Source organism: Humidesulfovibrio idahonensis (assembly GCF_054657715.1).
In genome coordinates this window covers 974,464-1,030,949 of the sequence record NZ_BAAHYE010000003.1, presented here as the reverse complement: position 1 = coordinate 1,030,949, position 56,486 = coordinate 974,464, and the positions used below count along the sequence as shown (strand labels likewise).

The window sequence follows — 56,486 nt, the reverse complement described above, 5'->3', positions numbered from 1 at the left end:
GCGAGAACAGGGCCCCTTGGGTTTCGGGCCGCAGGCCCAGCACGCCCACGGTGTCCTTGAGGCCGACGAGCGGCACGTAGAGCGCGCCGCTGGTGGGCAGGGTGCTTGTGCCCAGCCCGGCCACGTGTCCGTTGGCGAAAACCCACTGGGCCACGCCCTCGCCCTTGTGGCTGAGGCTGAAGGCTTCGCTGTCGCCCACGAACTCCTTGAGCAGGCCTTCGTCATCGGGCAGCAGGGCCAGGGCCCGGCAGGTGAACAGCTCGGACACGTGGTCGATGGCGATGCGCAGCAGCTTTTCCGTGCCGCGCGTGCCGGCCAGCTCGCGGGAAAGGGCCAGCATGACCTGGGTGCGGGCCTCGCGCCCGCGCGCGGCCACGGCCTGCTGGCGCACATGGGCCGTCAACCGGCTTATGACCACCGCGGCCACGAACATGGTGGCGAAGGTGAACAGGTATTCGGTGTCGCTCACGGCCAGGCTGAAGCGCGGCGGCACGAAGAACACGTCGAAGCAGAGCACGCCCAGGGCGGACGACAGGATGGCCGGACCCTGCCCGCAGCGGGTGGCGATGAACATGGTGCCCAGCAGGTAGACCATGATGAGGTTGGCCAGCTCGAAGGAGCCGTACATGGCGAAGCAAAGGGCGGAGCAGGCGGCCACGGTGAGCAGGCTCTGGCCGTAGCCCGGCCAGTCCACGGGCGCGGCCTTGGCCGGCGCGGCCTGGTGCCGGGGGCCTTCGCCCGCGTCGTTGGGATCGTCGCCCCGGATGACCTGCACGTCGATCTCGCCGCTTTTGCGGATGAGCTCGTCCACCGGGCTGCCCAGAAGCGAGTCGAGCAGGCGCGGCCGCACGGGCTTGCCGATGATGACGCTGGACACGTTGCGCGCGCGCGCCAGGGTGAGGATTTCCTCGGTGATGTTGCGGCCGGTGAGGGTGACCACCTCCGCGCCGAGCTGTTCGGCCAGGCGCAGGTTGTGCACCACCTGGTTGCGGCGCGGGTCGGTTTGGGCCAGGGGCTGGGTCTCCACATAGGCGGCAATCCAGTGGGCGTGCTGCGCCGCGGCCATGCGCTTCACCGCGCGCACCAGCCGGGCCGAGGTGGGGCTTGGCCCCACGCAGACGAGCAGCCGCCCCGTGGTGGGCCAGGTGACTTCTATGGCCTGGCCCTGGCGGTAGACCAGGACCTCGGCGTTCACGCGGTCGGCCACCACGCGCAGGGCCAGCTCCCGCAGGGCGAAGAGGTTGCCGGAGCGGAAGAAGTTCTGCGCGGCGCGCTCCGCCTGCTGGGGCACGTAGACCTTGCCCTCGCGCAGGCGCTTCAGCAGATCGTCCGGGGTCAGGTCCACCAGCACCAGCTCGTGGGCCTCCTCCAGCACGGAGTCGGGCACGGTCTCGCGCACGGCGATGCCGGTTATCTGCGCCACCACGTCGGAGAGGCTCTCCACGTGCTGCACGTTCAGGGTCGTGTACACGTCGATGTTCTGGTCCAGCAGCTCCAGCACGTCCTGCCAGCGCTTCTCGTGCCGGGAGCCGGGCGCGTTGGTGTGGGCCAGCTCGTCCATGAGGATGAGCGCGGGCCGCCGGGCCAGGGCCGTATCCAGGTCGAATTCGTGCAGCTGGTGGCCCTTGTACTCCACCGTGGCCCTGGGCAGCACGTCTATGCCCGCCAGCAGCGCCTCTGTCTCGCCCCGGCCGTGGGTCTCCACCACGCCGGCCAGCACGTCGCGGCCTTCGGCCTGCTGGGTGTAGGCCTCGGTGAGCATGGCGTAGGTCTTGCCCACGCCGGGCGCGGCCCCGAAGAAGATGCGCAGCCGCCCGCGCGAGCGCCGCCGCTCCTCCTTGCCGGCCAGGGCCAGCAGGGCGTCGGGGTCCGGCCGTCTGTCCGGTCCGCGCTTGTCGTCGCATGAGGCCATGGTGCTTCTCCCGTTTACGGCTTCGTCTGTGTATGGACGCTCGGGACCAGGGAATCAAGCTCTCTGTTGAGCAGCAGCACGTTCACCCGCGCCTCGCCCAGAAAGCCCAGCTGGCGCGACTGCGTGTGCCGGGCCACAAGGGCCGCCAGGGCCTCCTCGTCCATGCCGCGCGCCTTGGCGACGCGGGGAATCTGGTAGGCCGCGGCCGCCGGGCTGATGTGCGGGTCGAGCCCGGAGCCGGAGGCCGTGAGCAGGTCTGCCGGAATGGGCAGCGTGTTGTCCTTGTCGGCCGCGCGCAGGGCCTCGGCGCGTTCCTGCACGGCCTTCAGCTGGGCCGCGCCCGCCGGGGTGAGGTTCCCGCCGCCGCTGGAGCTTGCGTTGTACGGCTGGGGCGACGTGGCCGAGGGCCGTCCCCAGAAGTGGCCGGGGTCCGTGAACTGCTGGCCCAAAAGCGCCGAGCCGACGACCGTGGCCTTGTCCGCGCTTTTATCCGCCCCTTTGTCCGCGATGAGGCTGCCCTCGGCCTGGGACGGGAACAGCGCCTTGGCCGCCAGGGTGATGGCCGTGGGGTACACGAGCCCGGTGAGGACGGACAGGGCGATGAGCAGGAAGAACGCCGGGCGCAGCTGGCGTCCCAGAATGTTGAACATGTCCTTGAGCATGGTGAGGCCTCCCTTATGCCAAATGCAGGGCCACGAGGGCCATGTCGATGAGCTTGATGCCCGCAAAGGGCGCGATGAGCCCGCCGCCGCCGTAGATGATGAGGTTGTCGCGCAGGATAGTCGCCGCGCCCGCCGCCTTGTAGGCCACGCCGCGCAGGGCCAGGGGAATGAGCAGCACGATGATGAGCGCGTTGAAGATGACCGCCGAGAGGATGGCGCTTTGCGGCGTGGCCAGCCCCATGACGTTCAGCGCGCCAAGGGCCGGATACATGCCCACAAAGGCCGCGGGCACGATGGCGAAGTACTTGGCGATGTCGTTTGAGATGCTGAAGGTCGTCAGCGAGCCGCGCGTCATGAGCAGCTGCTTGCCGATGCTCACGATCTCCATGAGCTTGGTGGGGCTGGAGTCCAGGTCCACCATGTTTCCGGCCTCCTTGGCGGCCTGGGTGCCGGTGTTCATGGCCACGCCCACGTCGGCCTGGGCCAGGGCCGGGGCGTCGTTGGTGCCGTCGCCGGTCATGGCCACCAGACGGCCCTCGGCCTGGATCTGGCGGATGAGCGCCAGCTTCTGCTCGGGCTTGGCCTCGGCCAAAAAGTCGTCCACCCCGGCCTCGGCGGCGATGGCCGCGGCGGTGAGCGGGTTGTCGCCGGTGACCATGATGGTCTTGATGCCCATGCGCCGGAGCTCGGCGAACTTCTCGCGGATGCCGCCCTTGACGATGTCCTTGAGCCAGATGGCGCCCAGCACCCGCACGCCCGCCGGGGTCTTTTCGGCCACCAAGAGCGGCGTGCCGCCCTCGCGGGCGATGTCCTGCACGTGGCCCTGCACAGCCTGGGGGAAGGCGCTGCCGGAGTCCGTGGCCAGCCGCTCGATGGAGTCGGGCGCGCCCTTGAGGATGGCGCGGCCGCCGGGCAGGTTCACGCCGCTCATGCGCGTTTGCGCGGTGAAGGGAATGAAGGTGGCGCCAAGCTGGGTCACGTCGCGCTGGCGCAGGCCGAATTTCTCCTTGGCCAGCACCACGATGCTGCGGCCCTCCGGTGTTTCGTCCACAAGGGACGAAAGCTGGGCCGCGTCGGCCAGCTCGGCCTCGGTGACGCCCGGGGCGGGCAGGAAGGCCGCGGCCTGGCGGTTGCCCAGGGTGATGGTGCCGGTCTTGTCGAGCAAGAGCACGTCCACGTCGCCCGCGGCCTCCACGGCGCGGCCGCTCATGGCGATGACGTTGGCCTGGATGAGCCGGTCCATGCCGGCGATGCCGATGGCCGACAAGAGCCCGCCGATGGTGGTGGGCGCAAGGCAGACGAAGAGGGCGGTGAGCACGGTGACGCTGATCACCGCCCCCTTGCCCGCCTGTTCCACGCCGAACTGGGAGAAGGGCAGCAGCGTGGCGCAAACAAGCAGGAAGATGATGGTGAGCGCGGCGAGCAGGATGTTCAGCGCGATTTCGTTGGGCGTCTTGCGGCGCTTGGCCCCTTCGACCATGCCGATCATGCGGTCGAGGAAGGTCTCGCCCGGGTCCGCGCTGATGCGGATCATGATGGAGTCGGACAGGACGCGGGTGCCGCCGGTGACGGCGCTTCTGTCGCCTCCGGCCTCGCGGATGACGGGCGCGGACTCGCCGGTGATGGCGCTTTCGTCCACGCTGGCCACGCCGTCGATGACCTCGCCGTCGCAGGGAATGCTCTCGCCCGCGTCCACCAGCACGATGTCGCCCTTGCGCAGGGTGGTGGAGGAGACCATTTGGCTTTCCGCGTCGCGGTCGGCCTGGGCGAGCTTGCGCGCGGGCGTTTCGGCCCGGGCCTGGCGCAGGGTCGCGGCCTGCGCCTTGCCCCGGCCCTCGGCCATGGCCTCCGCGAAGTTGGCGAAGAGCACCGTGAACCACAACCACAGCGAAATGGCCAGAATGAACCCGGCGGGCGCTTCGCCCTGGCCGAACAGCGCCTGGATGAAGAGCAGGGTGGTGAGCATGCTGCCGATATAGACCGTGAACATGACAGGGTTTTTCACCTGCACGCGCGGAGAGAGCTTGCGGAAGGAATCAAGCGCCGCACGTTTGACGATCTCGCGATCGAACAAGGGGCGGGACAGGCTTTTGCCGGACATTGGGAATACTCCTTGCCTATTGGGGGGCTCTAGTGGCCGAGCATCATCAAATGTTCCACAATGGGGCCGAGGGCCAGGGCCGGAATGAAGGTGAGCGCGCCCACCACCAGCACCACGCAGACCACAAGTCCGCAGAACAGCGGCGTGTGCGTGGGCAGGGTGCCCGCGCTCACGGGCACGGCCTTTTTCGCGGCCAGGCTGCCGGCCAGGGCCAGCACGGGAATGGCCGTCCAGAAGCGCCCGGCCAGCATGGTCAGCCCGCCGAGCAGGTTGTACAGCGGAACGTTGGCCGAAAGCCCGGCGAAGGCGCTGCCGTTGTTGTTGGACATGCTGGAGAAGGCGTACAGGATTTCGCTGAAGCCGTGCGGCCCGGGGTTGGCTATGGCGCCCCGGCCAGAGGCAGTCATCACCGCCCAGGCCGTGCCGATGAGCACCCCGAAGAGCGGCACCATGATGACCAGCGAGCACATCTTGGTCTCGAAGGCCTCGATCTTTTTGCCCAGGTATTCCGGCGTGCGGCCCACCATAAGCCCGCCGATGAACACCACGATGATGGCGAACACCAGCATGCCGTAAAGCCCGGAGCCCACGCCGCCGAAAACCACCTCGCCCAGCTGCATCAGCACCATGGGCACAAGCCCGCCCAGGGGGGTGAAGGAGTCGTGCATGGCGTTCACCGCGCCGCAGGAGGTGGCCGTGGTCACGGTGGCGAACAGCGCCGAGGCCGTGACGCCGAAGCGCAGCTCCTTGCCCTCCATGTTCCCGGCGAACTGCCCGCCGGTGATGGCCGTCATCTGCGGCACGCCCGCGTGCTCGGCCCAGAGGCACAAGCCCAGGAAGCCCACGAAGATGACGGTCATGGCCGTGAGCAGCACCCAGCCTTGCCGTGCGTCGCCCACCATGCGGCCAAAGGTGTGGCACAGGGCCGCCGGAATGAGCAGGATGGCCAGCATCTCCAGCAGGTTCGTCAGGGGCGTTGGATTTTCAAAGGGATGCGCGGAGTTGGCGTTGAAGAAGCCGCCACCGTTGGTGCCCAGCTCCTTGATGGCCTCCTGCGAGGCCACGGGGCCGCGCGCAATGGCCTGCTGCGTGGCTGTGGCGGGGGTGGGCTTCAGCGCCGGGTCGGCCTTCAGGTCCTCGGCCGAGGGGGCGACTTCATAGGCCACGGGCTCGCTCAAGGTGGCGTTGACCGTGCCGGCGAAGGTCTGCGGCACGCCCTGCCACACAAGGACCAGCGAAAGCACGACCGCCAGGGGCAGCAGAATGTACAGGGTGGCGCGCGTCAAATCGACCCAGAAGTTGCCCAGGTTGCGCGTCTCGCGCCGGGTGAGCCCGCGGATGAGCGCGGCCAGCACGGCTATGCCCGTGGCCGCGGACACGAAGTTGTGCACCGTGAGCCCCGCCATCTGAGTCAGGTAGCTCATGGTGCTCTCGCCGCTGTAGGCCTGCCAGTTGGTGTTGGTGATGAAGCTCATGGCCGTGTTGAAGGCCAGGCCCGGCTCCACTGCGCTCATGCCGTCGGGGTTGAGCGGCAGCCAGCCCTGGGCCCGCTGGAGCAGATACAGGATGACCACGCCGGCCATGCTGAAGAGGAACATGGCCAGGGCGTATGCCTTCCAGTCCATCTCCTCCTGCGGCTTCACCCCGCAGACGCGGTACAGCAGGCGCTCCAGCGGTCCCAGCACGCGGGTAAGCAGGCAGGATTCGCCCTGCAGCACCTTGGCCATGTATTGGCCCAGCGGCCAGGCCAGCCCGAACAGCAGCGCCAAGAACACGACGATGGTGAGAATGTGCGCGAACGGCATCACTCGAAGGCCTCCGGTTTGAGCAGGGCCGCCGCCAGATAGACGAGCAGCCCCAGCACCACGATTCCAGTCACGATATACAGGGGGTTCATGAGCGCAACTCCTTCAGGGTTTCCGCCAGGCGGACCAGCCCCAGGGTGGCCAGCACGGCCAGCAGGAACAAGAGCCCGATGAGGCTGTCCGAGGGCGTCGTCCAGAGATTCCACATGTTGTTTTCCTCCTCCCGGCGGGGTTCGCCGGGTTCCTTGCGTGGAGATATAGCACCGCGGGAATAAAGGGTGTGTAGAGAATTGCGGGCGGCGTGTAAGGATTGTGTATGGACGGAAGCCGGAGCCTGGCGGCGGCCCGGTGCGCGCACAGCAACATGCTGTCATCATTGAATGATGCTGGTTGCCGCCTGCGGCCGTCGCGTGGCGGTGCCGGGGCCGGAGGCGCCCGCAAAGGGCCGCCAAGCCGGGTGGCGCAACGTCGAGGCAACGGCACGCGGAAGGCTTCTGCGTATTTTTGTGGGGAATTTGGCGCGCGACGAGCGGAGCTGCTTCTGTTATGTTGTCGAACCGGCGCGGACGTGATGGGCGGTCCCCGCCGGGGCAGCGAAGAATGCAAACAATGAAGAGGGCCCATGCAAAAGATCGTTTTTAAAAGAGCCATCCCTTTCCGCACAACCCTTGGCACCATCGAAACCGACACCATCATTGCCGAAAGCAGCACCGGACGCCCGGATGAAGTCATCGATGTCGTCGGCGTGGTGGACCGGTCGCTGGCGGTTGTGCGCTACGGCAGCAAATGCGTCTTCAGCAAGAACAGCATCATCCGCACGGAGCCTTTTTCCGAAGAGGAACTGCCGCCGCTTTCCCGTCCGTGAGCTTGCGCCCGCGCCGTGTGCGGCTCCGCGGCCAATCTGTCAGCGGCGGATGTAGCCGTCCCAGAAATGCGCGGCCACGGCAGTGTCGCCGGGTTCCGCCTTGCACAGCTCCACAAGGCGATAGCCGTCGGATTCGTCGACAACCATGTGCCAGATGACGCCGCAGGCGGCGCAGCTGTACTGCCGGTGCGCCACGGGGGCGCCCTGGCGCTTCTCCCAGGCGATCTTCTTCGTGTAGCCGCCGCAGTCCGGGCAGCGCCAGCGCTCCATCGGGGGGATCTGCTGGAATTCCTTCATTTTTCCTCCAATGGCAATGGCTGCGGACTTCTGCTGCTCGTACGCGTGCCGGGCTGTTACGCCATTTGCGGCGCGTTGCCTCGGACATGGAGCTGCCGCGGTTTCGCCCGGCAGGTGGTCGCCTGTTGCAGGGCGCTTTGCGCGGCCCGCATGGCCGGGGTCCCCGGAACCTGGGGCGTCACGGCATATTGACCGTACGGTACGGTCAGGATAGACGATTGTCAATTCCTGCGCTTGCCCGCTATGGCGCGCAGGGCCACGACCACAACCGGGAGTGAAGAATCCATGGCGAGATCCCGCACACAGCGCGACCGCAGGACCGAGATTCTCGCGGTGGCCGGACCGCTCTTTGCGGCCAACGGGTACCAGGGAACGTCCATGTCCGAAATCGCCGCCGCCGTCGGCGGTTCAAAGGGCACGCTCTACACGTACTTCCCGAGGAAAGAGGCCCTGTTCGAGGCCGTCATACTGCAAAGGACCCAGGCGCGTGCCGCCATCGTCTTTGAGTTTCCCACGCGCACCGGCGATTTGCGCACGGTGCTCACGCGCTTCGGCTTGCGGTACCTGGAGCTCGTTGTGGACGAATCCTCGGTCACCTTGCTGCGCCTGCTGTACAACGAGGCGCCGCGCTTTCCGGAAATCGGCCGGATCTTCCATGAGCGCTGCATCCTGGTGGGCCGGAGGCAGTTGGCCGCGTACCTGGCGCTCGCCCAGCGCGATGGCGAGATGGCCGCCTGCGACCCGGACATGGCCGCGGAGCAGTTCCTCATGCTGTGCCACGCAAAGGTGCACATGGCGCGCATGCTTTGCGTGCAGCCAGCCATCACGGCGGATGAGGCCGAGGAGGTCGTCGCCGCCGCCGTCGCGACATTTTTGGCGGCCCACGGAGCGAACCGGGCATAGCCCGTCCGCGTTTTGGCCGGCAGCGCCGCACGAGGCGTCGATGTCCGGCCGCCAGCGCCGCCGCCAGCGCCTGCGGGAATCCCACGCGCCGGGCCAAAGCCCCGCGACCCGCTTCTTGCCGAGCCTCCGGCGCTTCCACTGCGCATGTGTCCATGCGTTGCAGAGATGTCCGCCGCCGCCGCCAGCGCCGCCGCACGGCTCCCGCGCGGTCCGTCTGGCGAAGCCCGGCCGTTGGACGCCAACGCAAAGGCGGTGCTGTGCGCCAGGGCCTGGACAGCCCTCCGCCGACCATTGGCAAGCGCCGAGGCGGCATGGAAAAGCGGTGAGCGCGGTTTTGGGCGGCCCCTGCAATGCGGCGATGCCGGCTCTGTCGGCAGGTTCCGCCCCAGGCTGCGCAGCCGGGCATATGGCGTGCAATGCCGACGGCGGAATGGATTTTCACGTGCTTTCACGTGGGATTTCATTGACGCGCGGCGTCGGCGTGAGGATAAAACACAGCATCTTCCTGCGCAATGCGGGCGGCCTGCTGCGGGGAGGATCAGCGCATGACGCGCGGCGCCGGAGCTTCTGCCAGTTCCCTTCAGGCTGGCGCTGAACCGTGCGCCGCCCCGCCCGTTTTTAGCCGCCACGAAAGCGGGAAGGCCTGAGCCCAGACATGGAAATACCGGGCGGCGTCCCCGCGCGCCCTGAACAATCTTGCGGAGAAAGCACATGAAACCATGCTGCCGCGCTTGGCCCGCATCAATCGCAATTCTCGTCCCAACCCTCGCCATGCTTCTCGCCCTGGCGCTGCCCGCCCAGGCGGCAGAAAACCCCAAGGACGGGGCGGCGGATTTCGACATGCACGCGGCCTACGTGCGCTATCATTTTCAGGACGCCGACATGGACTTCACCTTCGGGTCCGTGGTGCTGGGCACGGTGGGCAACGGCGGGGCCGAGAGCGGCGAGGCCTTTGCCGTGGCCGCAAGGATCAAGGATGGCGACGCGGCCAGTTGGCAGGAGCAATGGCTGAAGATGGCCCAGCTGGTCGAGGCGCGCGGCGAGAAATCCCTGTCCGGCGGGCACAAGGTGAGCGCGCGGCAGCAGTTTCTGCGCGCGTCCAACTATTACCGCATCGGGCTGCTGGCCATGCTGCCCGGCGATCCCCGCCTGCCCCGGGCGGGCAAGAAAAGCCGCGAGCTGATGCGCAAGGCCGGCGCGCTCATGGAGCCGCCGCTGGAATATTTCGAGGTGCCCTTTGAGGGCGCAGTGCTGCCGGGCTATTTCCGCGCGGCCAAGGCCGACGGCAGGCCGCACAAGACGCTGCTCATGCTGGGCGGCGGCGAAACCTTCGCCGAGGACCTGGTGTTCTACATCATGCCCCAGGCCATCCAGCGCGGGTACAACTTCGTCACCGTCGATCTGCCCGGCCAGGGCCTCATGCCGCTTGGGGGCAAGCACTTCCGCCCGGAAATGTGGAAGCCCGTCAAGGCCGTCGTGGATACGATCATCTCCCGCAGGGAGATAGACGCGCAGCGCCTTGCCGTCTACGGCATCAGCGGCGGCGGCGGTTTCGCTCCGCAGGCCGCGCAGCACGACAAGCGCCTGCGGGCCGTGGTGGCGAACAGCTGCGTGGTGGACGCCCTGCCGCTTTTCGCCTCCATGACGCCCGTGACCACGGCCACGGCGGACAAGGTGGCCGGCTGGACCAGCTTCCACGCCAACACGGTGAAGGGCGTGGCCTGGCGCTGGAACGTGCCCCAGGACAACATCCCCGGTCTGGTGGAGGCCAACAGGGGCTTCTCCTTCGCGCCGGAGAAGATCGCGGTGCCCCTGCTCTCGGTGGTGGGCGAGGGCGAGTACAACGGCGCGGCCGAGGTGCGCCGCCAGCAGACGCTCTGCATCGACGGGGTGCCCAACAGAAAGCTCGTGGTCACCCCCCTGGCCGAGGGGGCGGCCAACCACTGCGTCATGGAGAACCGCAGCCTCATGGCCCAGGAGGTCTTCGACTGGCTGGACGACGCCCTGCGGTAGCGCGGAGAATCATGGCGCGGCGGCTCGGCAAGCAGCCCGGACGGTTCTGAAACGTGGGTGCGAGCGTCTCTTCCTGCGCGCCACTTCGGCTCTGAGCGCGGCTCAGGAGAGGCGGACCTGTTTGAGCATTTTCGCGGCACGGCGTGGGCTCTGCGCTTCCCCGCATGGCAGGGGGGGCAAGGCCCAGACGCCGCGGTGCGCAAATGCAGGCGCCGGGGGCGGTTGGCAAAGACCGGCGGTCCCGGCTTGGGCGCGTGGCTGGGGGAAAGCCTCGGGCCGAGGGCGCTCGGGAGCGCGTTGCGGCTTAAGGGGGCGCGTTGGACGCCCCGCCCGGAATGATTGAAGCGGCAGTCGCTTGCAAGGGCTCGGCATTGCAGATACCTTTAGCCATGACTAAACCCCCGTCCCTTGGCCGCGCGGTTCTTGCGGCGCTGACCCTCGCGGTCCTGCTGTGCGCCCTTGGGTGCGGGCGGCAGCACCGGGCCCCGCCGCGCGCCCAGGACGGCGTCCTCGACCTCAGCGGCTGGAGCCTTGAAAAGGACGGTCCCGTGCCGCTGCACGGGCAGTGGGAGTTCCTGTGGGGCGGTTTTGGTCCGGCCGAGCATCGCGGGCCCCTGAACCCCGGCGGCCCGGCCGACCATTACGTCGTCCCCGCCCTGTGGCAGGCCCCGACAGCCCTGGGCCGGCCCGTTGCGCCCCACGGACTGGCCGCCTATCGGCTGCGGGTGCGCCTTGCCCCCGGCGCGGGAGCCGACGCCCTGTACCTCTCCGGATTTCTTTCCGTCTGCCAAGTCTGGGTCGATGGCCGCCTCTCCGGGAGCAGCGGCGACATCGACGGGACCGGCGGCGGCGAGACCCCGCGCAAACACCTTGTCATGCCCGCCTTCGAGCCCGCCGGTCCGGAGGTCGAGATCGTGCTGGTGGTCTCGAACCATGCCAATGTGCAGGGCGGGCTGAACACGCCCGTGATCATGGGCACGCAGGAGCAGATCAGCCGCATGGCCAGCCTGCGCTGGATGACCGGGGCGTTTCTGGCCGGGGTGCTGCTGGCCATGGGCGCGTATCATCTTGTGGTTTTCGCCATGCGCCGGGCCGACAAGGGCAACCTGTATTTCGGCCTCTTCACCCTGGCCTGGAGCGTGGCCACCCTGTTCAGCCCGGCCAGCGGCTTTGTCGTCAGCGAGTTCACGCGGCTGCCCTGGCAGGCGCACATCGACCTGGCGCTCCTGCCCTACGGCCTCACCATTCCGCTCATGGTGGTGCTCTACCACGCGCTGTTCCCCAAGCGCTGCGGCCGCTGGGTCAACACCTTCTACATCCTGCTCGGCGGCGCATACGTCGCCTATCTGCTGCTCAACGGGCCCAATGCCTTTGGCCGCGTGCCCCTGCTGTACTACATGGTCACGCGCACGGCCTTCCTCTATCTGTTCGCGGCGTTCGCCACGGACATCCTGCGCCGCGAGCGCGGCGTGCTGCTGCTGGCGCCGGGCTACCTGGCCCTGGCCTACGCGGAGCTGAGCAAGATCCTCTTCGACCTGCACGTGACCTCCTCGGCCGACTTTGCGCCGCACGGCATGATGGTCTTCATTCTGGCGCACTCGCTGTTCATGTCCGTGCGTTTCTCCCAGGCCTATCTCAAGGTGGAGCGGCTTTCCGGCGAGCTGGAGGTCTCCAACGACCGTCTGCGGCGTCTGAACAGGCTCAAGGACGAGTTTCTGGCCAACGCCACCCACGAGCTGAAGACCCCGCTGGCGGGCATGGTGGGCATTTCGGACTCGCTTTTGGCCGGGGCCGGGGGAACGCTGTCCGAGACGGCCAAAGGGCATTTGCACATGCTCTCGCACAGCGGCAAGCGCCTGTCCCGCCTGGTGGACGACGTGCTGGAGCACGCCCGGCTGGAGAACATGGACGTGCGGCTCGCGCCGGAGGCGGTGAGCCTTGAAGCCGCGGCCCGGCGCACGCTGGCCCTGACGCGCGGCCTGGCCGAAGACAAGGGCTTGGAGCTGCGCGAAACCCTGCCCGCCGCGCTGCCCTTCGTCCTGGCCGATCCGGGCCGGCTGGAGCAGATTCTGCTCAACCTTGTGGGCAACGCCATCAAGTACACGGAGCGCGGCTGGGTGGAGCTCTCGGCCAGGGTCGGCAGCGGGCGCGTGGAGATTGCCGTGGCCGACTCGGGCGTGGGCATAGCCCCCGCCGATCAGAGCAGCATCTTCGCGTCGTATGCCCAACTGGCGGCCAGCGATTCCGGCGGCACAGGCGGCGCCGGGCTGGGCCTGGCCATTGCCAAGCGCCTGGTGGAGCTGCACGGCGGGGAGCTCGCCGTGGACTCGGAGCCGGGACGGGGCAGCGTGTTTTCCTTCAGCCTGCCGCTTTGCGCCGCCGCGGAAAAAGAGACCCGGCCCGAGGCCACGGGCCTGTGCGCGCCGCCAGCCCTGGTGGCCCAGGACCTGGGCGGGGGCGAGTCGCCGCGCGGTGCGGCAGGTCCGGACTATCAGGTGCTGGTGGTGGACGACGAGCCGGTGAACCTGCATGTGGTGGCCACCTGCCTCGCGGTGGCGGGCATCAGCTTCAAGACCGCCCGGAGCGGGGCGGAGGCCCTGGCGCTTCTGGCCACGGGCGACGATCCCGGCATGGTGCTGCTGGACGTGATGATGCCCGGGCAGGACGGCTACGCCGTGTGCCGGGAAATCCGCCGCACGCGCGCCGCCGCCTCGCTGCCCGTGGTCATGCTCACCTGCCGCAGCCGCGTGGAGGATGTGCTGGAGGGCTTTGCCGCCGGGGCCAACGACTATGTCACCAAGCCCTTCCCGCGGGAGGAGATGCTTGCCCGCGTGGGCACGCAGCTCGATCTGCGCCGGGCCCACCGCGTGCTGGAGGAGAACGTGAGCCTGCGGCGAGAGGTGGCCATGCGCCGCAAGACCGAGCAGGAGCTGCGGCTCCGTCAGCTCCGGCTTTCCAGAATGTTGGACGCCATCGGCGAGGCGGTGTTCGCGGTGAACCAGAGCAGGGAGATCGCCTTCTGCAACCAGGCCTTCGAGACTCTGACCGGCAGAAGCGCTCAGGAGATTTTGGGTCAGCCCCTGGCGTGTCTTTTGGCCGCGCCGGAAGCTCCCGCCGCGCTCGCCCTGCGGCAGGGGCTGGATGCGCTGCTGGATGGCGTGGACGCCTCTGGAAGCTTTGAGACCGTGGGCATCGCCACAGCCGCCGGGACCGCTCTGGCCTGCCGGGTGCACGCGGCCCGGCTGGAGATGGAGGACGAGCCGCTGCTGCTGCTGAGCCTGGCCGGAGGCGGGGAGGACGCCCGGAGCGCGGTCGACTCCGCGGACATGCTGCGCCGGGTTGAGGGCAACCGCCAACGCCTGCAACGCCTGGGCGAGGCCTTGCTGGCCCTGGAGGGCGGCGCGGCCCAGGCGGCCGTGCTGGAGGATCTGAACGCCATCGACGCCCTGCTGGAGAGCATTTGCGGCAGGCTGGGCGGCCACGGCGGCGAGCCGGACGCCCGGAGGCTTGCCGTGCTGGTGATGCAGTCCGCCCTTGAGTGCTGGGCCGAGTCCACGGGCTTGGGCAAGGGTGAGCTGGCCGTGCAGTCCGGTTTGTGGAACGTCTACATGGAGCGCGACGGCTACCTGCGCACGCAGACCCTCGACAAGTACCTGAGCCTCGACACGTTGCCCCAGCGGCCGCGTTGGCGCAGCGTTGCGGCCACCGCCGAGTTCGTGTTCTCCGCCTGCCCGGCCGCTTGCCGCGAGCGGGACGAGCTGCGGCGCCTGCTGGACCGGCTGCGGCAGCTGGCTCAGTAGGGGCGCGGCCCCCGCCTTTCCGCCTCGTGCGCCCGGGCCGCAAGGGACGAACGCCCCCGCCCGGCCGGTGCGGCCGCGTGCTTTCCGCAACCGCGCGTCATCCGATACTGTTGCCGCACGGGCTGCGGCGCCGGGCTGCGCAGTTAGGGCTGGCTGGCGTCCACCCTGGCGAGATTCCTGGCGAAATCGGCGACCATCTCCCGGCACACCGCGCTGCCCAGCGCATTGAAGCTGTTGGCGACGGTGGAGCAGAAGATCAGCACATACTTCAACTTGCCCAGCTCAAAATACGGCTCCGCGTAATAGGAGTGGATGCCGTTTGGGATGAACAGCACCCAGTCGATGGGCCGGGTGCTCATGGTGGTTTCGTCCACCACGAGATGGTCCAGGCCGAAACGGACGAGATTTTCCGCGATGGAGCCGACGTACGGGTATTCCACCCGCCGGGACTTGTCCTTGCAAGGCGCGCCCACGCCCGTCACCAGCACCTTGTTGTCGTCGATGAATATGCGGGAGAGCATGACGCCTTCGGCCTGGATGCCGCCCGGGCAGACCGCGAGCAGCGCCTGGAGCAGCTCCTCTTCCGTTTGGGCCAGGCTGAAGGCCCCGGCGCAGTGGGAGGCAGGCTGCGGCGTGCTTTGCGGCAGGTTGAAGAGGGGTTGCAGCTTGACCCATAAATAGCTGACCCCCCGGTGGACCAGAGGGCGGATGCGCGCCGAGCAGAAGAAGGGCTGGCCCTGCCGGTCCTGCAAGGTCACCGCGCCCCGCCAGGAGTTGTTGAAGATCAGGCTTTCGTAGATGCCTTGCCGGCTCTGCTCCGAGGCGTTTGCGAACAGGGCGTCGAGGGAGGGCAGGGGTTCACCGGGCGAGAAGCGGAACAAGTCCTGGGCGGCCTGGTTGGCGTGCGCTATCTGCTTGCCGGGAAAGCGCACGAGAAGGACCGGCGTGTCCATCAACTCTATGCTTTCCATGGGCGTTATGTTCTTTTCCAGGCCAAAGGCGCGCGCCACGAGGTTGGTGCAGCAGGCCAGCAGCCCCACATAGCAGGTGGAGGCGTCGGGCGCGGCCAGCCCCAGCAGCACCATCCAGCGCGTTTCACCATCCTCGCCGTGAATGCGGAAGACGACGGAGGTGGGCTGCTGATTCTTGGCGCACTGCAGCGCGTGCGAAAAGGCCTCGAAGTCGTCGCTCAGCACGACGGTCTTCGCATACTCCTGGTTCTGCAGCAGCAGGTTGACATTGGTGTTGAAGGCGTTGGAGTCGTTTTTGTTGAAGAACGTGATCTTGTTGTTGGCGCTGTTGATGTACCAAAAGACGGCGGGAACGTCCTGCAGGTCCGAAAGCCATTGGTGCAGCAGCCGCACGAAGTCGAAAAAAGGCTTTTTCTCAAGCTCCACAGGTCATTCCTCCGGCAACCGCCGCTCACTGTCTGTTTTGCAACACTTGCGCAGCTCTTCTTTGGTCCTGGCCATTCCCTGCGCGCACAAAAAAGCCCCGTGCGCGCCGCACCCGTGTTGTCCTGGTTCATAGCGCGGCGGGCATCTCCTCCACCGCGTCGGCCTCGGCCCAGTGGGCCAGCAGCGCCCTGCGGTTCAGGTGGCGGCCGATGCAGACCACAAACGCGGACGCCGCCGGAGCATCGGCCCTGACGCCCGGACCGGCAAACGGCTCCACGGCGCATTCTCCGCCCACACCTTGCAGCAGGACCGGGCCGTCTTCAAGTGTATCAAGGATGCCCTTGACGCGGAAGGGGTCGCCAGGGCAGGTGCGCGCCAGGCGCACAAGCTCCGCGCGGGGCAGGGGGCGGCGCAAGAACAGCCGCACGGCGCAGAACCCCTCGTCCGCATGGCTGGCGTGGGCGCCGGGAACGCGCGGCAGCAGCCCCGCGGACGTTCTGGCCGGCTCGAACAGGGGCAGCAGCTCCGGCGGCAGCGGCTCGGAGCCGGATTCGCACAGCCGGGCTGCGGGATTGAGCGCCTTTACCGCTGCCCGCAAATGCAGCCGCTGCCCTGGGGAGGCGAGGTTGCACTTGCTCACCACCACCACATCCGCTCCGCGCACCTGGTCTCGTCCCAATTCGCTCTCGGCCAGCAGGGTTTCGCCGTGCAGGCCGTCCAGCACGGTGATCACCGCCTCCAGCCGGACCAGCTCCCGCAGTTCTTCCAGCTCGGCCCGCAGATTCATGGGGTTGGCCAGGCCCGTGGTCTCCAGAATGAGCATCTCGGGATTGGCCCTGGCCTGCAGTTCGCGCACGCCCGCGCGCAGGTTGCCGCTGATGGTGCAGCAGACGCAGCCCTCGTCCATGGCCAGGACGGGCGCGGCGTCGCCCACCAGACGCTCGTCCAGGCCGGTGGCCCCGATTTCGTTCTGGATGACGCCGACGCAGCGCTCCCTGGTCCGCTGCCGCTCGATGATGCTGTTCAAGAGCGTCGTCTTGCCGGAGCCCAAAAAGCCGCAGAGCACGAACAGGCCGGGCCGCGCGTCCGCGTCGAAGGCCGGCGGGGCGTCTTGTTCCGCAGCGGTGTGCACGCGCCAGCAGGGTGCCTGGGCAGCCTCTTCGGGCAAGGCCTCCGGCTTCAGCGCCGGGGCCCGCAGCTCCAGCACGGCTTCGTTCTGCGCCGGCGGGGTCATGTCTCCCCAGGCCAGCCACTCGGTGATGTTGCTCAGCCCCGGCGCGCCGACATGACGCCAGCGGCCCTGCGGGTCCTGCTGCTCCTCCCAGGCCGGGCGCGCCTCGCGCCGGAACAGGCTCGGCGGCTCGCCGGCGCAGACCGTTATGGCCGCGGTCAAAACGTCGAACCAGCCGCGCGCGATGTCCAGGGCGGGGATGTCCTCCTCCAGGCCGCCCGGCGGCACCAGCCAGTCCTCGCTTCCCGGCAGGGGGATGCCTCTTGTCGAGCGGATGCGCTTGCGCTGCGGCGCTTCCAGGCACAGGGCCAGGGCGCTGCCGTCGTGCGGGGCCGCAAGCTTTATTTGCGCCACAAGAAAGGGGCCCGAGAGCTCCGGGTACAGGGGAAACGCGCGCACCGCCTCGGCATAGCCGGGCCGCTGGGTCTCAACGGCGGCCACCAGGCGCAGGCGTTCGCACAGGTCTTCCTCGGGCGCGGGAAAATAGTGCAGCTCAAAGCGCATTTGGATCTGTTCGTCGTCTTGCCCGGGCGTGCCCAGCGTGGCCGCCCGGCCCAGGCGCATGCCGAAGACGCCGGGCCGCGTGTCGATGCGCGCGGTGAAGGTTTCGGTATCGTGGGGGGCCAGCCCGCGCCAGCGCACCAGCCGCCGGAAGACATTCTCGCGGCAGGCCTGGGTGATGGCATTGAGGGGCAGCCCGGCCAGACAGTCCGCCGTCAGCCGGGGCGAACCCGGCGGGAGGAAATAATCGTTGCGCATGGCGGGCCTCCGCGTTGCAACCGTGGCGATGAAGGGGGGCGGGACCCCTGTGCGCAAGCCCCGCCCCGGTTCTTTAGCCAAAGGTGATGGTGTCGCCGTTGCCCAGGTAGTCCTTGGTCTTGGAGCGGTAGCGCGCGGTGCCCTGCACCACGGGGTAGCCGCGCTCCACGAACTTCTTGGCGGTGAGCACGCCTGTGCAGTGGTTGCAGCCGATGCGCTGGAAGTCCCACTTCTTGAGCGCTATGACCAGATCGTCATACTTGGGGTCCCAGTCCTCAAAGGGCGAGATGTGCAGCCCGCCGTAAAGGCCGTGGAACTGGTCGTTCTCGTACTTGAGCTCCTTGTGGATCACGGAGGTCATTTGCAGAATGCCCTGGTGGTTGCACCCGGAGACAACGACCAGTCCCTTGTCCTTCACGTTGAAGGCCAGGGAGGTTTCGCCGAAGACGCGGTTGATGATGGGCACGTCGAACTTGATGACCGCCATGCCCGGCGCGAACTTGAGTATGGGCTCCTTCTGGATCACGGGCTCGCCCTTGTAGCCAGCGTCCTTGATGTACTGCAGGCCTTCCTTGTAGAAGCCGGCGTGCAGGTACATGGGAATGCGGTTGTCGTACTTCATGGTCACGGGCAGGCCCCAGAAGTGGTCCCAGTGCTCGTGCGAGAGGAACAGGGCCTCGATGTCGTGCGCCGCGAGCATCTGGTCGATGCGCTCGCGCTTGAAGGCCTGGTCCATCCACTGGAACGACCAGCCCGAGTCCAGCAGGTACTTGTGCTTGGTGCCGTCCATGGCCTCCATCTCCACCAGGCAGGAGAACCCGCCGGGATTCTCCGGGTGCAGGGCGACCTTCTTCTGCTCCTCCCAGGCCCTGTCGAGGTCGTGGGGCAGGTACTTGCCGATGCTCTTGATGCCGTCCTCGTAGGAGCCCTTGCCCGGTCCCCTGCCGTTGGCGAAGGGCGCCCAGTTGAGCGTGTACTGGTTGACGAGCAGGCCGCCCGCGGCGTGGATGTCGCCCATGAGGTCGGCGTTGCTGAACCAGCTGGTCTCGGAGATGTTGGTCACCTTGACGCTGCGGCAGACGCCGAAGTCCGCCTGCTTGCGCTCGATGGCGGGCAGCCGGGAGTAGGCCCACTTGGTGTATGAGTATGCGCCCATGGAGGCGAAGAGCCCCACGCAGGCCCCCGTGGCCACGCCCTTGAGGAAGTCGCGCCTGTTCATTGTCTTGTTGTTGTCGTCCATGGCTATCTCCCTGGGCTACTTTATGATTTGCACGGTCTTGCCAATCCAGGGCAGGACATTGATGAGCAGGAAGTAGAACGCCACGCCGCAGGCCAGGCCCGCGGCCAGGCCGCCCGCCAGCGACGGGCTCCAGCGCACGTCGTGGGCCACCACTTCCTCCTTGTGGCCCGCCAGCTCGGCGGCGGTCTTGGGCACGGCCTTCCAGCCGGGCCAGCCGTCCATGAACCACACGTTGATGAGGAAGATGTTCACCAGCCAGATGGTGGGGATCATGGGGAACTGCTGGGGATGGGAGAAGCCCTTCTGCGTGCCCAGGAAGAGATGGGCCGTCTTGTAATAGACCACGTACAGGCACACGGCCAAAAGCCCGGTGATGACCGTGCGCAGGAAGACGTTCACCGGACGGCTGAACTTGGTGGGCCAGTTGCCCAGGTAGAAGTTGAGGAACAGCGTGGGCACCAGCCAGAAGATGGCCATTTCGCCCACGTGCAGCCAGCGCCAGTCGGGCGCCATGTCGCGGCGGGTGCCGCGCACGGTTTCGCCCCAGACCAGGTCCTGCGCATAATAGAGGAAGAAGCACAGGCACACGGCGATGGCGATGATGCCGAAGAACGACGCCGTGCGGCGCAGCCAGTCGGTCTTGATGAGGTTGAAGGGATAGCGCTCCCAAATGGTCTCGAACTGCCACACGATGACCGTGCAGCACATGATCCAGGCGATGTGGAAGTTGCCGGAGACCGTGTTGGCGAAGGCCTCCCAGTAGGGCGGGGTGATGGCCGTGTATTGCTGCCAGGGGTAGAAGAGAATGGCCATGTGCGAATGCATGGTCAGAAAGTACACGACCATGCTGAGGAAGAAGGTCACGATGGCGATGGTGATGCCGCGGGCCGGCTGCTTGAGCCCGCCCCAGGGCGCGTTCTCGCAGGCGACCACCCAGCTGGGCGAAAGCCAGGAGGCGATGGCCGCGAACATCATGATGGCCTCTGTCGCGTACTCCCAGGCGTAGAATCCGACGATGCCCATGGACTCCAGGCGGGCAGGGCTGAAGTAGGAGATGCCGAAGTTGCCGAGCAGCTCCATGAAGAAGCCCTTGATGAGCAGCAGCATGGCGGCCACGCTGAACAGCGTGAGCACCACGCCCTTGAGCGCCGGGTGCGCCCGGTCAAGCCAGGAGCGCTTGAAGGGCCAGAAGTCGAAGATATAGGCCACCCAGATGAGCAGAATGAGCATCCAGCGGCATATCATGTACCCGACATACGGCGTGTACAGCCGCAGAATGCCGCGCGGATCCTGGAAAATCCACCATGTGCTGTAAAACAACGCCGCGATGAACAGGCAATTTGCCAAGAGCGGCCAAGGCCCGCTCCAGCGCTTGACCAGCTTGCGGCTCTCCAGATAGGAAACCGTATCACCGTCCGTTCCCATGGGATGTCCTCCCTTGCGGCTGGCGGGCGCTACTGCGGGGATGCGACTTGCTGGGTCACCCCGGGTTGCGCGGTCTCCCCCCCGTTTGCTGGTTGCCGCCAGCTTTCGGGGGGAGGCCATCTTCACCCTGCCGCAACGTTAAAGTTGCACTCAGCGTCCGCCTCCCATTGTCTGCGGAGAAAAAACGCCATCAGGCCCCTGACCATATATCGCAAGGCACGCCGCCGCGGACCGTTGCCGCGCCGTCATGCCCGGTTCCCCTTGGGCTTGCGCCGTTTGCGCACCAGGAGCCGGGCGCGCAAGAAAAATCCTTTGTGCCGTCATGCCGCCTCCTTGTTTCTCAATGCCGGCTCCGCGCCATGGGCTTCGCGCACGCCCCTGCCTGCCACGTGGCGAAGCCGCGCAGAAAGGCGTTGATGCTGTTCGCCGCCTGGGCCGCGCTGCCCTCGGCGTCGCGGCTGCGTATGGCGTGCAGCAGTTCGATGTGCGCGGAAAAGAACGGCTGCAATGCTTCGCTGAGGGGAATGGGCGCGTTGGCGGAGGAGGGGGCCGGGGCCGCTTCCAGGGTGTCGATGAAGTCGAGCACGAGCGGATTGGCGCCCAGGGCGGCCAGCTCGCGGTAAAAGGCGGCAAGCCCGCGCCAGACGTTCAACAGGTTGTTGTCCACCAGGGCTTGGCCCATCTGCATGGTGCTGGCCTCCAACCGCGCCAGTTCGCCGTTGCCGCATTGCGCGCCGGTGGCGGCGGCCAGCGCAGGGGCCAGGAGGAAGAGGGCCTCCGCGGCGTTGTAAAGCGGCGTGGGGTCTTCCGGTTGGACTGGGCTTGCGGGGGCGCGCAAATACGCGCCGCTGCAAGGCCGGATTTCCACCAGACCCTGGGCGGCCAGCCCTGCCAGGGCCTCGCGCACCGTGTTGCGGCTCCAGCCCAGGCGGGCGGAGAGCCGCCGCTCGCTCGGCAGCCGCGCGCCGACTTGGAGGCCGAGGCTCAGCACCACGTTGAGTATCTTTTGTGAAGCGGGGTCGAGAATTCTGACTGGCATAATTGGACCAACCAATTTGTGCTGGTTCGTTGTTTTCTTGTCCCTTTGGAACCACTTTACTGGTTCCAGGGCGAAAAACAACGAAAATGTAGCAATATACGCCTAGTTTAGTGTGGTATATTGTGATTTAAAATCAGTGTATTATGAATTCATGTTCTGTGGTTGGACCAGAACGTGCGCGGCGTATGTGAAATATGTAACGGGTGGCCTGCGGCTTTGCTCCGTGGCTTATGCCCAAGATTGGGAATGGGCTTGCCTCAGAGTCCGGGCGAGGTCCGGGCGTGGTTGCTGACCATGCTGCATACGGCTGCCTGCGCTCGGAGCTGTTGCGGCTCACCTGGACGGGTGTCGACTTGGCGGCGCGCACGGTGCGCCTCGGCAGCCGCAAGAGGAAGGGAGGAGAGCTCCACTTTATGAAGGTGCCCATGACGGACGCGCTACACGACGGGCTCAAGACGCTCAAGGCCACGGCGCACAGCGTGTACGTGTTCTGCCAAGAGGATGGGCGGCCGTTCATCCGTCAGGCGCTCATGCGCAGGGTGTGCAAGCGGGCAGGGGTGCGTACCTTCAGCTTCCATTGCATTGGGCATCGGCGGCGGGCAGCCGCTGGTGCGCGTGACCTTGACGGGGGCGCAGTGGCCAGCAGGGCGGCGCGCATATGCCCCTGCGCTCTGACAGCCTCGTGGTGGTGGCGGCCCGGTCATCGGTGCGCCGGGCTCGTGTGGGGAAAATCTGTGGGGAAGCGCGCGGGCGGCACCAAAACAAAAAGGGCCTACGGCGAAACCGTAAGCCCTTAATTTGCACTGGCGTCCCCAAGGGGATTTGAACCCCTGTTAACGGCGTGAAAGGCCTCTTACGGTATGGTGAATGTGGCGCTAACTGGCGCAAACTGAGCCAAAAGACTGCAACGGGGTCAATGTAACAGGTTCCGAACGGGTTCCGGATTAGACGCTAGGCTATCCCTCAGAATCACAAACTATCATGCGGAAGCATGGTCAAGGTGAGGGATGCAAAAATGACTACGTCGAATGTTTGCAAGCGTGTTGCGCTGTCGATGAAGCCTAAGGCCAATGCTGCCTCTGCGATTGCCCTGCCACTGAGCTCACCTAGTAGTTATCTTCCCCTTTCTCCCTCGTCTACACTTACCCCCTCTAGACGGAGTATCCTAAGTGGAATGCCTCCCGGTCCTTCACCTCGGAAGCCCCGAAACAAGGTCAGGCTCTCCGCTTCATCCAAAGCACCGGGCTATCCGGCTTCCACTTTGGAAAAGTCCATTGACTTCGTTGTCCTCAACAACATTGGACCCGAGCACTTGGACGCGCTTTTCAATTTTCTCGGAGGAAACGGATTCAGAGTGAAATATGATTCGTTGGTCTCTGCCAAAGGTTGGAGTTTCGAGAGACAACGCCTTTACTGCGTTGGAAATGGTAGTGGGATTCTCGTTTACTATAATCCAACGACTCGCTTCAATCCAACCATCTGGCTTATGGTAAAGAAACCGACGCGTTGCCTCTTGGAACTATTGGACGATTTCTTCGATGGAATCGGAGTCACCCCTCGAATCCGCAAGCTTGAACTGAGCTTCGATTTTCACACCGCTGACCCTGGCAAGATGCATGAGTTTCTTGTGTCCCACCTTTACCTGCGGCATCAGCGGTCCAAGTCCAAGGTCTACAAAGGGACTTATTATACCAATGATCTTCGAGGCTCAGCGAATGGAATACGCTGCTATATCAAAACCGGAAAGTCGAAAAAACCATTTACCCGCTTCGAACTGCACCTAGCCAAGGGGCCGGTGCGTCAGTTGGGTCTAAAATGGCTGACCAATGACTTGGATACGTTCAAGTTGGATAAGCATTTTGCTTTTATGAAGTTGGATGAGGCGCACGCCGTTAGGACATTGGTAGGCCGATCTGCACCCATTACCAATCCAACGGCTACCCTGCGCGAGAAACTCAGGAGCAAGATGTGGCAACGGGCCGCTGAAAGCTGGGTCAGGATGGTCTACCCGGAGAGAGAAGGGCTCATGCGGCAGGTGGAGCAACTGAAGGATCGCGAGGGTGGCATCCTGAAGCATGAACGATATTTCCGGCTGATCCCGTTCAACGATGTGTTCTTCAATGCCGTGTCCAAGCTGAAGTTCCTGCCCTGACCTTACCGGGGGTAGAGAGTCTCCGGACAGCCGGGGCAGATGCGCTTTAGTTGCCGGTAGGAGTGCGGGAAACGGGCCTAGGACGTGCCGGAAAGACTCTGACAACCCTTACCCTGCCCCGGCCTCTCGGAAGTGATTCTGGCTGGAATATGACCTGAGGATATCTGGTCCCGTGCGCATCGCTGCCCGAGAAAAAAGAAATCTTGCGCCATTGGATATGATGTCCAAGGGCATCGCAGGGATCTAATCCTGGAAGATTAGTCAGCCCCCCATGGCTTGTATAGACGAACACTCATTGCGTCTTGTCCCCTAGGTGAATTCTACAGCGAAAGTTTTTTTGGGACCGACGCTCCGGCGTGCTTGTATCTAATTTCGTGTAGTGTTAATGGGCTTGAAATCCTAGGTTAGTTGAAAATTCAACGCGAGGTACTCATGCTCAAGCTCAAGGATATCTACGTAGGTGACACAGACGCAAAGAATGAACTCTTAATGATGACGCAAAGTGAAGTACAGAACTTTCACAATTCGTTTACAATTCCACCATCGTTGCGGATCGACGACTATATCAATGGGAGAAATTTCTATATAACTGGGTTAAAGGGAACAGGGAAAACTGCTCTTCTTAGATATATATCCTTAGAGGCTAAACGGAGTGGAGTGACATCAAAGTTCGTTTTATTTAAATCTGACATTAAAGAAGGAGATAAAGAGAATCTAAAGCGGTCATGCGACACAATCGTCGTCAATGAAGGCGGTAGCATAAAGTACCAAGACGATTTTGAAAAAGTTTGGATAATTTTCTTGCATAAAGTAATAGTGAATCATATTCGAGACAATCAATTAGACATATTCCAAAATGATGATGCCTGGAAGAAGTACTCAGCATTAGTTATTGGAGCCGATTATGGAAACAAAGCACTTGGTATTCTCGAATATTTCCCTAGAATAAAGAATGGAATGCTTAAATTTAAATTTGGAGATGCGCCAATACCGAATATTGACATAGAATTTGAAGACAAAGATAAATCAAAGGTCAAGTTGACAACCTTAACTAATGCCATAATGCATTACTTCGGAGAATTACAACCAAGCAATAAAAAGATGTACGTTTTAGTTGACGAACTTGAGTTAAATCTTGGCAGTGCGACACAATACAAGAGAGACATTTACTTAATTCGTGATCTTGTCGTTGCAGTAGAACACATTAACAGAGCTATGGCGCTCGTAAAGTTTCCAGTAAAAGTCTGTTGTGCGATCAGAAAGGAGGTCGTTACTGCAATAGAGGCCTCTGGAAAAGAAATCGCGAAGCCCATTGAAGATTTTGGAATTGAGATAGTTTGGACATTCCCCGTCGGCAGAGATGAGGCAATTTATCACCCATTGATTTCTTTGCTCGCAAAAAAAATTTATGTATCTGAGCGTATTAACGGAAATGATTGTGAATTTAATGTTACTGAAATAATAAAAAAATATTTTCCTACAGAAATATACTCATATACAATCGCAGAATATTTGCTACATAGAACATGGTTTCGGCCAAGAGACTTTTCTAGAATGCTCAAACTAATAATTACACAATTTGGTGAGTCGACTTCTGGCTTTCAACAAATACACTTTGAGCAGACTCAAAAAAACTACGCAACAGCAAGTTGGGTTGAGGTCGCAGAAGAACTTTCCGCAAAATACGACAAAGATGCTATCCGTTGTGTTGAAGACATCTTTACTGGAATCTCTAAAGTTTTTAAGTTTGATGACATTACTGAAATGGTAAAGAAGAAAAAACGATTCAACGCCCGGTTAACTGATTTTGAGTCTGATCAAAAGTTGGCTGAATTGGTAAACGATCTTTTTACGATAGGTTTCATTGGAAACATTAAACCAACCCGTTTTCGATTCCGGGGTGATCCTCGCATTGACTTTGATAGCGAGATGCAGGTTCACCGCGCCTTGTGGCCATATTTTTCCATTTCTTGGTAGCTCGACGCTGAAACCTAAATTGTCCACGAAACCGTGCCTTGTTCGATTCGCATGGTCCTTATGCGCCCTGGGGGAGTCCGAGACGTAATAGAATCGGCGGCTAGCGGTGCCAGAGGGAGGCTAGGGCGTGTCGAAATGACTCTGACAGCCTTTACCCTGCCCCGGCTCCTCGAAAGCGATTCTGGCTGAAAAACGTCTATTGCCTGGGAGAAGATGTACTCAAGTCGAACCCTCACCCGCCGCGTTTTTCCTGATTTTGGAGAAGTCAGTCGCCACGTACTCTAGGAACTGTGGTTTAGTGTGCTCCGTCAGAATACCTGTCGCTGGGTCCTTCCGCTTCCCATTAAACCATATGGAGCGAAGGCCAGCATTTTTTCCTCGCTTGTTCTCGTACGAGTTACTTATGAACTCCGAGGATGACATGATCCACATCGTATCCATCCGCTCTGAGTAGAAAACAAACCAATACTCTACGCGTTCTTTCGGGTGAGGAATTGCAGAAAAGAGGGCAGCATCCCCTGGTATCACTGCGCTTGAACGGGCCTTGATTTGAACTAGAGCGATGGACCCATCAGTTCGCCGAACAATAGCATCCACGGCGTGGTCATCCACGAGTGGCACATAGACGTCCATTCCCTCTTTGAGCATCCGCCCTATGACCCAGTATTCGATCCGCTTCCCGAAACCTGATGAGTGACGAAATGATGCCTTTGGCTTCGTGGCCTCTGATTGCACAGCCATCAAGACCTCCCTCTGTGTGGTGCAAATCTGCTGCGGTTACCATGTCATTCGATGTTTGCTCTTTTGCGAACACAGACGCAAGGGTCCACCTTTCAGACCACAAACGGCTCAGGGGGGGCAGGGCAGGGAGGGCAAACCGAAAGCCGCTGCGGGTGCCAGCGGGTAGCCTGGGACGTTCGGGAAGGTCTTTGATAGCCTTTACCCTGTCCCGATGTCTCAAAGCAATCCCGGCTCGAAACAGCCCGGGCAAGCAAAGGTGGCCGCATGGACCGTGGGCAGCTGAAACATCGTTGCATATGTGCTTTCCCGACTAATTCAAGGAAATGGCACGAGCAGGTAAGGCCCGATCCTACGGTGGGGCGTCAGCCTCAGAAAGGAACTTGGCGACTGTGAATCCTGCACGCCGTCCCGCGCCAGGCCTCCTATATTTACCTGATAAAGCACATTGCAATGGCTGGGGATGCAAGTTAATGGTCAATTGTGTGCCTGCTAAGAATATCCAGACATGGCTGGTATCTGGCAAATTCAGGCACGCCAAGGGACCACTAAATGCCAACCCCGCTGCAAGCACACGCCGCACGAATCAACTCCAAATATCTAAATTCAATGAACACCGCCCCACAAGACTCCGTCCTCTCGCGGGTCAGGGATATTTGGTGGCCGTCCTTTATCCAAGCATACGAGGCAACGGGGGTTGTGTCGCTAGACCGCCTCGATATGTTCATGGATCAAAGCCGAACAATGCTTAACGACATGGCTCATGCATATGCCCGTGATGAAATCCCTACTGGAGAGGGGGCGAAATTCTTACAACTGGTCAACCAATTTCTTAAGTCGAATACAGGAAAGATGTTTGAGCGGTTTGTAGGACTGACAATCGCACATCATCTTAAAATTACAGAGTCAAATTATTGTATTTGGCCATTCAGGAATGACATGTACAGAGTTGACAAAAGACTACAAAAAGAAAAATTTTCAGTTTCAATAGTCCTTGGCGGAATAAAATATTCAACACCGATAGACGCTGACCTAATTATTTTCTCACCTGAGCAAGATGACAAACATATTTTCATGGTTTCGATCAAGTCAACCCTAAAAGACAGATTTCACAATGTTCCTTTTTGGAATTTACTTAGGGTTGCATCAACAGCAACAGAGATCACCCATATCACAACGGATCATGGCGCCTTCATTGATAGCGTCAAGTACATATCAATATGTACAGACTTGGCGGAGCAGCAGCCAGACTTTGCTGCAGACGGAGGTCCCAGAAACCTTCTTTGCTTTGATGCGTCATTGCTTGACGGAGCGTTCGTAACCGCGAGTCGTGCACGAGGAGTTACGCATAGCGATAATTGCCTTGGAAGTACTAGAGACGCGCCCTTTCACCGGCTCAGTTCATTTATGTCACAAATTAGCTAGCCGTGCGTCAAGGGAACAGCTACAGCTTGGAAAGAATGTGCTCACCTATTGCCTGAGCAAGCAGCGGGGGGACGGCATTCCCAACCTGTTGACTCTGGGCACAATACCCCAGCCGCCGCATTTGGTTGCCTGTAGTTCTTTGCCCAAGGAACTCATACCGGTCGGGGAAGGACTGAATCCTTGCGAGTTCTCTGATTGTGGGAATCCTATGCAGAGTAGGATGCAAAAAATCCGTAGGCTCTGTTGTGATTGTCCGCGCCAATCCATCCAACGGCCATCGTTGCATGCCTTGCTTTTTCTTACGGAACTCAGGCGCAATATCTAGCGCTGTCCCCCCAGGCGGAACTAGTGAATAGTATTGGATCGTGTCTGGCTTGTGTTTGCTTGCCTGATGGTTGAAGAGTTCTGTCGCACCTTGCCTCATCAGCTTCTGGTAATTATTAACAGGCGGCCCGTTGAAAGATGTGGCGACTTCACCTTGATCGATTTGCGGTAGGTCGCTCAAAGCGTCCCAGCATGTTGTAAATGATTTGTTGCACGTTGCATCTAGCCGAAGCTGTGAACTTTTCTCGGTATGTGTGGGGCTAGGGAAGCCTGGATGTTTTCCATCTCGCACGCCAATCACAATGAGTCTTCTACGCATCTGGGGTACGCCATAGTGGCTTGCATAAAGTATTTTATGTCTTGTATTGTAGTTTAGATCATTTAGCATTTCAAGAACATGCGCAAACAATGCCCCATTATGCAATGTCACAAGTCCTGTGACGTTTTCTAGAATAAAGGCTTTTGGCCTTGCCTCTGAAATGATCCTTATAAACTCGCCTATGAGTGTATTCCTTGGGTCCGTCTTGTCTTTTAGGCCAGCAGTAGAGAACCCCTGGCATGGGGGACCACCTGCAATAAGATCGATTTCACCCGGCCTGTAATCCGAGCCAGAAAATGCTATTAAATCCGAGAAGGTTAGCTTCGAGGCATCCCCCTGAAGGACTGGAATGTCCGGAAAATTTCGCTTTAAAGTCTTGCACGGGTCAGGGTGGATCTCGCTCGCAACAAGCGTTCTAAATCCCGCTTGTTCAAGCCCCAGCATCATTCCGCCAGCACCAGCAAACAACTCAATACAAACTCGGCTACTCATGCGTACTTTGTCTCCAGCTATTTCGATTTCACTGAAACAGGTTACCTGCTTTGCTCTTGTCGGGCAACCAAGCATTGCCCGCCTATCCCTGATGATTGCTGACAGCGAGTTAGAGCTTTTGGGTGCGCAGCAATCCCTCTACACCGGAGCGACTAAAAGCCCTTCCCGTCAGAGTCATCCACCCCGCCAAATTCAGGCTTGTCGCAATCTGCTCATAGCTCATCGCCTTACACCCTGGCTTTTTGCGACGGAGCCGCTTCACCTCGCGGATGATCGCACGCCCTTCTTCGGTGTCGGCATAGCCCTTCCGGCCCTCACACTTGCCCGTTCTTGCTCTCTTGCGCTCTCTGGCCACTTTGAGCTTCAGGACAAGCATCGCCTTGTCGTACTCGGCAATCGCCCCTAGGACTTGCCTCACAAGCTTTCTAGTGGGGTTCCCTTCGAGGAGGTCTGAGCCCTCGGCTGCGGAGACAAAACTGATTCCCCGCTGTTGGAAATCACCGAGGATGACCTCTTGTACCATGAGGTCACGGGCAAGCCGGTCCAGGCGCTCAACGATAACAGTCTTGACCCCGTGACCATTCTCCTCAAGGTCAACCAGCATCCTTGCCAAGGCTGGACGGTCCTCTTTGGTCCCTGACACGCCCTCTTCCTGAAAGTACTGGACGACTTCAAGACCAGATGCGACTGCACAAGCCTCGATAGCCTGACGCTGACGATCAAATCCATCTCCATCAACCTGCCCCTTACCGCTCACCCTAATGTATCCGTATGCCTGTTGCATGACACCCTCCTGAAAGAGTCCTCTCATTGCAACAGAGATATACGCCTATCTGATAAAAGTAAAGTGCCATTCTAGAGAATGCCTCTCGAAAATATGCCACTAATGCTTAAGACTCAACGGCTCCGGGGGGGTTTTTACTTCTTGTCATTTGAGGGTGGGTGGATACCCCCTTTCCCGCTACGGAGAAGCATCCTGTCGGAGGTGCCGGGGGTGCGAGCAACGGGAGTGGAAATTTGCAGAAAAAAGTTCTGAAACGAACTTGACAAAGACAACATGTGGTCATACCATCAACTCAAACAGGAGGTGATCCCATGACCCTTGACGGCTATCTACTCGATCAAATGCTATCGAGCCTGGATGCAACCTTCGACCAACCGAAGGTGTCTCACCCGCTCCTCATGGCGCTTTGTCGCTTTGGGATGACGCGCGCTGATATTGCCAGTGCGATTGGTACTAGCCCTCGTCAGGTCAAGAGGTGGCAAGAGGGCTCAATAGGTATTGCAGAAGATGTGGAGGTTGAGCTTTGCGGCTTGTTGGCTTTGTGCCAGAAATGCGCACGCATCAAGGTTGGGCGTTTGAAGCGTTCAGTCCAAGCACTTGAGGAAGACCCGTTTCAGCGGTCGTTTGAAGAGCAAACTGTCGCTGAGTTGGAATTGGCAATAGCTTTTGCTGACCATGCAATTTCGGAAATACTCGTAGAATTTGTGTGAGAAGCAACTGAGGAGTGAGAACGAGGCGTCGCTAGTCTTTGTATTTTAATGTGCAATTCAAGCATGTTGGGTAGACGGGCTTTGCCGTAGCAGGTAGTATCCATCAAGGTACAGGAGGGACCATGGAGTTAACAGAACAGGCAAAAGACAAAATTTCTAAGTGTGTGTGGCTAAAATTTTACCCTCGGGCTGAGCGCCATCCATTGATAAAGGCGCTTGAAAAGCTTGGAACACCGCACAAAGAAATTGCAGATGCGCTCGGTATCTCGAAACAGGCGCTGAATTATTATCTGGCAGGAGAAAGGCCCCTCCCACGAAAGCATTTTCGTCGGTTGAGCCTTCTACTTGTGATTTGTATTCACTCTGCAAGGCAAGTCCTGGCTGCCATGGAGCGGAACAACAACGAGGAAGCATTGGGACCGAACTCGCGGAAAGCAACGGATAGCGAAGTGGCAGAGCTCCAGTTGGTAATCCAGGAAACTGGTGCGCTCTTGGAGAAATTCAACCCGCTCACTATCAATTTCCTTGAGTAAGAAGCTCGCAATAGAAAATGAGTTGGCGGTGTGGCGGAACTGGTTATGGACACGCAATATCACGAACAGCTTGGGAAGCCCATGACGGCCAAGGAGGTGGCGGTCATGACGGGATTCTCTGCGAACACAATTCGCAAGAATAGCTATTATTTTAGGCCGATCAAATTTGACGGAAAGACCGTCTACTATGAACGCCACGTTCTGGAGGGAGTGCATGGCTTACAAGATAAATTCGCACGGGAAAGTGCGATGGCGCGGGAAAAGGCAGATCAACGGAGTCGTGTACCAAGGAAACTTTCCTACAAAACGAGAAGCTGAGGCCTGGGAAGCAGAGATGAGAGCATCGGGGACGCAGTTCCTGACCGTTCGGGAAATCCCGACAGTCGCCGCTTGGATAGACGCGACACTTGACGCAGCGAAAAGAAGTGGTCGAGCGGTGTCCACTATGAAGGAAAAGGATTTCGCATTCAAGATGTTGCGAACTGTTATCGATCCAATGGCACCCGTAACGGATATCGACGCAAAAGTTGCGCTCAATTGCCTGCTCAAGCGTAAGGAAAAGTCTGGAGCAAAGGCTGCCAATAAGGATCGCAAGAACTTAGCCGCAGCTTGGAAGTGGGGCATCCCATTTTTCGACTTGCCGGAGAAGAATCCTTTTAAGGTTGTAGCCAGGTTCGGTGAGGATCAGCCTAAGAGATACGTCCCGCCTGTCGAAGACTTCTGGAAGCTCTACGATGCTGCGGAAACGCATCAGGACCGGACCATGCTTATCGCTTACCATAGCGTCGCTGCAAGGAAAAGTGAGTTGTTCCGGCTTCGATGGGAAGACATAGATTTTGAGAACGGGTTGATTCGGCTCTTTACGCGCAAGCGCCTAGGGGGTGGAATGGCGTACGAGTGGCTCAGTATGACTGATCAACTCTCGTGGCACTTGGCTGAGCAGAAAAGACAGGCCTTGCACCCTGAATTCGCCTTTATCTGCCCGCAGACGTTGGAGCCTTACGACGCTCGCAACAAATGGATGAAGACATTGTGCGAGAAGGCAGGAGTGAAGCATTTTGGGCTCCACGCTATTCGCCATCTCGCCGCAACTCTTATGGACCACGCGAGGGTACCAATGGCAGACATTCAGCAAACCTTACGCCACAAGAGCCCTAACACCACTGGCAGGTACGTGCATAGCCTACAAGGCAGCAAGGTGAAGCTCGATGCCGTGTTTGAAAGGCCCACTCAAAGTGTCACGCAAGGCAAAAGCAAGACCCCCGAAGCATTGTGCTTCGAGGGCCTAACAGGTTCCGCTAACGGGTTCCGTAATGCGGTTCCGGAATGAACACCTCGGAAGGTGTTGATAGCACTGGCGTCCCCAAGGGGATTTGAACCCCTGTTAACGGCGTGAAAGGCCGTCGTCCTGGACCAGGCTAGACGATGGGGACATTTGAAGTGGCTGGGGGACGAGGAATCGAACCTCGATTGGCGGAGCCAGAACCCGCAGTATTGCCTTTATACGATCCCCCAGCACGTTGCGAGGAGCACCAATTACTGGCTTCCGGGTGATCTTGTCAACCGGAATTTGCGCTCCGTGCCGAAAAAACTAAAGCGCCCGGGCCAAGCGGCGGGTGCGCTTCTTCAGCTTGTTGATCTTGCGGCGGATCTGGGTGCGGTCCTGGCGGGCTTCAACGGTGCCCTTGGACACGCGCATCTCGCGGATCTGCTTCTTCAGGGTGAAGATCTGGTCCTTGTAGGGGGAGATGCCGCCCTCTTCGTCGACGATGCCGAAGACTTCCTTGACGGCCTTGACCAGGTCGTCCTTCTGCATGCCGCTGGCGCCGACAATGGAGGGAATCTTCGCCACGATCAACGCGCGCAGTTCCTTGGCGGTCATTTTGTCCAGGGGCTTGGTCAGTCCCAGGCTCTCAAAGGTGATCTCGGTAATTTCCTGGCTCATTTTCCACTCCTTGACGCCCCGGTGGGGCGAGTATTCGCGACATTGCCCGCGTCGCGCGCGGACTGCTCCGAAAAATACCGCACATAGGTCATGTAACAGTGGCCCACAGCGGTGCTGGGATCGATCTTGTCAATCAACCCACCGAGATTGCTCGGCTTCTTTGGCGGCGTCCGCACCGACGACTGTTCGGCCAGACTTTGCAGCCCCAAAGGAACTCTGCCGTCTAGCAGTTCGAACCGCACTTTGTCAAAGACTAACTCGCCAAAAAATGCGTTTATGCGCTCCAAAAGTTCGGGAACGTAGTAGGTGAGCTGCTGCGCGGCGATGGAGTCGTGGGTGAACAGCAGCAGGGTGCCGTCCTTGTGCCCCAGGGGCCGGGCCAGTTCCGCCACATCCGCGCCGACGACATTCTCCCACTCGCGCCACAAGCGCACCAGCTTGAGCCCGCCCTTTTTGTCGAAGCGCGCCACGGCGTGCAGCAAAAGGTCCGAGCCGAGCTTGCGGTGGCGCGACTCGCGCCCCGGGTGCTGCATGCGGCGCCTGGCCCTCATGGCCTGCACCGGCGAAAAGTTGAAAGGCGACCACAAGGCATCATAGGGGCCTCGTACCCCCGAACGTCGCCGCGCGCAAGGCCCCCCTCCCGCCCGCAGCCTGTCCTTCCGGCCGGGAGGGCATCAATTAAGTAGGTTGCCGCCGGGCCGGGGTTCTGGTAACGCTCCTTCGTTGCGTCCAAACAGACACCCCGGAGGATCACCCATGGCCAAAAAGCCCACCGCCAGTCCTGAAGAACTGCGCCAGGAAGCCCTGTCCACGGCGCTCACCACCATTGAGCGCAAGTTCGGCAAGGGAGCCATCATGCGCATGGACGACGGCGCCGCGTTGACCGCCATTCCGGTGATTCCCACCGGCTCCATCGGGCTCGACATCGCCCTGGGCGTGGGCGGCATCCCTAAAGGCCGCGTGACCGAAATTTACGGGCCGGAGTCCTCGGGCAAGACCACCCTGACCCTGCACCTTGTGGCCGAGTGCCAGAAGCGCGGCGGCACGGCGGCCTTCATCGACGCCGAGCACGCGCTGGATGTGGGCTACGCCCGCCGCCTGGGCGTCAAGACCGAGGAGCTGCTCATCAGCCAGCCGGACTTCGGCGAGCAGGCCCTTGAGATCGCCGACCTGCTCGTGCGCTCCAACGCCGTGGACCTCGTGGTCATCGACTCCGTGGCTGCGCTCATTCCCCAGGCCGAACTCGAGGGCCAGATGGGCGAGACCCAGGTGGGCGGCCAGGCCCGGCTCATGAGCCACGCCCTGCGCAAGCTCACCGGCACCATCCACAAGTCCCGCGCGGTGGTCGTGTTCATCAACCAGATCCGCATGAAGATCGGCATGACCGGCTACGGCAGCCCGGAAACCACCACCGGCGGCAACGCGCTCAAGTTCTACGCCTCCATCCGCATCGACATCCGCCGCATCCAGAGTCTGAAGGACAAGGAAGAGGCCTACGGCAACCGCACGCGCATCAAGGTCGTGAAGAACAAGGTCGCGCCGCCCTTCCGCGAGGCCCTCATCGACATCCTGTACGGCACGGGCATGAGCCGCGAGGGCGAGCTCATCGACCTGGGCATCGAGAACAAGATCATCGAGCAGTCCGGCTCCTGGTTCGCCTTCGGCTCCGAGCGCCTGGGCCAGGGCAAGGAGAACGTCCGCGCGCTTCTGATCGAGAACGCCGAGCTGCGCCAGAAGATCGAGGACAAGCTCCTCGAGCACCTGGGCGTCACCCCGCCCGCGTTCATTCCGGCCGCGGCCGAGCCCCCCGCGGAGATTGAAGACGAGATGTAACTGCGGCCGCACGCCGGCACGCGCCCTATATAATCTGTTGGAGAGAAACGTCTGATGAACGCCGCAGAAATCCGCTCACGCTTTTTGAAGTATTACGAGAAAAACGGCCACACCGTGGTCGAAAGCTCCACCCTGGTGCCCAAGGACGACCCCAGCCTGCTGTTCACCAACGCGGGCATGGTGCAGTTCAAAAAGGTCTTTCTGGGACAGGAGAAACGCCCCTACGTGCGCGCCACCACCTCGCAGAAGTGCCTGCGCGTGGGCGGCAAGCACAACGACCTGGAGAACGTGGGCCGCACCGCGCGCCACCACACCTTCTTCGAGATGCTGGGCAACTTCTCCTTCGGCGACTACTTCAAGGCCGACGCCATCAAGTTCGCCTGGAGCTTCATCACCGAGGAACTGAAACTGCCCAAGGACAAGCTCTACGTCTCCATCTACAAGGACGACGACGAGGCGGGCGAGCTGTGGCAAAAGGTTGCGGGCGTCACCCCGGACCGCATTTTCCGCCTGGGCGAGAAGGACAACTTCTGGTCTATGGGCGACACCGGCCCCTGCGGCCCCTGCTCCGAAATCTACGTGGACCAGGGCGCGGACATGGCCTGCGGCCCGGATTGCGGCATAGGCAAATGCGACTGCGACCGCTACCTTGAAATCTGGAACCTGGTGTTCATGCAGTACGACCAGGCCGCCGACGGCACGCGCACCGCGCTGCCCCGGCCCAGCATCGACACCGGCATGGGGCTTGAGCGCATTGCCGCCGTGGTGCAGGGCAAGCGCTCCAACTTCGAGTCCGACATCTTCCGCGCCCTCATCGACTACGTGGCCGAGAAGGCCAAGGTCAAATACCACGCGGACAAGGACGTGGACACCGCGCTGCAGGTCATTGCCGACCACAGCCGCTCCATCGCCTTCCTCATCACCGACCAGATCCTGCCCTCGAACGAGGGCCGCGGCTACGTGCTGCGGCGCCTCATCCGCCGGGCCTTCCGCTTCGGCCGGCTCATCGGGCTCATCGACCCCTTCCTGCACGAGACCGCCCGCCAGGTGGTTTCGCACATGCACGACGCCTACCCGGAGCTCTTGAGCAACCAGGAGTTCATGGCCCGCGTCATCCGCGAGGAAGAGGAACGCTTCTCCCAGACCCTGGACAAGGGCCTGGTGATTCTTGAGGAGGAGCTGGCCCGGCTCAAGGCCGCGAACGAGAACCGCATCAGCGGCGAATTCGCCTTCAAGCTGTACGACACCTTCGGCTTCCCCCTCGACATCGTCAACGACGTGGCCGAGAAGCTCGGCGTCAGCGTGGACGAGCCCGGCTTCATGGCCTGCATGAAGGAGCAGAAGGTCCGCGCCAAGAGCGCCTGGAAGGGCTCCGGCGAGAAGGACGTGGCGAGCATGTTCCAGGGCTTGCTGGAGTCGGGCGTCAAGACCCGCTTCACCGGCAGCACCGAGCTTGAGGCCGAGGGCCGCATCGTGGCCCTGCTGAACGCCGAGGGCGAGAGCGCCGAGACCCTGGTGCAGGGGCAGGGCGGCTGGCTCGTGGCCGCGGCCACGCCGTTCTACGGCGAGTGCGGCGGTCAGGAGGGCGACCTGGGCGACGTGCACACCGCCACCGGCGGCGCGGACGTGCTGGAGACCCTGAAACCGGCCGGGCACCTCACCGTGCACAAGGTCTTCGTCAACGAGGGCGACCTGGGCGTGGGCCAGACGGCCACCCTGACCGTCAACGGCCGCGCGCGCATGGCCAGCTCGCGCAACCATACCGCAACGCATCTTCTGCACGCGGCCCTGCGCCAGGTGCTGGGCGACCACGTGAAGCAGTCCGGCTCCCTGGTGGGACCGGAGCGCCTGCGCTTCGACTTCACGCACATCGCGCCCATGACCCCGGCGGAGATCGCCCGCGTGGAGCAGATCGTGAACCGCGCCATTCTGGACGACATTCCGGTGGGCCGCGAGCTGGTGACCCAGAAGGAGGCCGTAGCGCGCGGCGCCATGGCCCTGTTCGGCGAAAAATACGGCGAGACCGTGTGCCTGGTCGAAGTTCCCGGCGTGAGCATGGAGCTTTGCGGCGGCACCCACCTGACGCGCACCGGCCAGGCCGGCAGCTTCGTCATCCTGTCCGAGACGGGCGTCGCCGCGGGCATCCGCCGCATCGAGGCGGCCACCGGCTGGAACACCCTCAATCAGCTGCAGACCCTGCGCCAGGAAATGGCCGAGGTTCAGGCCGTGCTCAAGGCCCGGCCCGAGGAGGCCGCCGCGCGCGCCAAGGCCATGGCCGCCCAGGTCAAGGCCCTGCAGAAGGACGTGGAGCGCCTGCAGACCAAGCTCGCCAGCGGCGAGGGCGGGGCGCGCATGGCCGAGGTCGAGGAGATCGCGGGCGTCAAGGTCCTGGCCGTCAAGGCCGAGGCCGCGAGCATCAAGAGCCTGCGCGAGCAGATGGACGCGCTGAAAAGCAAGCTGACCTCCGGTGTGGCCATGCTGGCCGCGCCCACGGACGACGGCAAGGTCACCGTGCTGATTTACGTGAGCAAGGACCTGCACGGCAAGTTCACCGCGCCCTCGCTCATCAAGGACGTGGCCGCGCTTGTGGGCGGCAGCGGCGGCGGCCGGCCCGACATGGCCCAAGCCGGCGGCACCGACGTGGAAGGAATCGACAAGGCCATCGCCAAGCTCAAGGAGCTGGTGGCCCAGGCATAGCAGACGTTCGCCCGGTTTTGCGGGGGTGGCCCGCACAAAAAGACGGCGATTTTTGGTTGACAGGCTTATTTAAAGCCAGTAAGAGCCCTGTTTCCAGTTTGGATGAAGGAGCAGCCCTAATGAATACGTACAGCCCGGTCCCCGCGGACCTGAAGCACGAATGGTTCGTGGTCGATGCCACGGACATGGTGCTTGGCCGCCTGGCCACCGCCATTTCGCATCGCCTGCGCGGCAAGCACAAGCCCGGTTTCGCCCCCCACATGGATGGCGGCGACTTCATCGTCGTGGTCAACGCCACGAAGATCAAGGTCACGGGCGACAAGCTGAACAAGAAGATGTACTACAAGCACACCTTGTACCCCGGCGGCATCAAGAGCCGCACCCTCAAGGAAATGCTTGAGAAGAACCCCGAGCTGGTGATCATCCAGGCTGTGCGCGGCATGCTGCCGAAGAACCGCCTGGCGCGTCAGATCATCAAGAAGCTCAAGGTGTTCCCTGGTCCTGAACACACCCATGCCGCCCAGAAGCCTCAGGCTCTGGTCCTGTAAGGAGCACGATCCATGCTCGAATTCAACTACGGTACCGGCAAGCGTAAGAACGCCGTCGCCCGCACCCGCCTTTACCAGGGCACCGGTCAGATCCTCATCAACGAGCGCCCCTACGAGGAATACTTTCCTCGCAAGACCTTGCAGATGATCGTGCAGCAGGCCCTCAAGCTGACCAAGAACGCCGACAAGTTCGACATCAAGGTCAACGTCGCCGGCGGCGGCGTGGCTGGTCAGGCTCAGGCTGTCCGTCACGGCATCTCCCGCGCGCTTCTGCTGGTCGATCCCGAGCTGCGCGGCACCCTGAAGCGCGCCGGTTTCCTGACCCGCGACGCCCGCAAGAAGGAACGCAAGAAGTACGGCCAGAAGGGCGCCCGCGCTCGCTTCCAGTACTCGAAGCGTTAAGCCGAACAGGCTTCCCGCCTTCCCACTTGCCCATCCGGGCCGGCACCTCACAAGGGTGTCGGCCCTTTTGTGTTTGCGCCGCATGGCGCGGCCGGATCGGGCCCCGCGCGTCATTGGTCTCACACGCCGCCGCGTAGCGGGGGCCGCCCTGGGAGGATACTCGTGAACATGTCCCAATGCCCCGCGTTCAGTCAAAGCCCACTGGACAGAATGGACGAGCTGCGCCCCACTATCGGCGCACATCTGCTCTCCGGCCCGGATTGCCGGAACCGCTTTCTGCTGCTTGCCGAGGCAGGCGTTGTGCGCCGCCGGGGCGGGGAGCGCTTCCTGTTCACGGAGTCGGAGCTGGGGGCGATTGCCCATGACCGAGGGCTGGCGGTGTTTCTGGGCGGCTCCGGTCAGGAACTGTATTTCGCGCTGCCCGTTGGGGAGCCGGGGCCGGGGTTCGAGACCCTGGACCTGCGGCTGTTGGTGAACCAGAACCTTGTGCCGGACCAGGAGCTGGGCATGCTGGCCCAGGCCAACAGCGTTCTTGGCTGGCACGGGACGCACGGCTTCTGCGGTCGGTGCGGGGCAGAAACGGCCATGGCCTATGGCGGGTGGCGCAGGGAATGCCCGGCATGCGGCGCGCAGCATTTTCCCCGAGTCGACCCGGTGGTCATCATGCTGGTGACCCACGGGGAGCAGTGTCTTTTGGGCTGCGGGCGCGACTTCGCCTCGCGTCGTATGTACGCGTGTCTGGCCGGGTTCATGGAGCCGGGGGAGACCATCGAGGCGGCGGCGCGCCGGGAGTTGTCCGAGGAGGCCGGGCTTGCCGTGCGCAGCGTGGCCTACATGTTCTCGCAGCCCTGGCCCTATCCCTCAAGCCTCATGATCGGCCTGCGCGTGGAGGCCGAGAACATGGACGTGCGCATGGACGAGAAGGAGCTGGTGGGCCTGATGTGGGTGTCGCGGAGCGAGGTGCGGGCCGTGCTGGAAGGTGCGGAGGACCGCGGCTTTCTTCTGCCTTCGCGCGTCGCCATTGCGCGCGATCTGCTCCTGGCCTGGGCCTACGCCCCAGAATCCTAGCGCTCCGGCGCGGCCGTTTTTCCCAGCCCAAGCAGGCGCCGCCGGATGTGCGCGCCGTGCCCTGGCGTCGTTCCGCCCGAAGGGCAATCTCGCGGCGCACCCCGATGCGGGCTGCGTTCCGTCCGCAACGCTACCCCACGCTCAGAATTTCGCGCAGGGCCTCGGAGATGGCGGCCTGGCTGTAAGGCTTGGCCAGCACGCGCAGGATGTTCGGCGGCAGGTCGGGCGGGATGTCGCCGGTGTGCAGCCGGCCGGAGATCATGATGACCGGCACGCCGGGATGCTGCACGGCCAGCCTGCGCGCGAACTCCACGCCGTTGATCTCGGGCATGTCGAAGTCGGTGAGCACGGCGTCGAAGCCCCCGGGGGTCTCGTCCAGGGCCTGCATGGCCTCCAGCGCGCTGGCCTTGCCCGTCACCTCGTAGCCCAGGTGCCCCAGCACGCGGGGAATGGTCGCCAGCTGGTCCTCGTCGTCCTCCACAAAGAGAATGCGGCCCTGGCCCCGGCGCACATGCTCCGGCAGGCCGTCGTAGGCGTCGCCCTGGCGCTCGTATTCCGGCAGGTAGATGTCGAAGGTGGTGCGCTCCCAGGGCACGCTCTTCACGGCCACGGCGCCCTTGTGGGCCTGGATGATGCCGTGGACCACGGCGAGGCCCAGGCCCGTGCCCTCGGCCTTGCCCTTGGTGGTGAAGAACGGGTCGAAAATCTTGTCCAGAATGTCCTGGTCGATGCCCGGGCCGTTGTCGGTGATGCGCAGGCGCAGGTAGTTGCCCGCCGCGACGTTCAGCGCCTCGGCGCTCTGCGGGTCCAGGGTCTCGGCATCCAGCGTCAGGGAGAGGTCGCCGCCGATCTCGCGCATGGCCTGGAAGGCGTTGGTGCACAGGTTGAGGAACACCTGGTGCAGCTGAATGGGGTCGGCCTGGGCCAGGGCCGGGTCCTTGCGGATGTCCTCGTGCAGGCTGATGTTGCGCGGCAGCGAGGCGGACAGCAGGCTCAAGGTCTCGCGCGCGACCTCGGCCACGTTGACGGCCTGGAACCCGGCCTGCGAGGGACGGCTGAAGGCCAGGATCTGCCGCACCAGCTGGCTGCCGCGCTGCCCGGCCTTGAGCACGCGCAGAAGGTCCTTGGAGATCTCCGTGCCCTCGGTGGTGTCCATGAGGGCCAGCTCCGCGCTGTTGATGATGCTGGTGAGGATGTTGTTGAAGTCGTGGGCGATGCCGCCGGCCAGGGTGCCAATGGCCTCCATCTTTTGCGATTGCAGCAGCTGGCGCTCCAGGCTGGCCTTTTCGGTCACGTCCTCGGCCGCGCACAACAGGCCCACCACCTGTCCCTCGGCGTCGTGCAGGGGCACGCGGCTCACCTCCAGCAGCACCGGCCGCCCGAAGCCGTCCTCCGCCACCCAGGTGGCGCGGTATTGCGGCTGGTTCTTGTCCACCACCTGCCGGTCGGCTTCCTGCGCGGTCTGGGCGAACTCGCTGCCGCCCAGCAGCTCCTCGTCCGTGCGGCCCAGCACGCGCCGGGCTTCCTCCAGCCCGAAGAACGACACGAAGGAGCGGTTCACGCCCAGGTAGCGCAGATCGCGGTCCTTCCACGACACGAGCTGGGGGATGGTGTCGAGCACCAGCTGGAGCATGCGTTCGCTTTTGGACAGGGCCAGCTCGGCGTTCTCGCGCTGGGTGATGTCCTCCACAACGCCTTCGAAGGCGGCCAGTGAGCCGTCGCGTCCGGCGATGGCGCGGATGTGCAGGAAGGTGGTGATGCGCCTGCCGTCCGGGCGCACGAACTCGCGCCGGTAGGCGGCCACGCCGCCGGGGCCGGGCGCGGCGGGCGGCCAGATTGGCGCGCCGTCCTCCTGGCCGGACAGGAAATTGGTGCCCGTGGCCAGCAGGTCGGCCCTGGCCGTAAAGCCCAGCATCTCCACCAGGGCGTGGTTGGCGTCCAGCAGGCTGCCGTCGGGCGCGGCGCGGAAGATGCCCAGGACCGAGTTTTCGAAGATGCCGCGGTATTTCTCCTCGGCCTGGCGCAGTTCCTCCTGCGCGCGCTTGAGGCTGGTGATGTCGTTCAGCACGCCCACAAGGCCCAGGATCTCGCCCTTGGCGTTGAGGTAGGTGGCCTTGGAGAGCATCACCGCGCGGTCGTCGCCGCCGGGCAGGTGCAGGGTCGACTCGTACATGCGCACGCCCGCGTGGGCTAAAAGCTCGCGGTCCACCGTGTCGCGCAGGTCGGCCGCGCCGGCGTTGGGCGCGCCGATGTCCTCGGCCTGCTTGCCGGCGATGGCCTCGCGGCTGACGCCGAAGAGCCGCTCAAAGGCCAGGTTGCAGTCCTGGAAGAGCCCGTGCCGGGTCAGGGAATAAAGGGGCAGCGGGATGGCGTCCATGAGGATCTTGAGGAACGAGAGCTGGTCGTTGACGCGCTCCTGGATGCGCCTGCGCTGGGAGATGCTCGTCACCAGCAGCACCAGGATGAAGGCCATGATGACGAAGCTGACGATGATGGTCCAGAACAGGCCCTTGTCGATGGTGTAGAAGCGGTAGGGCTCGTTGATGAGGTCCGCGCCGGAGGGCAGCTTGTCCAGCGGAATGTCGAGCTTGCGCAGCACGTTGTAGTCGAAGGCGTAGGGATCGTCGAAGCGCTCCACCACGCGGATGCTGCTGGGGTCGGCCCCGGCCAGAATGCGCAGGGCCATGCCCGCGGCGATGCGCCCGTGGTCGATGCCGCTGTGCAGCCGCCCGCCCACGCAGCCGTGCCCCAGCAGGAAGCGCCAGCAGCTGTAGACCGGCAGCGACACGTTGGCCGAAATGGCCTCCAGCACTTCGTCCGCCGCGTAGAGCTGGCCCTCGTGCTCCAGGTACATGGGGATGACGAAGAGCAGGGTGTTCTGCGGCATGGCCCGCAGGCGGTCGAGGATGACCGACAGGGGCAGGTCGTCCCAGTACTCGAATTCGAGGATGTCCTTGACCTTGGGCGCCACGTTGCGCAGCTGGCCCTGGATGGCCATGCCCGTCACCGAGCGGTCGCCGATGACGATCATGCGGTTGGCGTCCGGGTGCAGCCGCGCGGCCAGGCGCAGGGTGCCCTCGAAGTCCACGTTCTCCACCAGTCCGGTGACGTTGGTTTTGCCCGCCAGGCGCGCGCGCTTGAAGTCGTTCACGCCGCAGAAGACCACGGGCACGCCGGGCAGCAGCCGGTCCTGATAGTCGAGGATGAAATTGTAGGCGAAGTCGTCGGAGACCATGATGAGGTCGAAGTGCGCGTCCTTGAACTTGGAGCGGTAGAACTCGAACAGCGAGCGCGTGCGCTCCGGCGTGGCGAAGCGCTTGGTGTCCATGTATTCGATCTGCAGATCGACGGCGAACTGCGACTCCGCGAAAAAGGCGCGCACGCCCTTCAGTATCTCGTCCGACCAGGCGTAGCCGTCGTGGTAGGAATTGAGGAACAGGATGTTCTTGCGGGGTTTTTCCGCCCACGCGGGCGCCGTTGGGCACGCGGCCAGAAACAGCGTCAGCAGGGCCAGGCACAGGGCGACGCGGCGCAGCAGGGCATGGCGAGGCCGCGCGGGCGTGCTGGAGCCTGCGCCCGCCAGACGGTGCGGATTTTGGACCGTGCCGGTGTTGTCGTCGGTGCCGAACGCCATGGACGCCCCCTGAAATGATTCCTTTTGTGTCTGCTTTCCGCGGCAGCGTCAAGGCGCGGGCCAGGCGATTGCGCAGCGCAGCGGCTGGCCGCGCTGAACGCTTTTGCCAGCGCTTGGCCGAGCGCAAAAGAGCCGGGCCCCACGCGGAGGTCCGGCTCTTTGCATGCCGTTACGGGGCGGAAGCTAGGCCTTGGCGGCTTCGCCCTCTTTCTTGAACACGATGAGCGGGCAGTTCTTGCAGATGTCCGCGCCGGGGAAGGGCTCGCCCAGGCGGGTTATGGCCGCGCCGCCCTTATCCTCAACCCGCTTGGCGATGCGCGCCACCAGGGCGTCCATGTGGCCGCCGGGAATGGCCACGTTGATCTCGCCGCGCTCGGTCTTGCCGGAGTTGTAGCTGCCGCTGCACGCCAGGAACAGGTTGGCCTGCTGCTCGTTGTAGGCGAACACGTTGCCGCCGCAGGCCGCGGAGTTCACGCTCATGGAGGGGCGGAACTTCACCTGGTCCTGGGTGGCCATCCAGTCGCCCAGAATGTGATAGGCCTGCATGTTGTCGCAGTAGAAGTGCACCACGTCCGGGGTGCCCACGGCCTGCGCCAGGGGCGAAACGGCCACGGCCAGCAGCTCGCCTTCCGGCAGGCGGGGCTTGGCCTCCACCACGCGCTTGGCCTGGTCGGCGTCGGCGCAGTACTTCATGTGGCTCTTCACTTCGCCGTCGTCCAGGCCCTTCCAGCCGAAGACGAACTGGGCGTTGGTGCAGCCCAGCTTGTCCTTCTCCACCAGCACGGCAATGCCTTCCATGCGCGCGCCTATCTCGGCCTGGCAAAAGGTCAGCGGCTTCACCGGGGCATAGTGCGGCTGGTCCTTGCGGAAGGCGTCCAGCTCGGCCTTGTCGAAGAAGTATTTGATGGCCACGGGATAGTGCATGAGCCGCAGCTCGCGCATGAGGGTTTCCTGCATTTTGGCGAAGTCGGGCGTGGGCATTGGGGGTCTCCTTTCGGGCTCCGTCCGGCGGTTTGGCTCGGGTGGAACGTTTAATATGTTCTTTTTAGCATAACAAGCCGGTGCGGGCGCGTCAACGCGGGCACGCAAAGACGTGGGAGGCTCAACACGGTGAGCCTCCCCGGGGCAAGCCCGCGCGGGCTGTGCGCCTATTCCGGAATGGTCGGCGTCGCGGCGAAGCGCGGCTCGTGCAGGGGCAGCAAGATGTCCGCCGTCTGCTTCACCTTCAAGATGTTGTCATAGGCCTGGTAGGCGTTGACCACCGTGCCGCAGGGAATGACGTCCATCTCCATGCCCTTCACTTCCTTGGGCGGCAGCAGGTTTTCCATGATGATGCAGAAGCCGGTGATGGCCGCGACGCCCTTGGCCGTGTCGATGAGCACGGTCATGCCGCCCTCGGTGTGGGCCGGGGTGTGCATCACGCGCACGCCGGGCACGATCTCCGCGTCGCCGGTGAGCACCACCAGCTGGCCGTTGTCCTCCACGTCCTGGATGTAGTCCTCCAGGTAGCGGTAATCCAGCGGGTGCGGGTCGTGGATGTGCCTGAGCTCGGCCTCGTGCACGTAGATCTTCGCGTTCACGCACTTGTAGTCGTTTTCGCAGTGGTCGTTGTGCAGGTGGGTGTGGATGACGATGTCGATGTCTTCGGGCTTGAGGCCGTAAAGCGCCAGCCCGTCCTCGAAGGTGTGGATCTTGCCGCCGATGGCCGCCTCGCGTTCGGGGCTGATGATGGGCTGCATTTCTCCGGTGTCGACGAGGATCTTCTTGTCCCCGCCTTCCAGGTACCAGCAATAAATGGGAATGGTGTACGGTTTCCCGTAGGCGTGCTGGTAGGTCATCATGCCGTGGTCGAAAATCTTGGTGCCCATGACGATGGGGTGGATCTTGAACTGGGACACGAGAATGCCTCCTTGATACGGAGCGTCTGCCTGGTTGCGTACGTATATCCCGCCGCGTTGGCGGAAATGTATCAGACAAGGCCCTGGCGGGCAACGCCTGTCGCCTTGCCACGCCACAAGAGATGGTTATGATTTTTCGTATGTAAAGGAGGGGCCATGGACCACGATGCCGTGACGAGCCGGTATGCCTTCGGGGACTTTGCCTTCGAGGCCGGGCCGGACCCGGAGGACGCGCGGCGGCTGCGCGTGCTGGTGTTCAAGGACGGCGCGCCCTTCACCGACCTGCACGGGCAGCAGATGCAGAAGGGCTTCGCCCCGGCGACCGGAGCCGCGCGCATCGAGCAGTTTTGCCGCCGCTTCGCCACCGATGAAGCCTACCGCACCCAGATGCTGGTGAAGCACGCCTTCGCCTGCTGCTAGAAGCCAGGGCCGCAGGACTGTTCGCCGGTCCAGGCGCTCGGCCTGTTTTGCCGCCAGCGTTTAGCCATGTTGCCGGCCTGACGAGCGGCCTTGCGCGGGCATCCTGTCGTATGGCCTAGGGCGGGTTTCCTCGCAACGGAACAAGGGATGTGCGCCGCCGCGTTTATCCTGTTTTGATCTGATGCCGCGGCGCGGGCTCAGGGCGCGGGGAGCAGCAGCACCAGCTTGAGGTCGCCGCGCTGATCCGGCCGCAGGGTCAGTTGCTCGAAGACCAGCGGGCCCAGCTGCGGATGCTGGAAGCGCCGTTCGCCGCCCTCGCGCCCCAGCACGTCCTGGGTCTGCCACAGGCGGGCAAAGGCCTCGCTGCCTGCGGCCAGTTCCGCGATGAGCGGGCGTATGGCCGGGGATTCGGCCAGCCTGCCGCAGTCGGCGCGGAACTCCGCCACCAGCCGCCAGGCCCGCGTCTCCCAATCGTGGATGAGCCCGCGCGCGGCCGGGCACAGGAACAGGAAGCGCAGCAGGTTCGGCGCTGCGCTCCGGCGCGCTCCCCAGCCCAGAAACAGCTCCACGGCTTGCGGGTTGGCCGCGGCGATGTCCCAGCGCCGGTCCAGCACATAGGCCGGGCAGCGCATGGCCTCCACGCTGCGCAGGGCCGCGTGCGCCGGTCTGGGCAGCTGCTCTGGCTCGGCCGGGTCGCGCCTGCCCGCCAGGTCGAAAAGATAGGCGCGCTCCGCGGCGGAAAGTCGCAAGGCCAGCGCCAGCCGCGCCAGCACCCCGGCGCTGGCGGCCACGGTGCGGCCCTGCTCCAGCCAGGTTATCCAGGTGGGGCTCACCTCGCACAGCTGGGCCAGCTCCTCGCGGCGCAAACCGGGCGTGCGTCTGCGCCCCGCGCTGGGCAGGCCCACAACCTCCGGCCGCAGGCGCTGCCGGTGCAGCCGTATGAACGCGCCCAGCGGTCCGCGCTGCCGCCCCTTGTCCTCTGTCGCTGTCATGGCGTCGCCTCGCGCTTTGCTTCCGGTCCAAGCCCTGGCCGCAGCGGTTGTTGTTTGCCTGGCCCCGCGGCCATCGCTTTGCCTTTGCCGTTCCACCACGTGCCGACCGCATGCTGGTCCGCGCCGTGGACCAGGCCAGGCCTCCGGCTATGCGTCTGTTCCTCGCCGCTCTGGGGGGCCACGGGCGGTCCACCTCTTCCCGGTTTGCTTCCCCCTGCGTCAGCTCCGGGTTGATAGCTTTTATACCAGGATAAAAGTTCGTATTGTACCAGGATAGATTGCGGCCTAGGCTTTGTCCAGCACCACATGCAACCCGCGCAACAGGGAAGGACGACGATGAAACAGCAAGCTCTTGCCGCCAAACGGTTCGGGGCCGTGGCCCAGGCGTATCTCACCAGCGTGTGCCACGCCACGGGCACGGACCTGGAGCGGCTCACGGCGCTGGCCCAAGCCCTCGGCCAACCTGTGGCCCTCGACCTCGGCTGCGGCGCCGGCCACGCGGCTTATGCCCTGGCCCAGGGCGGCGCGCAGGTGACGGCCTGCGACCTCTCGGCCGAAATGCTGGCCGTGGTGCGCGAGGAAGCCCAGCGCAGGGGGCTTGCGACGCTGCAAACGCGCCAGGGCGCGGCGGAGCGCCTGCTCTTTGCCGACGCGTCCCTCGACCTCGTGGTCACGCGCTATTCCGCGCACCATTGGTCCTATGTGCCTGCGGCCCTGCGCGAAATGCGGCGCGTGCTCAAGCCGGGCGGCACCCTGGTGGTCATCGACGTGATCGCGCCGGAGGCACCGGTGGCCGACACCTTGCTGCAGACGGTGGAGCTGTTGCGCGACCCCTCCCATGTGCGCGACTACCGCGTGTCAGAGTGGTCGGCCATGCTGGAGGCCGCGGGCTTTGCCGCGCCCGCCTCGGATGTGTGGGACCTGCCGCTGGAGTTCAACTCCTGGGTGGAGCGCATGGGCACGGCCGAACTGCGCGTGCGCGCGGTGCGCGATGTGCTGGCCAAGGCCTCGGAAGAGGCGCGGCGGCACTTCCAGCTGGGCGAGGACGGCTCCTTCCGGCTGGACGCGGCCTGGCTGCAGACCACGCTGCTTGCAAATTAGCGCGGCGCCCGGCTCCTGGGCAGGGGGCTGCTCGCGCTGTCCGCTCCATCGACGGTTTGCGCTGCCGGTTTGCGCTGCCGGCTTGCGCTGTCGGCTTGCGTCGTCATTGCGCGGGACTCAGGAAGGCCAGCCCCATGCGGCCCGGAGCGCGCTGTCTGCGGAAGTGTTGCTGATTTTCGCCACCTGTCGAGCACCTTGGGATGCGTGCCGGCTGGCTACAGGGGCTGGGCGCTGGCCAGAAACGGCCCGTTGAAAAGATCCTTTTTGTTCACCGGCAGGCGCGCGCCGGGCACCGCCCCGGCAAAGCGCACCACGCTGCCGCCCGCGCCCTCGACCACGGCCTGCCCGGCCGCCGTGTCCCACTCGTGCGTGGGGTTGAAGCGCGGATACAGGTCGGCCCGGCCCTCGGCCACCAGGCAGAACTTCAGCGCGCTGCCCGCCGTGATGCGTTCGCGCACGGGCTTGTCCCGCAAGTAGTCCTCAATGGCCGGGTCCGGGTGCGAGCGGCTGGCCAGCACGGTCAGCCCCGCCGGGTCCGGCTGGCGCACGCGAATGGCCTGCCAGGGGCCTGCGCCGTCTTCCCGCGACTGCCGCTGGAACGCCCCCAGGCCGAGGCCCCCCGCATAGGTCTTGCCCCACATGGGCACATGCACCACGCCATAGGCCGGGTAGCCGTTCTGCGCCAGGGCGATGCACACGCAGAACTCGCCCAGCTCCTTCACGAACTCCTTGGTGCCGTCCAGCGGATCCACGATGAACAGCTTCGGCCACGCTGCGCGCTGGGCATAGCTCTGCTCCGCGCCTTCCTCCGAGAGCACGGGCACGCCGGGAAAGTGCGCGGCCAGACCCTGCATGATGACCACATGCGCCGCCAGATCCGCCTGGGTCAGGGGGGAGTGGTCGGGCTTCAGCTCCACGTTGAAGCCAGCGCCGCGCACATCCATGATGGCCAGACCGGCGGCCTCGGCGATGCCGGCCAGGGCGGTCAGCTCCGGCGCTGGTGCCACGGTTGGCGGCGTCACAGGGGGCGCGACGGGCGGCGTCACAGCAGGGCCTCCAGGCGCAGCGCGCCCGCCATGGCGCGCAGGGCGCGCAACACCCCGTCGCGGTCCAGCGGCTGGCCGTCCAGCGCAAACGAAACATCCTTCAAGGCTTCGGAATTCGATTCCATGAGTTCCGCCAGGCGCGCGGCGCGCACCTCCACGCCCTTTTCCAGCACGTTCGCCAGGCACTCCACGGCCACGGAATTGAAGAGCTTGAGCGTCAGCGCAAAGGGTCGGGTCTGCTCCGCGCCTGCCGCGCCTGCCGCGTCCGCGTGGTGGGTCACGCCCTCGCGGAACACGCCCACCGGGCTGCCCCGGCGCATGGCTATGCCCGCCACGCCCGGCATGGCCGCGGCAAGGGCCAGGGTGCAGCCCGGCCGCGCGCTGTCCTGGTCGATGTCGTCCACGGGCGAACCGTCGAGGAACACGGTCTGGATGCGTTCCTCCACACAGTCGGGGCACAGGCCGAAGTCCTGGGTCAGGGTTTCGCGCAGGGGGCGGCCTGGCCGCGCCGCCACGCCAAAGCCCTCCCGCGCCAGCGGAGCCAGCCCGCCCAGGGCCTCCGGGGCGGCGCGCAACACAAGGGTGCTGTGGTCCGGCATGGTTTTCTCCTGCTTGTTATGGGGTGGCGGACATATGTCTAGCGTGACATAAATATGAAATATTGTTGACTATTTTTCTTTCGGGCTTATATCTTTTCTACCCTCTGTGCGTAGCCCAGAGAACTGCTTTCCGCAACCGGAAACCACAAGGAGCACCCCATGTCGAAGATATTGCGCATCAATACCCGCACCAAGGAATACCGTTTCGAGGAGCTCGGCAAGTACGCAGGACTGGGAGGGCGCGCGCTCACCTCGCGCCTGGTGCTGGATGAGGTTCCGGCCACCTGTCACCCCCTTTCCGCCGCCAACAAGCTGGTCATGGCCGGCGGCATTTTGGCCGGCAGCACCGCGGCCAACTCCGGCCGCACCTCGGTGGGGGCCAAGTCGCCCCTCACCGGCGGCATCAAGGAATCCAACGTGGGCGGCCAGTTCGCGCACAAGCTGCCGCGCCTTGGGCTGCTCGCCATCGTGTTCGAGGACAAGCCCGAAGGCGACGCGCCTTTCGTCAATGTGCTGGTGAAGAAGGACTCCGTGGAATTTCTGCCCGCCGACGACATTGTGGGCATGTCCAACTACGCCGCCCACGACGTGGTCAAGGCCAAGTACGGCGAGAAGGTCGTCACGGCCATGGTCGGCCCGGCCGGCGAGCAGTGCCTCATGGCCTCCACCATCCAGTTCTCCGACCCGGACGGACGTCCGAGCCGCTCCGCCGGCCGCGGCGGCATGGGCGCGGTCATGGGCAGCAAGAGAATCAAGGCGATCATCCTCGACCCCGACGGCAAGGACGCCGTGGTCATGGCCGACCCGGAGAAGTTCAAGGTGGCCCGCAAGCGCTGGGTCGACATCCTCATGGGCCACCCGGTCACCAGCCAGGGCCTGCCCACCTACGGCACCGCCATTTTGGTGAACATCATCAACGAGGTTGGCGCGCTGCCCACCAAGAACTTCCGCAGCGGCCGCTTCGACGGCGCCGCAAAGATCAGCGGCGAGACCATGACCGAGACCATCAAGGCCAGAAAGGGCCAGTACAAGCACGGCTGCCACACCGGCTGCGTCATCCAGTGCTCGCAGGTGTACAACGACAAGAACGGCGACTACCTGACCACCGGCTTCGAGTACGAGACCATCTGGGGCTTCGGCGCGAACATCCTGGTGGACGACCTGGACGATATCGCGCTCATGGACCGCCTGTGCGACGAAGCGGGCATGGACACCATCGAAATGGCCAACACCATCGCCATGGCCATGGAGGGCGGGGTCATTCCCTGGGGCGACAGCAAGGCCGCCATCGAGCTGTTGAAGAAGGTCGGCACTGCCGATCCCATGGGCCGCATCCTCGGCAACGGCACCGTGTTCACGGCCCAGGCCTTCGGCGTGGACCGCGTGCCCGTGGTGAAGCGCCAGGCTCTGCCCGCGTACGACCCGCGCACCGTGAAGGGCGTCGGCGTCACCTATTCCACCACGCCCATGGGCGCGGACCACACCGCGGGCTACGCCGTGTGCCAGAACGTGCTCAAGGTCGGCGGCGACGTGCCCGCCATGGGCAAGGCCGGGCAGATCGAGATCTCCAAGAATTTGCAGGTGGCCACGGCCGCCGTGGATTCCCTGGGGCTGTGCCTGTTCGTGGCCTTTGCCGTGCTCGACACGCCGGACGCGCTACAGGTCATCGCCGACCTGGTGGCCTCGGCCACGGGCAAGCCGTACAGCGTGGACGACATTGTGAACCTGGGCGTGAACGCGCTGAAGGACGAGCTGGCCTTCAACAAGGCCGCGGGGTTCACCAGCAAGGACGACCAGCTGCCGGACTTCTTCAAGAACGAGCCGCTGCCGCCGCACAACACCACCTGGGACTTCACGAGCGAGGAAATGCAGGACGCCAAGGTCGGCTAACCCTCCGCAGGCTTATGCAATGACAAAGGTCGGGGCTCCGATTTGGGGCTCCGGCCTTTTTGCGTGCGGGCTACTGCTCTTGCTCAGGCTCGCGCAGGGCAGGCGCGACGATGAACTCGACAGGTGCGGTGGGGCAGACGGAACGCGCGGCGTTCAGCGCGTCCTGTTCGTTGAAGAGGACGGTGCCGATGTTGCCTCCGCCATTGCCATCCAATCCCGGCACGTCGTTTTGCAGCGGTTTGCCGTTTGCCGTGACCGTGAGGGCGGTCCAGTAATGCAACTCGCCGTTTATGTCTTTACGATGCCGCCGCGCCGAATTGACAAGTCGTTGCAGTTCTTCTTTCCTCTCAGGCCGTGTGCGGAAGGAGACGGAATAGATGAAGCCTTGCGGGTTGTGTATGTCCAACCAGCCGTTGGGCATGCGGACAATGAGAACCTTCTTCACGTTCTCGCAGGAAAGGTCGTAGGTCGGCTGGGCAAGCGCGTTGGCAGGGGGCAGCAGGAGTAGGAGGAAGAGCAGCAGGGCTTTCATTCACGTCACCCACGAATGATGGATTGAACGAGCGAGCTAAAAAGCATAATTTCAGATATCTATTAGAAAATTCAAGCCAGCGTTGGCTCAAGACTCTAGAATCGTTGCAGAAAAAGAGTTACGGGCATTCAAAACCTCTGACACTAGTGTAGTATCTCAAATAACATGTTAGCTGAAATCAACTAGTGCATCAATCAACTCGGAGGATAGTATGTCGGGTAAAATGAAGGAGCACAGGTACAAATCCCAGCACTACCCTAGCAATATTGAGCGAATGGTGCGTGATTCTGAAGCGGTGCAACCAAGGATTTCCGCAGAGCCGATCACGCCAGATGAAGAGAATGTGAAAAGAGAACAGCTAAAGAACTATAAAGAAGAGATTCTCCTTAAGTGCCAAAATTGTGGGAAAAAGCTACCAGATCTTGCTTCTCAACTTGACGCGCTAGGCGAGCAAAGAGGGGAGAAGACATGCAGGGTATGTCAGAAGTGGTTCCGCTTTGATCTCAGAAAATGGCCGATGATAAAGCTAGAAAAACTCACACTGCGCTGACTGCTATTCCGCCTCCCGCGCCTCCACCACCTTCAGCTCGTTGCTCAGCGCGTCGATGCGGCCGAAGAACAGGTCGAAGCGCATGCCCGGCTGCACGCGGTCGCCCAGCATGTTGCGCGGGGTGCGCACGGTTATCTGCAACTCCGGCATGGAGAGCATGGGGTAGGGGCCGTTGTCGTCCACCACCACGGCGGGGAAGGGCTCGCGCTTGTGCTGGCTTAAGTACACCAGCTTCCAGTAGCGCGGGCGGAAGCGCTGCACCTGCCCCACCTCCTGGATGCGCGCGGAAAGGTGCGGCACCACGGCCTCAAGCGCGGCCTTGTCCAGGCGCGGCGCTCCGGTCTCCAGAAAACTCTCCACCTGCGCCATGTTCAGAAAGTCCACATAGCGCCGGATGGGCGAAGTGATGGTGGCGTAAGCCTCGCAGGCCAGGGCCGCGTGCCGGCGCGGGTTGCACTCCAGGGCGGGCGGGGCCAGCAGCTTGACCACGCGGAAGATGTCCACCGTATGGTTGAACACGCCCGTGGCCTCTTTGGGCAGGGCGATGTCCTGGGTGCGGCACAGCATGGGCACGCCGTGCTCCCGCGCCCACACGGCCAGGCCGCTGTTGGCCAAAATCATGAACTCGCTGACGAGCATCTCCGCGTCCGGGCTGGGCGCGCGGGTCTCTATGCTCACGCGCACGTCGGTCTCCGGGCCGTCCAGGGTCACCACGGGTTCGGGTTTTTCGATGACCACGGCCCCGCGCTCCAGACGCCGGGCGAACAGCTCTTTGGCCACCGTGTGCGCCAGGGCGAGCTGTCCGGTGATCTCGTCGGTGAAGGGCGACGCGGCGGTGGTTGCCTCGGCGTCCGGCGCGGTCGAGTCGAGGGCGGCCTGGGCGTCGGGATAGGCGATGTTCCGGGCGATTTTGACCCAGGCTAGGCGCGGCCGCGCTTCGACGATCTCGCAGCGCTCGCTGAGCATAAACTCGGCCACCAGGGCTGGCTTGGGCCCCTCGGTGGTGAGGCTGAACAGCCCGGTGCCCAGGGCCTCGGGCATCATGTGCAGGCTGCCCTCTGGCAAATACAGGCTGGTGGCGCGGGAGAACACCTCGCGGTCCAGCGCGCCGCCGAAGTCCCAGGCCATGCAGGGCCGCGCCAGGGTGACGGAGCAGGAGTAGCCGGGCGCGCCGTCGGGCAGGGTGGCCGCGCGCACGAAAAAGGCGTCGTCGATGTCGCGGGTGGTGGCCGCGTCGATGCTGAGATAGGGCGTGGGGTCGAGTTCGGCCTTCCCGGCCAGGGCGCTGAAGCGCTCCTTCTGGGCGGCTATCTCCCCGGCGAAGGCGCCGGCCCATTCGTCGCCGCGGGCAAAGCCGGCCTCGTCGAGCAGAAAGTTGTGGTGCGGGGGCAAAACGCCCCAGGCCTGGGCCAGTTGCAGGGCCAGGTGCTGCACGTCGGGCAGGGGCTTTTTCAGATTCTCCCAGAGCTTGGCCAGGGCATCGTGCTCGCCGCCGGTCTTTTTCGCCACCTGGGAAAGCAGCATGGCGCGCAGGCGGGCCTCCACCTCCGGGTCCATGCCCTCGGCCTCGCGCAGTATGGCGTGGGGCGAAAGGGGCGGCTGCCCGGACTTGATGCGCGCCCACAGCGCGGCCAGCACGGCGTGGCCCGCGGCGACCACGGCTTCGCGGTCCTTGTCCTCGCGCTCGCGCACGAGCCGGGCCTCGACCTTGTCCGCCGGGTGGATTTCAAAGTCCGGCGGCTGGAACTTGAAGTGCGCCTTGGCGTTCAACAGGGCGCGGCCCAAGGCGGCTATCTCGTCCACGCCGGGCTCTGTCCACAGCAGGCTGGCGAACCACTCCGCAGGGGCGTGCTCCACCTCGCCCTGGGCCATTTCCCAAAGCTCCAGGGCGTTCACGTCGGCCATGATCTCGCGGCGGCGGGCGTCCAGGTCGTCCAGGCGGTGGCCGATCTCCTCGCGCGTGGCGCCCGGGGCGTATTCGGGGCCGCTCCAGGGCAGCAGGCGCGAGGAAGGCAGCTTCACTTCGCGCTTGTTGCGGGTCAGCAGGCGCAGACGGTCCTGCGCTTCCTCCAGAACCCAGGCGATATGGGCCTCGTTGTCCTGAAGGAACTCCACGACACAGCCCGGCCTGGTGAAGCCGGAGAGCTTGAGCGGTTTTGACATTCGGTTCGTGCCGGCTAGTGCTTGAACGAGCGCTGGCCCGTGAAGACCATGGCCGCCTGCGGCGTGGATTCGTTCACCGCGCGGATGACTTCATAGTCGCGCATGGAGCCGCCGGGCTGGGCGATGGCCGTGACGCCCTGGGCCAGGCACAGGTCCACGCCGTCGCGGAAGGGGAAGAAGCCGTCGCTGACGAGCACGGAGCCGGGCAGGCCGCCCTTGGCCTCCTGCGCGCGTCTGCGGATGTCGGCCAGGGCCTCGGCCTTGGCCGCGCCCGTCGCGTCGTCCGCGCGGGCGGCCAGCATCAGCTCGAAGATGGACTGCTTCTGCTCCTTGAAGGAGAGCAGGTCGGCGTACTTGGTCAGCGCCTTGCTGATGGTCAGGTCCACGCAGCCCACGCGGTCCTGCTCGCCGGTGCCGATGCCCGTGGTGACGCCGTCGCGCACGAAGATGACGGAGTTGGAGGACACGCCGGCCTCGATGGACCAGGCGAAGATGAGGTCCTGCATCTCCTTGTGGCTGGGCTTGCGCGCCGTGTAGGTCACGCCGTCCTTCTCCGCCGTGGCGGGCAGAAAGTCGGCCTCCTGGCGGATGCGGCTTTGGAACGAGCTCTGCAACACCAGGCCGCCGTCGAACAGGGCCTTGATGTCCAGGAAGGGCGCCTTGGCCAGCTCGTCGAGCTTGGCGATGCCGGGAATTTCGAGGATGCGCAGGTTCTTTCTGGCCTTCAAGATGTCCACCACGCCGCTCTCAAAGGCGGGCGCGGCCACGACCTCGAAGTAGAAGGAGTTGATGAGCTCTGCGGCCTCGCGGGTGAGCGGACGGTTGACCACGATGGCCCCGCCGAAGGCGGCGATGCGGTCGGCCCAGAAGGCGCGGGACACGGCCTCGGCGATGCCGTCGTCGGTCCAGGCCGCGCCGCAGGGATTGTTGTGCTTGAGGATGACGGCGGCCGGGCGCGCGGAAAGGTACTGCAGGATGTTCAGCGCGTTGTCCACGTCGGTGAAGTTGGTTTTGCCCGGGTGTTTGCCGGCCTGCAGCATGTGCTCCTCGGTCAGCGCGGAGACAAGACCCTGGCCGGGACCGCGGAAGGCAACGCCATCAAGGACGAGACCGCCGCCGACCTGCTCGTAGAGCGCCGCGGGCTGGTCCGGGTTTTCGCCGTAGCGCAGGCCGCGCACCTCGCCGTTGATGTTCCAGGTGCGCTTCTTGAAGACCAGCTCCTGGTCGCCCAGGGTGATGCGCAGGTCTTCGGGAAAGGAGTCGCCCAGCAGGGTGGTGTACATCTTCTTGAGGTCGCTCATGGCCGTGTTCCCCTTCATTAATATAAATGTCCGTGCGTGAAGCAGTCACCTAGCACAGGCCGCCCCGGCGGGCAAATTTGAATTGGCGGTCGCGGCGATTTCTGCTAACTGCCCAGGTGCGCCGTTAGTGCGCGCCGGAGGTTTTCCCGCATGCCTGATTCTTACCTTGAAAACGCGCTGGACAAATTGGCGCGGCAGCTCGTGGCTTTCGACGAGGCTTCGCTCATGGACTTGTGGGAGAAATACGCCGAACAGGTGCGCCAGTTCGAGCCCACCAGAAGGTGGGAGGAATCCGTGCTCATCTTCGGCCTCATTCAGGCCGTGCGCATGAAGAACCAGCTGTTCAACTACAATCTCTCGGCATCGCGCCAGCCCGGCGCGGCCGCGCCTAATCTGGAGATGCTCGACCTGACCGCGCCCCAAGGACAGTCTCAGGGCCAGCCTCAGGGCCAGGCGGGCGCGCAGCCCGCGCCTGGTCGCGGCGCAGATGCTTCCGAGAGGTCTGGCCGGGCTCCGGCCAAGGGATCAGTCCGCCAGGGCAAGCCGAAGGCCGGCAAGCTCATCCCGCTGCGCCCCGGCAAGGACTAAGCCCCGGATGGCGTAGGTGAAGTAGCGCACCTTATCCACGAAATCCACAGCCTCCGTGCCGCGGCACAGGCCGTAGCGCGTCTGCTGGGCCACGCTCAGGTGCTCCAGCCTCGGCAGGGCCTCGCGCACGCTGAGCCATGAGGGCAGGTCCGTCCTGTTGCCGCGCAGCAGGTCGATGGCGTCCTGCACGTGCCCCTGGCCCACGTTGAACGAGGCCAGGGCCAGCAGCATGGCGTCCTCTGCCCCGTAGCCAAGCTCCACGAATTGTCCGCGCAGCATGTCCAGGTAGCGCGCCCCGGCGAAGATGACCTCGCGGGAGTCGTCCGGGTTCTGCACGCCAAGCTCGGCCAGGGTGTCGCCGGTCATCTGCATTATG

At 63.5% G+C, this 56,486-nt stretch carries 46 protein-coding genes and 2 tRNA genes (2 of these 48 only partly in view); 20 read left to right on the top strand and 28 right to left on the bottom strand.

Features of this window, described 5'->3' with window-relative positions; all coding sequences use genetic code 11:
- The 5 genes in view from ACYQ4W_RS10975 to kdpF are tightly spaced (at most 29 nt apart) and all read right to left on the bottom strand, a layout consistent with a single transcriptional unit that may run on beyond the window.
- A protein-coding gene (locus ACYQ4W_RS10975; RefSeq protein ID WP_459856396.1) for a DUF4118 domain-containing protein crosses the window boundary here: on the bottom strand, positions 1 to 1,912 show its 5' portion. Its footprint begins 887 nt before the window's first position; 1,912 of the gene's 2,799 nt are visible here — the first part of the coding sequence; its start codon is at positions 1,910 to 1,912; the stop codon falls past the left edge of the window.
- A 14-nt stretch (positions 1,913 to 1,926) separates the two neighbouring features.
- Positions 1,927 to 2,574, bottom strand: coding sequence for a potassium-transporting ATPase subunit KdpC (gene kdpC, locus ACYQ4W_RS10970; RefSeq protein WP_459856394.1), 648 nt, complete (start codon positions 2,572 to 2,574; stop codon positions 1,927 to 1,929).
- A 13-nt stretch (positions 2,575 to 2,587) separates the two neighbouring features.
- Complete coding sequence (gene kdpB, locus ACYQ4W_RS10965; RefSeq protein ID WP_459856392.1) at positions 2,588 to 4,675, bottom strand: potassium-transporting ATPase subunit KdpB; 2,088 nt, start codon at positions 4,673 to 4,675, stop codon at positions 2,588 to 2,590.
- Positions 4,676 to 4,704: 29 nt separating this feature from the next.
- Entirely contained in the window at positions 4,705 to 6,480 is a 1,776-nt protein-coding gene (gene kdpA, locus ACYQ4W_RS10960; protein WP_459856390.1) for a potassium-transporting ATPase subunit KdpA, read from the bottom strand.
- The gene (kdpF, locus tag ACYQ4W_RS10955; RefSeq protein WP_459856388.1) at positions 6,480 to 6,572 is read right to left on the bottom strand and encodes a K(+)-transporting ATPase subunit F; all 93 of its coding nucleotides are present in this window, start codon (positions 6,570 to 6,572) and stop codon (positions 6,480 to 6,482) included. Before kdpF ends, kdpA begins: the two co-directional genes overlap by 1 nt.
- Before the next feature lie 530 nt (positions 6,573 to 7,102).
- Between kdpF and ACYQ4W_RS10950 the strand changes: the two genes are divergently transcribed.
- Entirely contained in the window at positions 7,103 to 7,345 is a 243-nt protein-coding gene (locus ACYQ4W_RS10950; RefSeq protein ID WP_459856386.1) for a hypothetical protein, read from the top strand.
- Positions 7,346 to 7,384: 39 nt separating this feature from the next.
- On the opposite strand, the gene ACYQ4W_RS10945 is transcribed toward ACYQ4W_RS10950, so the two are convergent.
- Positions 7,385 to 7,642 carry a hypothetical protein gene (locus ACYQ4W_RS10945; protein WP_459856384.1) on the bottom strand — a complete coding sequence of 86 codons (258 nt, stop codon included), beginning with the start codon at positions 7,640 to 7,642 and terminating at the stop codon, positions 7,385 to 7,387.
- Positions 7,643 to 7,927: 285 nt separating this feature from the next.
- Between ACYQ4W_RS10945 and ACYQ4W_RS10940 the strand changes: the two genes are divergently transcribed.
- From ACYQ4W_RS10940 to ACYQ4W_RS10930, 3 genes are all read left to right on the top strand, one after another.
- A complete protein-coding gene (locus ACYQ4W_RS10940) occupies positions 7,928 to 8,545 on the top strand; it encodes a TetR/AcrR family transcriptional regulator (RefSeq protein WP_459856382.1) in 618 nt (205 codons plus the stop codon).
- A 711-nt stretch (positions 8,546 to 9,256) separates the two neighbouring features.
- Entirely contained in the window at positions 9,257 to 10,558 is a 1,302-nt protein-coding gene (locus tag ACYQ4W_RS10935; protein WP_459856380.1) for an alpha/beta hydrolase family protein, read from the top strand.
- Positions 10,559 to 10,947: 389 nt separating this feature from the next.
- Positions 10,948 to 14,358, top strand: a complete 3,411-nt coding sequence (locus ACYQ4W_RS10930) for an ATP-binding protein (RefSeq protein WP_459856378.1) — start codon at positions 10,948 to 10,950, stop codon at positions 14,356 to 14,358.
- A 143-nt stretch (positions 14,359 to 14,501) separates the two neighbouring features.
- Here ACYQ4W_RS10930 and ACYQ4W_RS10925 read toward each other — a convergent pair whose 3' ends face one another.
- The 5 genes from ACYQ4W_RS10925 to ACYQ4W_RS10905 form a co-directional block, all read right to left on the bottom strand.
- A complete protein-coding gene (locus tag ACYQ4W_RS10925; RefSeq protein ID WP_459856376.1) occupies positions 14,502 to 15,755 on the bottom strand; it encodes a nitrogen regulation protein NR(II) in 1,254 nt (417 codons plus the stop codon).
- 127 nt (positions 15,756 to 15,882) lie between these two features.
- The gene (locus tag ACYQ4W_RS10920; RefSeq protein ID WP_459856374.1) at positions 15,883 to 17,745 is read right to left on the bottom strand and encodes a CobW family GTP-binding protein; all 1,863 of its coding nucleotides are present in this window, start codon (positions 17,743 to 17,745) and stop codon (positions 15,883 to 15,885) included.
- A 73-nt stretch (positions 17,746 to 17,818) separates the two neighbouring features.
- The gene (locus ACYQ4W_RS10915) at positions 17,819 to 18,985 is read right to left on the bottom strand and encodes an MBL fold metallo-hydrolase (protein ID WP_459856372.1); all 1,167 of its coding nucleotides are present in this window, start codon (positions 18,983 to 18,985) and stop codon (positions 17,819 to 17,821) included.
- A 15-nt stretch (positions 18,986 to 19,000) separates the two neighbouring features.
- Complete coding sequence (locus ACYQ4W_RS10910) at positions 19,001 to 20,410, bottom strand: hypothetical protein (protein ID WP_459856370.1); 1,410 nt, start codon at positions 20,408 to 20,410, stop codon at positions 19,001 to 19,003.
- A 340-nt stretch (positions 20,411 to 20,750) separates the two neighbouring features.
- Positions 20,751 to 21,449 carry a FadR/GntR family transcriptional regulator gene (locus ACYQ4W_RS10905; protein ID WP_459856368.1) on the bottom strand — a complete coding sequence of 233 codons (699 nt, stop codon included), beginning with the start codon at positions 21,447 to 21,449 and terminating at the stop codon, positions 20,751 to 20,753.
- 1,522 nt (positions 21,450 to 22,971) lie between these two features.
- Here ACYQ4W_RS10905 and ACYQ4W_RS10900 point away from each other — a divergent pair.
- Positions 22,972 to 23,601 carry a hypothetical protein gene (locus ACYQ4W_RS10900; RefSeq protein WP_459856366.1) on the top strand — a complete coding sequence of 210 codons (630 nt, stop codon included), beginning with the start codon at positions 22,972 to 22,974 and terminating at the stop codon, positions 23,599 to 23,601.
- 432 nt (positions 23,602 to 24,033) lie between these two features.
- Complete coding sequence (locus tag ACYQ4W_RS10895) at positions 24,034 to 25,578, top strand: P-loop ATPase, Sll1717 family (RefSeq protein WP_459856364.1); 1,545 nt, start codon at positions 24,034 to 24,036, stop codon at positions 25,576 to 25,578.
- A gap of 219 nt (positions 25,579 to 25,797) precedes the next feature.
- Here ACYQ4W_RS10895 and ACYQ4W_RS10890 read toward each other — a convergent pair whose 3' ends face one another.
- Positions 25,798 to 26,319 carry a hypothetical protein gene (locus ACYQ4W_RS10890; RefSeq protein WP_459856362.1) on the bottom strand — a complete coding sequence of 174 codons (522 nt, stop codon included), beginning with the start codon at positions 26,317 to 26,319 and terminating at the stop codon, positions 25,798 to 25,800.
- Between the two features lie 549 nt (positions 26,320 to 26,868).
- Between ACYQ4W_RS10890 and ACYQ4W_RS10885 the strand changes: the two genes are divergently transcribed.
- Positions 26,869 to 27,741: a hypothetical protein gene (locus tag ACYQ4W_RS10885; protein WP_459856359.1), complete on the top strand. Its 873-nt coding sequence runs from the start codon at positions 26,869 to 26,871 to the stop codon at positions 27,739 to 27,741.
- 19 nt (positions 27,742 to 27,760) lie between these two features.
- Here ACYQ4W_RS10885 and ACYQ4W_RS10880 read toward each other — a convergent pair whose 3' ends face one another.
- Both ACYQ4W_RS10880 and ACYQ4W_RS10875 read right to left on the bottom strand, forming a co-directional pair.
- Entirely contained in the window at positions 27,761 to 28,876 is a 1,116-nt protein-coding gene (locus tag ACYQ4W_RS10880; protein WP_459856357.1) for a DNA cytosine methyltransferase, read from the bottom strand.
- 109 nt (positions 28,877 to 28,985) lie between these two features.
- A complete protein-coding gene (locus ACYQ4W_RS10875) occupies positions 28,986 to 29,660 on the bottom strand; it encodes a recombinase family protein (protein ID WP_459856354.1) in 675 nt (224 codons plus the stop codon).
- A 311-nt stretch (positions 29,661 to 29,971) separates the two neighbouring features.
- On the opposite strand from ACYQ4W_RS10875, the gene ACYQ4W_RS10870 reads away from it, so the two are divergent.
- The 3 genes from ACYQ4W_RS10870 (at position 29,972) to ACYQ4W_RS10860 (ending at position 32,233) form a co-directional block, all read left to right on the top strand.
- On the top strand, positions 29,972 to 30,370 hold the full coding sequence (locus tag ACYQ4W_RS10870; protein WP_459856352.1) for a hypothetical protein: 399 nt from the start codon (positions 29,972 to 29,974) through the stop codon (positions 30,368 to 30,370).
- A 122-nt stretch (positions 30,371 to 30,492) separates the two neighbouring features.
- Positions 30,493 to 30,903 carry a helix-turn-helix domain-containing protein gene (locus ACYQ4W_RS10865; RefSeq protein ID WP_459856350.1) on the top strand — a complete coding sequence of 137 codons (411 nt, stop codon included), beginning with the start codon at positions 30,493 to 30,495 and terminating at the stop codon, positions 30,901 to 30,903.
- Between the two features lie 214 nt (positions 30,904 to 31,117).
- On the top strand, positions 31,118 to 32,233 hold the full coding sequence (locus ACYQ4W_RS10860; RefSeq protein WP_459856348.1) for a tyrosine-type recombinase/integrase: 1,116 nt from the start codon (positions 31,118 to 31,120) through the stop codon (positions 32,231 to 32,233).
- Between the two features lie 25 nt (positions 32,234 to 32,258).
- On the opposite strand, the gene ACYQ4W_RS10855 is transcribed toward ACYQ4W_RS10860, so the two are convergent.
- From ACYQ4W_RS10855 to ACYQ4W_RS10840, 4 genes are all read right to left on the bottom strand, one after another.
- Positions 32,259 to 32,336: transfer RNA gene (locus ACYQ4W_RS10855), tRNA-Glu, on the bottom strand.
- 8 nt (positions 32,337 to 32,344) lie between these two features.
- Positions 32,345 to 32,418, bottom strand: a tRNA-Gln gene (locus tag ACYQ4W_RS10850).
- 76 nt (positions 32,419 to 32,494) lie between these two features.
- A complete protein-coding gene (locus ACYQ4W_RS10845; RefSeq protein ID WP_459856346.1) occupies positions 32,495 to 32,848 on the bottom strand; it encodes a hypothetical protein in 354 nt (117 codons plus the stop codon).
- Positions 32,845 to 33,399, bottom strand: coding sequence for a DciA family protein (locus tag ACYQ4W_RS10840; protein WP_459856344.1), 555 nt, complete (start codon positions 33,397 to 33,399; stop codon positions 32,845 to 32,847). Before ACYQ4W_RS10840 ends, ACYQ4W_RS10845 begins: the two co-directional genes overlap by 4 nt.
- Positions 33,400 to 33,604: 205 nt before the next feature.
- Here ACYQ4W_RS10840 and recA point away from each other — a divergent pair, with 205 nt between their 5' ends.
- The 5 genes from recA (at position 33,605) to nudC (ending at position 39,396) form a co-directional block, all read left to right on the top strand.
- Positions 33,605 to 34,681, top strand: a complete 1,077-nt coding sequence (recA, locus tag ACYQ4W_RS10835) for a recombinase RecA (protein ID WP_459856342.1) — start codon at positions 33,605 to 33,607, stop codon at positions 34,679 to 34,681.
- A 54-nt stretch (positions 34,682 to 34,735) separates the two neighbouring features.
- Positions 34,736 to 37,378, top strand: coding sequence for an alanine--tRNA ligase (gene alaS, locus ACYQ4W_RS10830; protein ID WP_459856340.1), 2,643 nt, complete (start codon positions 34,736 to 34,738; stop codon positions 37,376 to 37,378).
- A gap of 119 nt (positions 37,379 to 37,497) precedes the next feature.
- Positions 37,498 to 37,926, top strand: coding sequence for a 50S ribosomal protein L13 (rplM, locus tag ACYQ4W_RS10825; protein ID WP_459856337.1), 429 nt, complete (start codon positions 37,498 to 37,500; stop codon positions 37,924 to 37,926).
- 12 nt (positions 37,927 to 37,938) lie between these two features.
- Positions 37,939 to 38,328, top strand: coding sequence for a 30S ribosomal protein S9 (gene rpsI, locus ACYQ4W_RS10820; RefSeq protein ID WP_459856335.1), 390 nt, complete (start codon positions 37,939 to 37,941; stop codon positions 38,326 to 38,328).
- A gap of 210 nt (positions 38,329 to 38,538) precedes the next feature.
- Entirely contained in the window at positions 38,539 to 39,396 is an 858-nt protein-coding gene (gene nudC, locus ACYQ4W_RS10815; protein WP_459856332.1) for an NAD(+) diphosphatase, read from the top strand.
- A gap of 130 nt (positions 39,397 to 39,526) precedes the next feature.
- Here nudC and ACYQ4W_RS10810 read toward each other — a convergent pair whose 3' ends face one another.
- The 3 genes from ACYQ4W_RS10810 to ACYQ4W_RS10800 all read right to left on the bottom strand — a co-directional run bounded on the left by ACYQ4W_RS10810 (position 39,527) and on the right by ACYQ4W_RS10800 (position 44,928).
- Positions 39,527 to 43,030, bottom strand: a complete 3,504-nt coding sequence (locus ACYQ4W_RS10810) for a hybrid sensor histidine kinase/response regulator (protein ID WP_459856329.1) — start codon at positions 43,028 to 43,030, stop codon at positions 39,527 to 39,529.
- Between the two features lie 183 nt (positions 43,031 to 43,213).
- Positions 43,214 to 44,011 (bottom strand): DUF169 domain-containing protein, encoded by a 798-nt coding sequence (locus ACYQ4W_RS10805; RefSeq protein ID WP_459856327.1) that lies wholly within the window; start codon positions 44,009 to 44,011, stop codon positions 43,214 to 43,216.
- Between the two features lie 167 nt (positions 44,012 to 44,178).
- Complete coding sequence (locus ACYQ4W_RS10800; protein WP_459856325.1) at positions 44,179 to 44,928, bottom strand: N-acyl homoserine lactonase family protein; 750 nt, start codon at positions 44,926 to 44,928, stop codon at positions 44,179 to 44,181.
- A gap of 156 nt (positions 44,929 to 45,084) precedes the next feature.
- On the opposite strand from ACYQ4W_RS10800, the gene ACYQ4W_RS10795 reads away from it, so the two are divergent.
- A complete protein-coding gene (locus ACYQ4W_RS10795; protein WP_459856322.1) occupies positions 45,085 to 45,348 on the top strand; it encodes a hypothetical protein in 264 nt (87 codons plus the stop codon).
- A 197-nt stretch (positions 45,349 to 45,545) separates the two neighbouring features.
- Here ACYQ4W_RS10795 and ACYQ4W_RS10790 read toward each other — a convergent pair whose 3' ends face one another.
- Positions 45,546 to 46,340 carry a helix-turn-helix transcriptional regulator gene (locus ACYQ4W_RS10790; RefSeq protein WP_459856320.1) on the bottom strand — a complete coding sequence of 265 codons (795 nt, stop codon included), beginning with the start codon at positions 46,338 to 46,340 and terminating at the stop codon, positions 45,546 to 45,548.
- Positions 46,341 to 46,676: 336 nt separating this feature from the next.
- Here ACYQ4W_RS10790 and ACYQ4W_RS10785 point away from each other — a divergent pair, with 336 nt between their 5' ends.
- Positions 46,677 to 47,441: a class I SAM-dependent methyltransferase gene (locus ACYQ4W_RS10785; protein ID WP_459856318.1), complete on the top strand. Its 765-nt coding sequence runs from the start codon at positions 46,677 to 46,679 to the stop codon at positions 47,439 to 47,441.
- Positions 47,442 to 47,656: 215 nt separating this feature from the next.
- On the opposite strand, the gene cysQ is transcribed toward ACYQ4W_RS10785, so the two are convergent.
- Together cysQ and ACYQ4W_RS10775 are read right to left on the bottom strand one after the other, a co-directional pair.
- Positions 47,657 to 48,487, bottom strand: a complete 831-nt coding sequence (cysQ, locus tag ACYQ4W_RS10780) for a 3'(2'),5'-bisphosphate nucleotidase CysQ (protein WP_459856315.1) — start codon at positions 48,485 to 48,487, stop codon at positions 47,657 to 47,659.
- Positions 48,484 to 49,086, bottom strand: a complete 603-nt coding sequence (locus tag ACYQ4W_RS10775) for a hypothetical protein (protein WP_459856313.1) — start codon at positions 49,084 to 49,086, stop codon at positions 48,484 to 48,486. The genes cysQ and ACYQ4W_RS10775 overlap by 4 nt, the downstream gene beginning before the upstream one ends.
- A gap of 159 nt (positions 49,087 to 49,245) precedes the next feature.
- Between ACYQ4W_RS10775 and ACYQ4W_RS10770 the strand changes: the two genes are divergently transcribed.
- Positions 49,246 to 50,976 (top strand): aldehyde ferredoxin oxidoreductase family protein, encoded by a 1,731-nt coding sequence (locus ACYQ4W_RS10770; protein WP_459856310.1) that lies wholly within the window; start codon positions 49,246 to 49,248, stop codon positions 50,974 to 50,976.
- 70 nt (positions 50,977 to 51,046) lie between these two features.
- Here the strand turns inward: ACYQ4W_RS10770 and ACYQ4W_RS10765 are convergent, their stop codons facing one another.
- Positions 51,047 to 51,508, bottom strand: coding sequence for a hypothetical protein (locus tag ACYQ4W_RS10765; protein WP_459856308.1), 462 nt, complete (start codon positions 51,506 to 51,508; stop codon positions 51,047 to 51,049).
- A gap of 211 nt (positions 51,509 to 51,719) precedes the next feature.
- Between ACYQ4W_RS10765 and ACYQ4W_RS10760 the strand changes: the two genes are divergently transcribed.
- Positions 51,720 to 52,058 (top strand): hypothetical protein, encoded by a 339-nt coding sequence (locus ACYQ4W_RS10760; RefSeq protein ID WP_459856306.1) that lies wholly within the window; start codon positions 51,720 to 51,722, stop codon positions 52,056 to 52,058.
- 3 nt (positions 52,059 to 52,061) lie between these two features.
- Here ACYQ4W_RS10760 and ACYQ4W_RS10755 read toward each other — a convergent pair whose 3' ends face one another.
- Together ACYQ4W_RS10755 and ACYQ4W_RS10750 are read right to left on the bottom strand one after the other, a co-directional pair.
- Complete coding sequence (locus ACYQ4W_RS10755; protein ID WP_459856303.1) at positions 52,062 to 54,221, bottom strand: ribonuclease catalytic domain-containing protein; 2,160 nt, start codon at positions 54,219 to 54,221, stop codon at positions 52,062 to 52,064.
- Between the two features lie 14 nt (positions 54,222 to 54,235).
- Positions 54,236 to 55,522, bottom strand: a complete 1,287-nt coding sequence (locus ACYQ4W_RS10750) for an IMP cyclohydrolase (RefSeq protein WP_459856301.1) — start codon at positions 55,520 to 55,522, stop codon at positions 54,236 to 54,238.
- Between the two features lie 150 nt (positions 55,523 to 55,672).
- Between ACYQ4W_RS10750 and ACYQ4W_RS10745 the strand changes: the two genes are divergently transcribed.
- Positions 55,673 to 56,110: a hypothetical protein gene (locus tag ACYQ4W_RS10745; RefSeq protein ID WP_459856299.1), complete on the top strand. Its 438-nt coding sequence runs from the start codon at positions 55,673 to 55,675 to the stop codon at positions 56,108 to 56,110.
- Here the strand turns inward: ACYQ4W_RS10745 and ACYQ4W_RS10740 are convergent.
- Positions 56,048 to 56,486, bottom strand: the 3' portion of a protein-coding gene (locus ACYQ4W_RS10740) for a transglycosylase SLT domain-containing protein (RefSeq protein WP_459856296.1). The gene runs 854 nt beyond the window's last position; the window shows 439 of its 1,293 coding nt (coding positions 855-1,293); its start codon lies beyond the right edge, outside the window — the gene reads right to left on this strand; it ends in the stop codon at positions 56,048 to 56,050. The genes ACYQ4W_RS10745 and ACYQ4W_RS10740 overlap by 63 nt on opposite strands.

Excerpts from the sequence above, each read along its gene's own strand:
- ACYQ4W_RS10915 (WP_459856372.1), bottom strand. The coding sequence starts at position 18,985 with ATGGACGACAACAACAAGACAATGAACAGGCGCGACTTCCTCAAGGGC.
- ACYQ4W_RS10870 (WP_459856352.1), top strand. The coding sequence starts at position 29,972 with ATGACCCTTGACGGCTATCTACTCGATCAAATGCTATCGAGCCTGGAT.
- ACYQ4W_RS10935 (WP_459856380.1), top strand. The coding sequence starts at position 9,257 with ATGAAACCATGCTGCCGCGCTTGGCCCGCATCAATCGCAATTCTCGTC.
- ACYQ4W_RS10865 (WP_459856350.1), top strand. The coding sequence starts at position 30,493 with ATGGAGTTAACAGAACAGGCAAAAGACAAAATTTCTAAGTGTGTGTGG.
- ACYQ4W_RS10905 (WP_459856368.1), bottom strand. The coding sequence starts at position 21,449 with ATGCCAGTCAGAATTCTCGACCCCGCTTCACAAAAGATACTCAACGTG.
- rpsI (WP_459856335.1), top strand. The coding sequence starts at position 37,939 with ATGCTCGAATTCAACTACGGTACCGGCAAGCGTAAGAACGCCGTCGCC.
- ACYQ4W_RS10930 (WP_459856378.1), top strand. The coding sequence starts at position 10,948 with ATGACTAAACCCCCGTCCCTTGGCCGCGCGGTTCTTGCGGCGCTGACC.
- ACYQ4W_RS10860 (WP_459856348.1), top strand. The coding sequence starts at position 31,118 with ATGGCTTACAAGATAAATTCGCACGGGAAAGTGCGATGGCGCGGGAAA.
- ACYQ4W_RS10885 (WP_459856359.1), top strand. The coding sequence starts at position 26,869 with ATGCCAACCCCGCTGCAAGCACACGCCGCACGAATCAACTCCAAATAT.
- ACYQ4W_RS10790 (WP_459856320.1), bottom strand. The coding sequence starts at position 46,340 with ATGACAGCGACAGAGGACAAGGGGCGGCAGCGCGGACCGCTGGGCGCG.
- ACYQ4W_RS10950 (WP_459856386.1), top strand. The coding sequence starts at position 7,103 with ATGCAAAAGATCGTTTTTAAAAGAGCCATCCCTTTCCGCACAACCCTT.
- ACYQ4W_RS10880 (WP_459856357.1), bottom strand. The coding sequence starts at position 28,876 with ATGAGTAGCCGAGTTTGTATTGAGTTGTTTGCTGGTGCTGGCGGAATG.
- ACYQ4W_RS10775 (WP_459856313.1), bottom strand. The coding sequence starts at position 49,086 with ATGCCGGACCACAGCACCCTTGTGTTGCGCGCCGCCCCGGAGGCCCTG.
- ACYQ4W_RS10890 (WP_459856362.1), bottom strand. The coding sequence starts at position 26,319 with ATGGCTGTGCAATCAGAGGCCACGAAGCCAAAGGCATCATTTCGTCAC.
- ACYQ4W_RS10760 (WP_459856306.1), top strand. The coding sequence starts at position 51,720 with ATGTCGGGTAAAATGAAGGAGCACAGGTACAAATCCCAGCACTACCCT.
- kdpF (WP_459856388.1), bottom strand. The coding sequence starts at position 6,572 with ATGAACCCCCTGTATATCGTGACTGGAATCGTGGTGCTGGGGCTGCTC.
- kdpC (WP_459856394.1), bottom strand. The coding sequence starts at position 2,574 with ATGCTCAAGGACATGTTCAACATTCTGGGACGCCAGCTGCGCCCGGCG.
- ACYQ4W_RS10765 (WP_459856308.1), bottom strand. The coding sequence starts at position 51,508 with ATGAAAGCCCTGCTGCTCTTCCTCCTACTCCTGCTGCCCCCTGCCAAC.
- ACYQ4W_RS10895 (WP_459856364.1), top strand. The coding sequence starts at position 24,034 with ATGCTCAAGCTCAAGGATATCTACGTAGGTGACACAGACGCAAAGAAT.
- ACYQ4W_RS10920 (WP_459856374.1), bottom strand. The coding sequence starts at position 17,745 with ATGCGCAACGATTATTTCCTCCCGCCGGGTTCGCCCCGGCTGACGGCG.
- ACYQ4W_RS10745 (WP_459856299.1), top strand. The coding sequence starts at position 55,673 with ATGCCTGATTCTTACCTTGAAAACGCGCTGGACAAATTGGCGCGGCAG.
- ACYQ4W_RS10845 (WP_459856346.1), bottom strand. The coding sequence starts at position 32,848 with ATGAGCCAGGAAATTACCGAGATCACCTTTGAGAGCCTGGGACTGACC.
- ACYQ4W_RS10840 (WP_459856344.1), bottom strand. The coding sequence starts at position 33,399 with ATGAGGGCCAGGCGCCGCATGCAGCACCCGGGGCGCGAGTCGCGCCAC.
- kdpA (WP_459856390.1), bottom strand. The coding sequence starts at position 6,480 with ATGCCGTTCGCGCACATTCTCACCATCGTCGTGTTCTTGGCGCTGCTG.
- kdpB (WP_459856392.1), bottom strand. The coding sequence starts at position 4,675 with ATGTCCGGCAAAAGCCTGTCCCGCCCCTTGTTCGATCGCGAGATCGTC.
- ACYQ4W_RS10805 (WP_459856327.1), bottom strand. The coding sequence starts at position 44,011 with ATGCCCACGCCCGACTTCGCCAAAATGCAGGAAACCCTCATGCGCGAG.
- ACYQ4W_RS10785 (WP_459856318.1), top strand. The coding sequence starts at position 46,677 with ATGAAACAGCAAGCTCTTGCCGCCAAACGGTTCGGGGCCGTGGCCCAG.
- ACYQ4W_RS10770 (WP_459856310.1), top strand. The coding sequence starts at position 49,246 with ATGTCGAAGATATTGCGCATCAATACCCGCACCAAGGAATACCGTTTC.
- ACYQ4W_RS10795 (WP_459856322.1), top strand. The coding sequence starts at position 45,085 with ATGGACCACGATGCCGTGACGAGCCGGTATGCCTTCGGGGACTTTGCC.
- ACYQ4W_RS10940 (WP_459856382.1), top strand. The coding sequence starts at position 7,928 with ATGGCGAGATCCCGCACACAGCGCGACCGCAGGACCGAGATTCTCGCG.
- ACYQ4W_RS10945 (WP_459856384.1), bottom strand. The coding sequence starts at position 7,642 with ATGAAGGAATTCCAGCAGATCCCCCCGATGGAGCGCTGGCGCTGCCCG.
- ACYQ4W_RS10810 (WP_459856329.1), bottom strand. The coding sequence starts at position 43,030 with ATGGCGTTCGGCACCGACGACAACACCGGCACGGTCCAAAATCCGCAC.
- rplM (WP_459856337.1), top strand. The coding sequence starts at position 37,498 with ATGAATACGTACAGCCCGGTCCCCGCGGACCTGAAGCACGAATGGTTC.
- alaS (WP_459856340.1), top strand. The coding sequence starts at position 34,736 with ATGAACGCCGCAGAAATCCGCTCACGCTTTTTGAAGTATTACGAGAAA.
- nudC (WP_459856332.1), top strand. The coding sequence starts at position 38,539 with ATGGACGAGCTGCGCCCCACTATCGGCGCACATCTGCTCTCCGGCCCG.
- ACYQ4W_RS10755 (WP_459856303.1), bottom strand. The coding sequence starts at position 54,221 with ATGTCAAAACCGCTCAAGCTCTCCGGCTTCACCAGGCCGGGCTGTGTC.
- recA (WP_459856342.1), top strand. The coding sequence starts at position 33,605 with ATGGCCAAAAAGCCCACCGCCAGTCCTGAAGAACTGCGCCAGGAAGCC.
- ACYQ4W_RS10910 (WP_459856370.1), bottom strand. The coding sequence starts at position 20,410 with ATGGGAACGGACGGTGATACGGTTTCCTATCTGGAGAGCCGCAAGCTG.
- ACYQ4W_RS10875 (WP_459856354.1), bottom strand. The coding sequence starts at position 29,660 with ATGCAACAGGCATACGGATACATTAGGGTGAGCGGTAAGGGGCAGGTT.
- ACYQ4W_RS10750 (WP_459856301.1), bottom strand. The coding sequence starts at position 55,522 with ATGAGCGACCTCAAGAAGATGTACACCACCCTGCTGGGCGACTCCTTT.